The sequence below is a fragment of the Saccharopolyspora endophytica genome, assembly GCF_018070075.1.
Lineage (GTDB): Bacteria > Actinomycetota > Actinomycetes > Mycobacteriales > Pseudonocardiaceae > Saccharopolyspora > Saccharopolyspora endophytica.
Genome location: NZ_JAGPXE010000006.1, coordinates 1 through 57,671 on the forward strand (window position 1 = coordinate 1; position 57,671 = coordinate 57,671).

General features: G+C 70.7%; 44 protein-coding genes (1 of these 44 running past the window's edge). 31 read left to right on the top strand and 13 right to left on the bottom strand.

Going from position 1 to position 57,671, the window contains the following annotated elements:
* On the top strand, positions 1-221 hold a 221-nt coding region (locus KBO27_RS15525; protein ID WP_443706185.1), incomplete at its 5' end, for an AMP-binding enzyme.
* Positions 222-328: 107 nt separating this feature from the next.
* On the opposite strand, the gene KBO27_RS15530 is transcribed toward KBO27_RS15525, so the two are convergent.
* Positions 329-1,120: a thioesterase family protein gene (locus KBO27_RS15530; RefSeq protein WP_210970709.1), complete on the bottom strand. Its 792-nt coding sequence runs from the start codon at positions 1,118-1,120 to the stop codon at positions 329-331.
* Positions 1,121-1,253: 133 nt separating this feature from the next.
* Between KBO27_RS15530 and KBO27_RS15535 the strand changes: the two genes are divergently transcribed.
* Positions 1,254-2,432, top strand: a complete 1,179-nt coding sequence (locus KBO27_RS15535) for an LLM class flavin-dependent oxidoreductase (protein WP_210970710.1) — start codon at positions 1,254-1,256, stop codon at positions 2,430-2,432.
* A gap of 21 nt (positions 2,433-2,453) precedes the next feature.
* Here KBO27_RS15535 and tkt read toward each other — a convergent pair whose 3' ends face one another.
* The 3 genes from tkt to hxlA all read right to left on the bottom strand — a co-directional run bounded on the left by tkt (position 2,454) and on the right by hxlA (position 5,599).
* Positions 2,454-4,577, bottom strand: a complete 2,124-nt coding sequence (tkt, locus tag KBO27_RS15540; RefSeq protein ID WP_210970711.1) for a transketolase — start codon at positions 4,575-4,577, stop codon at positions 2,454-2,456.
* Between the two features lie 48 nt (positions 4,578-4,625).
* Complete coding sequence (locus KBO27_RS15545; RefSeq protein WP_210970712.1) at positions 4,626-4,892, bottom strand: hypothetical protein; 267 nt, start codon at positions 4,890-4,892, stop codon at positions 4,626-4,628.
* Positions 4,893-4,972: 80 nt separating this feature from the next.
* Positions 4,973-5,599 (bottom strand): 3-hexulose-6-phosphate synthase, encoded by a 627-nt coding sequence (gene hxlA / locus KBO27_RS15550; protein WP_210970713.1) that lies wholly within the window; start codon positions 5,597-5,599, stop codon positions 4,973-4,975.
* A 477-nt stretch (positions 5,600-6,076) separates the two neighbouring features.
* On the opposite strand from hxlA, the gene hxlB reads away from it, so the two are divergent.
* From hxlB to KBO27_RS15615, 13 genes are all read left to right on the top strand, one after another.
* Positions 6,077-6,682 (top strand): 6-phospho-3-hexuloisomerase, encoded by a 606-nt coding sequence (gene hxlB, locus KBO27_RS15555; RefSeq protein ID WP_210970714.1) that lies wholly within the window; start codon positions 6,077-6,079, stop codon positions 6,680-6,682.
* Positions 6,683-6,727: 45 nt separating this feature from the next.
* Positions 6,728-7,708, top strand: coding sequence for a class II fructose-bisphosphatase (gene glpX / locus KBO27_RS15560; protein ID WP_210970715.1), 981 nt, complete (start codon positions 6,728-6,730; stop codon positions 7,706-7,708).
* A complete protein-coding gene (locus tag KBO27_RS15565) occupies positions 7,705-9,057 on the top strand; it encodes an ATP-dependent 6-phosphofructokinase (RefSeq protein ID WP_210970716.1) in 1,353 nt (450 codons plus the stop codon). Before glpX ends, KBO27_RS15565 begins: the two co-directional genes overlap by 4 nt.
* Before the next feature lie 273 nt (positions 9,058-9,330).
* A complete protein-coding gene (locus KBO27_RS15570; RefSeq protein ID WP_210970717.1) occupies positions 9,331-10,731 on the top strand; it encodes a DNA-binding protein in 1,401 nt (466 codons plus the stop codon).
* 23 nt (positions 10,732-10,754) lie between these two features.
* A complete protein-coding gene (gene katG / locus KBO27_RS15575; RefSeq protein WP_210970718.1) occupies positions 10,755-12,974 on the top strand; it encodes a catalase/peroxidase HPI in 2,220 nt (739 codons plus the stop codon).
* Positions 12,975-13,452: 478 nt separating this feature from the next.
* Positions 13,453-13,914, top strand: coding sequence for an MSMEG_3727 family PQQ-associated protein (locus KBO27_RS15580; RefSeq protein WP_132625630.1), 462 nt, complete (start codon positions 13,453-13,455; stop codon positions 13,912-13,914).
* Between the two features lie 14 nt (positions 13,915-13,928).
* Entirely contained in the window at positions 13,929-15,614 is a 1,686-nt protein-coding gene (locus tag KBO27_RS15585; RefSeq protein WP_210970719.1) for a PQQ-dependent dehydrogenase, methanol/ethanol family, read from the top strand.
* Between the two features lie 291 nt (positions 15,615-15,905).
* On the top strand, positions 15,906-16,247 hold the full coding sequence (locus KBO27_RS15590; RefSeq protein WP_165943824.1) for a LytTR family DNA-binding domain-containing protein: 342 nt from the start codon (positions 15,906-15,908) through the stop codon (positions 16,245-16,247).
* Between the two features lie 367 nt (positions 16,248-16,614).
* A complete protein-coding gene (locus KBO27_RS15595) occupies positions 16,615-17,592 on the top strand; it encodes a class I fructose-bisphosphate aldolase (RefSeq protein ID WP_210970720.1) in 978 nt (325 codons plus the stop codon).
* Between the two features lie 237 nt (positions 17,593-17,829).
* Positions 17,830-19,284, top strand: coding sequence for a benzaldehyde dehydrogenase (locus KBO27_RS15600; RefSeq protein WP_210970721.1), 1,455 nt, complete (start codon positions 17,830-17,832; stop codon positions 19,282-19,284).
* Between the two features lie 18 nt (positions 19,285-19,302).
* Entirely contained in the window at positions 19,303-20,139 is an 837-nt protein-coding gene (locus KBO27_RS15605; RefSeq protein WP_210970722.1) for a p-hydroxycinnamoyl CoA hydratase/lyase, read from the top strand.
* Between the two features lie 22 nt (positions 20,140-20,161).
* Positions 20,162-21,655 (top strand): acyl-CoA synthetase, encoded by a 1,494-nt coding sequence (locus KBO27_RS15610; RefSeq protein WP_210970723.1) that lies wholly within the window; start codon positions 20,162-20,164, stop codon positions 21,653-21,655.
* Entirely contained in the window at positions 21,652-22,146 is a 495-nt protein-coding gene (locus KBO27_RS15615) for a MarR family winged helix-turn-helix transcriptional regulator (protein ID WP_210970724.1), read from the top strand. The genes KBO27_RS15610 and KBO27_RS15615 overlap by 4 nt, the downstream gene beginning before the upstream one ends.
* A 9-nt stretch (positions 22,147-22,155) precedes the next feature.
* On the opposite strand, the gene KBO27_RS15620 is transcribed toward KBO27_RS15615, so the two are convergent.
* Entirely contained in the window at positions 22,156-24,966 is a 2,811-nt protein-coding gene (locus KBO27_RS15620; protein ID WP_210970725.1) for a PQQ-dependent sugar dehydrogenase, read from the bottom strand.
* A gap of 316 nt (positions 24,967-25,282) precedes the next feature.
* On the opposite strand from KBO27_RS15620, the gene KBO27_RS15625 reads away from it, so the two are divergent.
* Complete coding sequence (locus KBO27_RS15625) at positions 25,283-29,176, top strand: Pls/PosA family non-ribosomal peptide synthetase (protein WP_210970726.1); 3,894 nt, start codon at positions 25,283-25,285, stop codon at positions 29,174-29,176.
* On the top strand, positions 29,173-30,501 hold the full coding sequence (locus tag KBO27_RS15630; protein WP_210970727.1) for a M1 family metallopeptidase: 1,329 nt from the start codon (positions 29,173-29,175) through the stop codon (positions 30,499-30,501). Before KBO27_RS15625 ends, KBO27_RS15630 begins: the two co-directional genes overlap by 4 nt.
* Positions 30,502-30,507: 6 nt before the next feature.
* On the opposite strand, the gene KBO27_RS15635 is transcribed toward KBO27_RS15630, so the two are convergent.
* Positions 30,508-31,065: a snapalysin family zinc-dependent metalloprotease gene (locus KBO27_RS15635; RefSeq protein WP_210970728.1), complete on the bottom strand. Its 558-nt coding sequence runs from the start codon at positions 31,063-31,065 to the stop codon at positions 30,508-30,510.
* 123 nt (positions 31,066-31,188) lie between these two features.
* Positions 31,189-32,211: an Lrp/AsnC family transcriptional regulator gene (locus KBO27_RS15640; RefSeq protein WP_210970729.1), complete on the bottom strand. Its 1,023-nt coding sequence runs from the start codon at positions 32,209-32,211 to the stop codon at positions 31,189-31,191.
* Positions 32,212-32,362: 151 nt separating this feature from the next.
* Between KBO27_RS15640 and KBO27_RS15645 the strand changes: the two genes are divergently transcribed.
* From KBO27_RS15645 to KBO27_RS34580, 4 genes are all read left to right on the top strand, one after another.
* Entirely contained in the window at positions 32,363-33,532 is a 1,170-nt protein-coding gene (locus tag KBO27_RS15645) for a M20 metallopeptidase family protein (RefSeq protein ID WP_246537427.1), read from the top strand.
* A 2-nt stretch (positions 33,533-33,534) separates the two neighbouring features.
* Positions 33,535-34,833 (top strand): MFS transporter, encoded by a 1,299-nt coding sequence (locus KBO27_RS15650; protein ID WP_210970731.1) that lies wholly within the window; start codon positions 33,535-33,537, stop codon positions 34,831-34,833.
* Positions 34,834-34,941: 108 nt separating this feature from the next.
* Positions 34,942-35,919 carry a glutathione S-transferase family protein gene (locus KBO27_RS15655; protein ID WP_210970732.1) on the top strand — a complete coding sequence of 326 codons (978 nt, stop codon included), beginning with the start codon at positions 34,942-34,944 and terminating at the stop codon, positions 35,917-35,919.
* Between the two features lie 500 nt (positions 35,920-36,419).
* The gene (locus tag KBO27_RS34580; protein WP_307870432.1) at positions 36,420-37,070 is read left to right on the top strand and encodes a GPR1/FUN34/YaaH family transporter; all 651 of its coding nucleotides are present in this window, start codon (positions 36,420-36,422) and stop codon (positions 37,068-37,070) included.
* A 50-nt stretch (positions 37,071-37,120) separates the two neighbouring features.
* Here KBO27_RS34580 and KBO27_RS15665 read toward each other — a convergent pair whose 3' ends face one another.
* The gene (locus KBO27_RS15665) at positions 37,121-38,809 is read right to left on the bottom strand and encodes an AMP-binding protein (protein WP_210970981.1); all 1,689 of its coding nucleotides are present in this window, start codon (positions 38,807-38,809) and stop codon (positions 37,121-37,123) included.
* 140 nt (positions 38,810-38,949) lie between these two features.
* On the opposite strand from KBO27_RS15665, the gene KBO27_RS15670 reads away from it, so the two are divergent.
* Positions 38,950-39,750, top strand: a complete 801-nt coding sequence (locus KBO27_RS15670) for a LuxR C-terminal-related transcriptional regulator (RefSeq protein ID WP_210970734.1) — start codon at positions 38,950-38,952, stop codon at positions 39,748-39,750.
* A 66-nt stretch (positions 39,751-39,816) separates the two neighbouring features.
* Here the strand turns inward: KBO27_RS15670 and KBO27_RS15675 are convergent, their stop codons facing one another.
* Positions 39,817-41,166 carry a CitMHS family transporter gene (locus tag KBO27_RS15675; RefSeq protein ID WP_210970735.1) on the bottom strand — a complete coding sequence of 450 codons (1,350 nt, stop codon included), beginning with the start codon at positions 41,164-41,166 and terminating at the stop codon, positions 39,817-39,819.
* A 164-nt stretch (positions 41,167-41,330) separates the two neighbouring features.
* On the opposite strand from KBO27_RS15675, the gene KBO27_RS15680 reads away from it, so the two are divergent.
* Together KBO27_RS15680 and KBO27_RS15685 are read left to right on the top strand one after the other, a co-directional pair.
* Complete coding sequence (locus tag KBO27_RS15680) at positions 41,331-42,938, top strand: sensor histidine kinase (protein WP_246537428.1); 1,608 nt, start codon at positions 41,331-41,333, stop codon at positions 42,936-42,938.
* Positions 42,935-43,603 (top strand): response regulator, encoded by a 669-nt coding sequence (locus KBO27_RS15685; protein ID WP_210970736.1) that lies wholly within the window; start codon positions 42,935-42,937, stop codon positions 43,601-43,603. Before KBO27_RS15680 ends, KBO27_RS15685 begins: the two co-directional genes overlap by 4 nt.
* 7 nt (positions 43,604-43,610) lie before the next feature.
* On the opposite strand, the gene KBO27_RS15690 is transcribed toward KBO27_RS15685, so the two are convergent.
* Complete coding sequence (locus tag KBO27_RS15690; protein WP_210970737.1) at positions 43,611-44,501, bottom strand: MIP/aquaporin family protein; 891 nt, start codon at positions 44,499-44,501, stop codon at positions 43,611-43,613.
* Between the two features lie 228 nt (positions 44,502-44,729).
* Positions 44,730-45,320, bottom strand: coding sequence for a hypothetical protein (locus tag KBO27_RS15695; protein ID WP_210970738.1), 591 nt, complete (start codon positions 45,318-45,320; stop codon positions 44,730-44,732).
* A gap of 163 nt (positions 45,321-45,483) precedes the next feature.
* On the opposite strand from KBO27_RS15695, the gene KBO27_RS15700 reads away from it, so the two are divergent.
* Both KBO27_RS15700 and KBO27_RS15705 read left to right on the top strand, forming a co-directional pair.
* Positions 45,484-46,056: a TetR/AcrR family transcriptional regulator gene (locus KBO27_RS15700; protein ID WP_210970739.1), complete on the top strand. Its 573-nt coding sequence runs from the start codon at positions 45,484-45,486 to the stop codon at positions 46,054-46,056.
* Positions 46,057-46,166: 110 nt separating this feature from the next.
* Complete coding sequence (locus tag KBO27_RS15705) at positions 46,167-47,756, top strand: L-lactate permease (RefSeq protein ID WP_210970740.1); 1,590 nt, start codon at positions 46,167-46,169, stop codon at positions 47,754-47,756.
* Between the two features lie 51 nt (positions 47,757-47,807).
* On the opposite strand, the gene manD is transcribed toward KBO27_RS15705, so the two are convergent.
* Positions 47,808-49,043 carry a D-mannonate dehydratase ManD gene (manD, locus tag KBO27_RS15710; protein ID WP_210970741.1) on the bottom strand — a complete coding sequence of 412 codons (1,236 nt, stop codon included), beginning with the start codon at positions 49,041-49,043 and terminating at the stop codon, positions 47,808-47,810.
* Between the two features lie 119 nt (positions 49,044-49,162).
* Between manD and KBO27_RS15715 the strand changes: the two genes are divergently transcribed.
* From KBO27_RS15715 to uidB, 5 genes are all read left to right on the top strand, one after another.
* Positions 49,163-50,155 carry a LacI family DNA-binding transcriptional regulator gene (locus tag KBO27_RS15715; RefSeq protein WP_210970742.1) on the top strand — a complete coding sequence of 331 codons (993 nt, stop codon included), beginning with the start codon at positions 49,163-49,165 and terminating at the stop codon, positions 50,153-50,155.
* A gap of 60 nt (positions 50,156-50,215) precedes the next feature.
* Positions 50,216-51,658 (top strand): glucuronate isomerase, encoded by a 1,443-nt coding sequence (gene uxaC, locus KBO27_RS15720; RefSeq protein ID WP_210970743.1) that lies wholly within the window; start codon positions 50,216-50,218, stop codon positions 51,656-51,658.
* The gene (locus KBO27_RS15725; RefSeq protein WP_307870433.1) at positions 51,655-52,959 is read left to right on the top strand and encodes a mannitol dehydrogenase family protein; all 1,305 of its coding nucleotides are present in this window, start codon (positions 51,655-51,657) and stop codon (positions 52,957-52,959) included. The genes uxaC and KBO27_RS15725 overlap by 4 nt, the downstream gene beginning before the upstream one ends.
* Positions 52,960-53,057: 98 nt before the next feature.
* Positions 53,058-54,851, top strand: a complete 1,794-nt coding sequence (uidA, locus tag KBO27_RS15730; RefSeq protein WP_210970744.1) for a beta-glucuronidase — start codon at positions 53,058-53,060, stop codon at positions 54,849-54,851.
* Between the two features lie 17 nt (positions 54,852-54,868).
* Positions 54,869-56,218, top strand: a complete 1,350-nt coding sequence (gene uidB, locus KBO27_RS15735) for a glucuronide transporter (protein ID WP_210970745.1) — start codon at positions 54,869-54,871, stop codon at positions 56,216-56,218.
* 58 nt (positions 56,219-56,276) lie between these two features.
* Here uidB and KBO27_RS15740 read toward each other — a convergent pair whose 3' ends face one another.
* Positions 56,277-57,671: the 3' portion of a sigma-54-dependent Fis family transcriptional regulator gene (locus KBO27_RS15740; protein WP_210970746.1), read on the bottom strand. 393 nt of this gene lie beyond the right edge of the window; the window shows 1,395 of its 1,788 coding nt (coding positions 394-1,788); its start codon lies beyond the right edge, outside the window — the gene reads right to left on this strand; its stop codon occupies positions 56,277-56,279.

Below are 57,671 nucleotides of genomic sequence, written 5' to 3' on the forward strand. Positions count from 1 at the left end.
CGGATGCCAGGTACGGCGAGGAGCTGATGGCGTGGGTGCGGTTGCGGGAGGGTGCTGAGGTGTTGACGGCGGAGTCGTTGCGGGAGTTCTGCGCGGGGAAGTTGGCGCACTACAAGATTCCGCGTTACGTGCACGTGGTGGGCGAGTTCCCGATGACGGTCACGGGCAAGGTCCGCAAGGTCGAGATGCGCGAGGAAGCCCGCCGCCTCCTCGACCTCTAACGCGCCGAAGACCCGGAATACCGCAGTAATCAGGCGACGGAATACGGCGGTAATCCGTCACCCGATTACGGCGGTATTCCGGGTTGTTCGGGTGTGGCCGACGTCGGTCAGCGGTTGTTGAGGGCGTTTCCCGAGAGCGCGAGTTGGCGGCTCTGGGCGACCAGGCGGCCTCGGGAGTCGTAGACGACCGCGTCCTCGTTGAACCAGCCGTCGGCGCTCAGCGCGGCGCAGCGGGTGTAGGTGGCGATCGGGCCGGGTGCGGGGAGTCCGCGCAGCTGGTAGGTCAGTTCGACGGTGGGGCACCACCCTCCGTGGCCCAGGCCGAACACCGTGGGTGGGAGCAGGTCGACCGCGACGATCAGCGACAGCGGGTCGAAGCCGGTGCCGTCGGTGAGCTGCATCCAGCCGCGCACCTCGTCGCCCGAGGTCTCGCCGCGCAGGAACGCCGTGGCGTGCGGGTCGAGTCGCACGTCGATGTGGCCGAGCAGGTTCTCGGCCGGGGTGCGGTGCTCGTCGCACTCGTCGAACGGTGTGATCGTGGGCTGCCGGTGGGCTTCCCACTCGTGAGCGGCGTCGGAGATCTCGCCCGCCGTGACCGTGGCCTCGATGCAGGACTTGCCGTTCTGCACCATGCGGGCGTGCACCGTGGTGTACAGCCGCCCGCGCTTGACCGCTTCGGTGCGCAGCTCGACCGGTCCGATGTCCGGTGAGCGCAGGAAGTGCGCGCTGACGGCGAGCGGATGGGTGCGGCCGGCGGTGGTGAGCGCGGCCTTGGTCAGCAGCGCCATCATGTACCCGCCGTGCGGGTTCTCCCCGAGCGACCACTCGTCGTCCAACATGGACTGGAAGACGCCTTCGCGGAGCTCCGTCGTGGTCATCGCCTCGGTGAAGGAACCCATGCCGGGGAGGTTACCTGCCCGAACGAGTTCCGGAATGCCTCTCGATTCGCGCCGGCCTGCGGCTTGCAAAGGATCAGCCGATGATGTGACCTGGGTTACGGACTCGGGCTGATCGCGGACGAAGGAGACGGTCATGAGCAGGTTGCGGTTCGGGGTCTTCCTCGCCCCCTTCCACCCGGCCGGGCAGAACCCGACGCTGGCCATGCAGCGCGACCTCCGGCTGATGGAGCACCTCGACGACATCGGGTTCGACGAGGCGTGGATCGGCGAGCACCACTCCGCGGGCAGCGAGATCATCGCCTCGCCGGAGATCTTCATCGCCGCCGCCGCCGAGCGCACCCGCCACATCAAGTTCGGCACCGGCGTGACCTCCGTCAGCTACCACAACCCGTTGTGGGTGGCCGACCGGATGGTCATGCTCGACCACCTGACCAGGGGTCGTTCGATGCTCGGCGTGGGCCCCGGCTCGCTGCCCACCGACTCGGCGATGATCGGGCTCAACCCGACCGACACGCGCGAACTGCTCGACCTCAACTTCGACATCATCATGCGGCTGCTGGCGGGCGAGACCGTCACCGAGCAGACCCCGACGCACAAGCTGGTCGACGCCCGGCTCCAGCTGCGGCCCTACACCGAGCCCCGCTTCGACGTCGCCGTGGCCGCGGTCGCCTCGCCCACCGGCCCGCGCCTGGCCGGCCGTCACGGTGCCGGGCTGCTGTCCATCGGCGCCACGCTCACCCAGGAGGGTTTCGACGCGCTGGCGCACCACTGGAGCGTGGTGGAGGAGCGGGCCGCCCACTTCGGGCAGCCCGCACCGGACCGCTCCGGGTGGCGGCTGGTCGGGCTCATGCACATCGCCGAAACCCGGGAGCAGGCGTACAAGGACGTCGAGCACGGCATCGAGCAGTGGTTCACCTACTTCCAGAAGGTGGCCGCGTTCCCGCAGATGGCCGTGGACGGCTCGAACATCCGCGAGATGATCGACTTCATCAACGAGGCCGGCATCGGCGCCATCGGCACGCCGGAGGACGCCCGCGCGCAGGTGCAGCGCCTCGCCGACCAGTCCGGCGGCTTCGGCGCGATGCTGCTGCTGGCCCACGAGTGGGCCAACCCCGAGGCCACGAAGCGCTCCTACGAGCTCATCGCGCAGGACGTCCTCCCGCACTTCCAGGGGCACGGCATCAGCCACCACGAGTCGACCGTGCGCGCCAAGGAGCGCGCCCGCGACACCCGCAGCGATCACGCCCAGCAGCAGTTGGCGGCCGTGGAGCGCATGACCGAGAAGTACGCCAAGGAGGTCGCCGACGGCTGAACCGGCCGATCGTCGCCGGGCTCAGCCCGCCCGGAGCGCGTTCAACGAGCGCCGCGCCGCGGTGGTGACGGCCTCGGCCGTGATGCCGAACTCGGCGTAGAGCCTCTGCTGGTCGGCCGAGGCGCCGAAGTGCTCCAGCGAGACGATCTCGCCCGCGTCGCCGACGAAGCGGTGCCACGGCTGGGCGATGCCCGCCTCCACCGCGACCCTCGCGCGCACCGACGGGGGCAGCACGGACCGGCGGTAGGGCTCGTCCTGCGCGTCGAACCACTCCACGCACGGCATCGACACCACGCGCGCCGGGATTCCGGCGTCCTCCAGGGACTTCCTGGCCGCCACCGCCAGCTGCACCTCCGATCCGGTCGCGATCAGCAGCACCTCGGGACTGCCGGACGAGGCCTCGGCGAGCACGTAACCGCCGCGGGCGACGCCTCGCGGGTCCGTGCCCTCCAGCGTCGGCACCCCCTGGCGGGTCAGCGCCAGACCGGCCGGGCCGTCGGGGTTGTCCAGCACGGTCTTCCACGCCGCGGCGGTCTCGTTGGCGTCGGCCGGGCGCACGACCGCGAGATCGGGGATCGCGCGCAGGCTCGCCAGGTGCTCGACCGGCTGGTGCGTCGGACCGTCCTCGCCGAGCCCGATCGAGTCGTGCGTCCACACGTAGATCACCGGCAGCCGCATCAGCGCCGCCAACCGCACCGCGGGGCGCATGTAGTCGCTGAAGACCATGAAAGTGCCGCCGTAGGGCCGGGTTCCACCGTGCAGCGCGATGCCGTTGAGGATCGAACCCATCGCGTGCTCGCGGACCCCGAAGTGCAGCGTCCGCCCGTAGGGCTGGGCGTTCCACGTGCCGGTGGAGATGCTCTCCGGTCCGAAGGAGTCCGCGCCCTTCATCGTCGTGTTGTTGCTCTCCGCCAGGTCGGCCGACCCGCCCCACAGCTCGGGGAGCGCTTCGGCTAGGGACGCCAGCACCTCCGCCGACGCCTTGCGGGTCGCGAGGCCCTTCTCGTCGGGTTCCCAGCTGGGCAGCCCGTCGGCCCACCCGGCGGGCAGCTCGCGGGCCCGCATCCGGTCCAGCAGCGCCTTGCGCCGGGGGTTCCCGGTCGCCCACGCGTCGAAGGCGATCTGCCACTTCTCGTGGGCGGCCCTGCCGCGCTCGGCGACCGCGCGGGTGTGCTCCAGCACTTCGTCGTCGACCTGGAACGACCGCTCCGGGTCGAAGCCCAGCAGCGCCTTGACCGCCGCCAGCTCGTCGGCGCCCAGCGCCGCGCCGTGGGCCTTGCCGGTGTTCCTCTTCGTCGGTGCCGGGTGGCCGATGACCGTGCGCAGCACGACGAGGCTCGGCCGCTCGGTCTCGGCGCGAGCGGCGGCCAGCGCGTCGAGGATGCCGGTGACGCACTCGCCGCCGTCGACGGTGACGACGTGCCAGCCGTAGGACTCGTAGCGCTTGGCGGTGTCCTCCGACAGCGCGATCCGCGTGTCGTCCTCGATGGAGATCTCGTTGGCGTCGTAGATGACCGTGAGGTTGCCCAGCTGCTGGGTGCCGGCCAGCGAGGACGCCTCGGAGGTCACGCCCTCCTCGATGTCGCCGTCGGAGGCGATCACGTAGACGTGGTGGTCGAAAACGCTCTCACCGGGCGGGGAGTCGGGATCCAGCAGGCCGCGCTCGCGGCGCGCGGCCATCGCCATGCCCACCGCGTTGGCCAGTCCCTGGCCCAGCGGGCCGGTCGTGGTCTCCACACCCGCGGTGTGGCCGTGCTCCGGGTGGCCCGGGGTCAGCGAGCCCCACGTCCGCAGCGCCTTGAGGTCGTCGAGCTCCAGGCCGTAGCCGGACAGGAACAGTTGCACGTACAGCGTCAGGCTCGAATGCCCCGCCGAGAGCACGAAGCGGTCGCGGCCGATCCACTCGGGGTCGGCGGGGTCGTGCCGCATGACGTGCTGGAACAGCGCGTACGCGACCGGTGCCAGGCTCATGGCGGTGCCGGGGTGCCCGCTGCCGCAGTTCTCGACGGCGTCGGCGGCGAGCACGCGGGCGGTGTCGATCGCGCGCCGGTCCAGGTCGGTCCAGTCGTCGGGCAGGTGTGCGGTGGTCAACCGGTCGAGCTCGTCGCTCACCCGGTGCTGGGCGGTGGGCTGGTTCGCGATCATGGACGCGCACTCCTGATGCTCGGTGTTGGCGGAGATCTGCCGCGGATGTCAGGCAGGCCACATCCGGGAGAGCTCGGGATGGTCGTCGTCGACGAGGCGGTGCGCCAGCGCGATCGCCTCGTCCCGGTCGATCTCGTGGAGGGCCGGTTCGGACCTGGCGACGCCCTCCAGGACGTTGGCCAGCGCTTCGGCCGCGTTCGGGGACGTGCCGCCGTCGCCGCCGCGCGCGTGGCGCCGCCGCATCACCGCCGCGGCGTCCAGCAGCAGGTGTCGCTGCGCCTCGCGCAGGTCCGCATCGCCGTGGGAACTTCCCATGTCACTTACCCTTCTCCCGCCGCGACGTCCGGCCGGGAGGGCGCTCGGCCACTCCCGGCCGTGCCGTGGTCGTGGTGCGGTCAGCGGATGAGGCTCTTGAGGTTCTTCGCGGCCGCGGCCGGGTCCTTCGCGCTGTAGATCGCGCCACCGGCGACCGCGACGGTCGCCCCGGAGTCCTGCACCGCCGCGATGGATTCAGCCTTGATGCCACCGGCGATGGAGAACGGAACCCCTGCCTGGCGCCCGTCGTCGAGCAGCGTCTGGATCGTGTAGCCGGGCTTGGCCTGCTCGTCGAGCCCGGCGTGGATCTCCACGAACGACACGCCCATCTTCGACACCTCGCGGATGCGGGCCACCCGGTCGGCCACCACGGTGATCATGTCGGCGACGACGTCCTTGCCGTGCTTGCGGCCGGCGGCGACCGCCCCGCGCACGGTGTCGTCGTCGGCGGCGCCCATCACGGTGACCAGGTCGGCGCCCGCGGCGAAGGCGAGGTCGGCCTCCAGCTCACCGGCATCGGCGGTCTTCATGTCGGCGAAGACCAGCTTGTCCGGGTGCGCGGCCTTGATCGCCTTGATCGCGTCGAGCCCCTCGGCCTTGATCAGCGGCGTGCCCAGTTCGAGGATGTCCACGTAATCCGCGGTCTGGCGAGCCAGGGTCAGCGCGTCTTCGAGGGTGGCGACGTCCAGTGCTACCTGCAGCTTCACGGCAATCTCCTCAATTCGTGGTACTCGGCGGATTCCGGCGCTTCCGATCGGTTCCGCGATTGTGGGAAAACGTGCAACGGCCTGTGACAGTGCACCGATCTCCACGACCCGGTCAACGGCGCCGGAACGAACGGATGCCACGGCGGAACAAACGGCCGGAACGCCCTCCCAGAAGGCAATTCTCGGGAGTTCCCCGAGGTCGCCGGAATGGTGATCTCCGGTCCGCTGACGAGCGATAACGGCCGTTCGAGCGGATGTCGAAGCCGTTCGTTCCGCCCGGAAGTCTGTTCGTGACGGCTCTGTTGACCGGGTCCGGGCGTCCGTGCAGTCTCACAACCGCAGAATGCGTCCCGAAAATGCGACCGCGGGAACCGCGGATTCGCGACGAGGGCGGAATCCAGGAATGGGAACGCGCGATTTCACCATCGCCGACGAGCGCCTGGAGTTCTTCGACGAACGCAGTGGGGAGTGGCTCAGATGACCGGAACGGACACCGCTGACCAGAACATCGGCGACAGGCTCAACCCGCCGCACTTCAGCTACGCGACGCTGGCCATCAGCGGCGAGGTGGACCGCGTGCGCCGGGACGTCCAGCCCGCGGCCTGGGCCCGCGCCGGCGCGATGCTGCTCAACGCGACCGCGGTGTTCACCGTCGGCGGCGGGCGCAGCGGACTGGCCCTGCAGATGGCCGCGATGCGCTTCATGCACCTCGGGCTCTCCGCGCACGTCGTGGGGGAGACGACCGCACCGGCGATCGGCACCGGTGACGTCCTGGTCGCCGCCTCGGGATCCGGCACCACCTCCCGCGTGGTGCGGGCGGCCGAAACCGCGCGCGGCCAAGGGGCGAACGTCATCGCGCTGACCACCGCGCCGGACTCGCCGCTGGCCGCGCTGGCGACCGAGGTGCTGGTCATCCCCGCCGCCGACAAGCAGGACTTCGAGGGCAAGGCGTCCGAGCAGTACGCGGGAAGCCTGTTCGAGCAGTCGGTCCTGCTGCTCAGCGACGCGCTGTTCCACGCGCTGTGGCGGTCGAGCGGCGTGCAGGCCCGCGACCTGTGGCGGCTGCACGCGAACTTGGAGTGACCGGAGCCGGAAACGCAGGCAGGTAGCCGAACCGAGGAGCCCGAGATGCACCGGACCGCACCGCGAACCCGCACCGACGTCCGCACCCTGGAGGCGATCGCGCTGGCCGCCACGCACAGCGCGGCGATCGCCAGCCGCGCCTGGGTGGGGCGGCACGACAAGAACGCCGCCGACGCAGCGGCGACCGAGGCCATGCGCCAGGTGCTCGCCGACGCCCCCGGCCGGGGAACGGTCGTCATCGGGGAGGGCGAGAAGGACGAGGCTCCGATGCTCTACAACGGCGAGACCGTGGGCAACGGCTGCGGCCCGGACTTCGACATCGCCGTGGACCCGCTCGAAGGCACCTCGTTCTGCGCCAAGAACCACCCGGGCGCGATGGCCACCATCGCCTTCGCCGAACCCGGGACACTCTGGTCGCCCGGTCCCGGCTTCTACATGGACAAGATCGTGGTCCCGCCGCGGGCGAAGGGCGTCGTCGACCTCGCCGACACGCCCGAGCGGACCTTGGCCAACGTCGCCCACGCCCTCGGCAAGCCGATCCACCGGCTGCGCGTGGTCGTCATGGACAAGCCGCGCCACCAGGAGCTGATCGCACGGCTGCTGCGAGCCGGAGCGTCCGTGCACACCCCGGCCGAAGGCGACGTCGCCGGCAGTCTCGAAGTGCTGCTGCCGACCGGCGACGCCGACCTGCTGCTCGGCATCGGCGGCACGCCGGAGGGCGTGATGACCGCCGCCGCGGTCCGCGCGCTGGGCGGCGACATGCTCGGCCGCCTCGCCCCGCAGCGCGACGAGGAAGCGGCCGCCATCAGCGCGGCGGGCATGGACGTCGACCGCGTCTACACCTGCGACGAGCTCGTCGGCGGCGACGCGCTGTTCGCCGCCACCGGCGTCACCGGCGGGTCGCTGCTGAGCCGTCCCCGGGAGTCCGAGGGCACCGTGCTCGCCGAGTCCATGCTGATCTCCAGCGGCCAGGTGCGCCGCATCGCGCACACCGGCGCGCATCCGAACAGGGGTGGGATCCGATGACGCTGCACCTGGACGACCTGCGGGTTCGCCACCTCGGCGAGTGCCGCCACGACTCACCGCTGTCCGCGCTGCTCGCGGCCAAGCGGACCTCCCCGCACTACGTGGCCGAGGGCGACCGGGTCCTGCTGGAGGACACCGTGTCCATGCTCGCCGAGCACGGCCTCCCGCCCGAGGACCTGCCGAGCTTCGAGGCCGCCGGTCCCCGCCGCAGGATCTACTTCGACCCGGCGCTGGTCACCGCGGGCATCGTCACCTGCGGCGGGCTGTGCCCCGGGCTCAACGACGTCATCCGCGGTCTGGTGCAGGAGCTGACCGTGCAGTACGACGTCAAGCGCGTCGTGGGCTTCCGCAACGGACTTCGCGGCCTGACCGCCCGGCACCGCGACGACACGATCGAGCTGACCCCGGACCGCGTGCGCGACATCCACAACGCGGGCGGCACCATCCTGGGCAGCTCGCGGGGTGCGCAGGACGCGGAGGAGATGGTCGACAGCCTCCTGCTGCGCGGCATCAACGTCCTGTTCGTCATCGGCGGGGACGGGGGCATGAACGCCGCGACGAACCTGGCCGCGGCGATCCGGGCGCGCGGTCTGGACATCGCCGTCATCGGCGTGCCCAAGACGATCGACAACGACCTGCCCTACACCGACCAGTCCTTCGGCTTCCAGAGCGCTTTCGCGCAGGCGGCCAACTTCATCTCCTCGGTCTCCATCGAGGCCGCGGCCAGCCCGGACGGGATCGGCATCGTGAAGCTGATGGGCCGGCATTCCGGGTTCATCGCCTGCTACGCCTCGCTGGCCCGCAACGCGGCGGACATCGTCCTCATCCCGGAGGTCCCCTTCGCCCTGGAGGGAGAGGACGGGCTGCTGGCCCGGGTCGAGCGGCACGTCCGGTCGAAGGGCTTCGTGGTCATCGTCGTCGCCGAGGGAGCGGGGCAGGACCTGCTCGCCGAGCGCGGCCTGCTGGAGGGCGCCACCGACGCCTCCGGCAACGCCAAGCTCGGCGACATCGGCGCGCTGCTCCGGGAGACCATCACCGCGCACCTGACGGCGGCCGGGCTGGTGCCGACGGTGCGCTACATCGATCCGAGCTACGCCATCCGCAGCGTGACCGCCAACGCCTACGACAGCGTCTACTGCCTGCGCCTGGCCCACGCCGCGGTGCACGCGGCCATGGCCGGTCGCACGGAGACCGCGGTGGTGCGCTGGCGGCGGCGGTTCGTGCACGTGCCGATGCCGCTGATCATCAGCCACCGCAACCAGGTCGATCCGGACGGCGACCTGTGGATGTCGGTGCTCGAAGCGACCGGTCAGCTCGGCCAGCAGCGGCCGCTGCTCGTCGAGAGGTGACCCGGACCACCGCTGGTTGTCGCCGGGCTGCCGCTCGTGCGCCGTTCGCCAGCGGTCGTCGCGTTCTGCTTGCCCCGCGAATCTCGCACGACGTAGCTTTCGGCCCGAGGTCACCAAGGCCGGAGCGCGAGACCCTCACACGCCCGTTCGCCTCGGGATTCGTGACGTGCTCCCCACGAGCCGGCGGTCCGCGCGACGCGGTTCGTCCCGGTGCGCGGGTTCCCACGTCCGCACGCGTTCCGGGTTGGTGAGAAGACCAAAGGCGGTCCCCAGATGGTAGACATGCACCGGCTCGACCTCCCGGCCCGAAAACCGCGCAAGGCCACGGTGTACGAGGCGTGGGAGCGCTTCGTGCGGGGCGAGGACGACGTCCACGGCGTGCGGCCGGAGGTGGCGCTGTCCTGGCACCGCTGCCGCGACCAGTACGGCGTCGACCCCTCGCTGACCGAGGCACCGGTCGCCACGGCCGACGTCGACCACGCGCTGGAGCACGACGTCGTGTTCGCCGAACTGGGTTTCCGCGCGGCTTCGGTCGTGGACGAGGTGAGCAACATCGGTGGCGTCGTGACGGTCGCCGACGCCTCCGGCCGGGTCCTGGCCGAATGGGGCGACAAGGCCACGCGCTCCTTCGCCGCCAAGGCCAACCTGGCGCCCTGGTACTGCTGGTCGGAGTGCGCGACCGGCACCAACGGCATGGGAACCGCGCTGGAGACGACCTCTCCCGTGGTGATCAGGGGTGCCGAGCACTGGTGCCAGGCGTTCCACGACTGGACCTGCGCGGGCGTGGCGGTGCGGGACGTGGTGACCAAGGAACCGGTCGCGGTCCTCAACATCTCGTGCTGGCGCAGCGAGCTCCCGAAGGCCGCGGGTGCGTGGTTGAGCAACGCCGCCAGCAGGACGCAGTTCATGCTCCGGCGCCGCGCCCGCGATGCCGGTGCGGAGCTGGTCGCGGCCTACAACCACGCGCGTTCTCGGTCGGGCGGGTCGGTGGCCGCGCTGGATCCCGCGGGCCGCGTGGTGATCGCCGACGACAAGGCGAGCGTGCTGCTCGGCGTGCCGAGCGCGACGCCCGCACCCGACCCGGCGGTGCGGTGGAACCCGAGGCTGCCGGAGCTGATCAAAGCCGCCCGGTACGCCGCCAAGCAGGCGTCGCACAACCCCTCCTGGGTCGGGTCCACGCAGGTCTTCACGCACCTGGCCGACGATCCGACGCCGATCACCTTCCGGCCGGTGTTCCTGTCCGGGCACCTGGTCGGCAACCTCGTGTCGTTCGGGCTCTCCGAGGGCGAGCAGCTGCCGCGCGCGGACGGCGGGGGAGGTTCCCGCGGGCCGGGCCCCGCGCCGCGGATCGTCGCGACCCGGGAGAACCGGATGGTCCTGCTGCGCCCGCCCGAGGTCTCCTTCGCGGAGTCGGAGGGCAACGACGTCTGGCTGTCGACCGACCAGGGGCGCCTGCGCGCGGCGACGCCCGCGCTGGACAAGCTCGAACGAGAGCTCGGCGGCAGCGGATTCCTCCGCGTGCACCGGCAGTACGTGGTCAACCTCGACCGCGTCCGGGAGGTCGAGCGCGGTTTCAAGGGTGAACTGGCGCTCGTGATGGACGGCCAGGCGGACGCGATGGTGCCGGTGTCGCGGCGCAACGCCCCTGCCGTGCGGCGTGAACTGGGCATCTGAGGTCACCGGAAGGGAGGTGCGCGATGCCGGAGAACCCGGATGCGGTGGCGGTCACGCGCAACTACGACCAGAGCGTGCGGCGGCGCGTTGAGCGGGCCCGGAACCACCCGGCGGCGGGTGGGGACAACCGCGACTGGTGGCCGGGTCGGCTGGACCTGGGGATCCTGGCCAAGCACCATCCTGCGGCGAACCCGCTGGGAGCCGGTTTCGACTACGCGGCGGAGTTCGCGAAGCTCGACCTGGACGCGGTGGCCCGCGACGTCGACGAGGTCCTGACGACCTCGCAGGACTGGTGGCCGGCCGATTTCGGCCACTACGGGCCGCTGGTGCTGCGCATGGCGTGGCACTGCGCGGGGACCTACCGCGTCGGCGACGGCCGAGGTGGGGCGAGCACGGGGATGCAGCGCTTCGCGCCGACCAACAGCTGGCCGGACAACCGCAACCTGGACAAGGCGCGGCGGTTGTTGTGGCCGGTCAAGCAGAAGTACGGCCGCAGCATCTCCTGGGCCGATCTCATGGTCTTCGCGGGCAACCGCGCTCTGGAGTCCATGGGCTTCACGACGCTGGGATTCGCGGGTGGCCGCGAGGACGTGTGGGAATCCGAGGCCGACGTCTACTGGGGACCGGAGCGCGCCTGGCTGGCAGACGAGCGCCACACCGGTGTCCGGGATCTTCAGGAGCCCCTCGCAGCGGACGAGATGGGCCTGATCTACGTCGACCCGCAGGGACCCTCGACGCTGCCCGATCCGATCGCGGCCGGCCGTGCGATCCGGGAGTCGTTCCGGCGGATGGGGATGAACGACGAGGAGACCGTCGCGCTCATCGTCGGCGGGCACACCTTCGGCAAGACCCACGGTGCCGCCGATCTGGACCACCTCGCAGCCGAACCCGAGGGCGCGGGCCTGGAGGAACAAGGTCTGGGCTGGCGCAACAGCTACGGAACCGGCAAGGGCCCGGACGCGATCTCGACGGGGCTGGAGGGGATCTGGACGCCCACCCCGACCCGCTGGGACAACTCGTTCCTGGAAACCCTCTTCGCCTACGAGTGGGACGTGGTGCTCAGCCCGGCCGGGCTCTGGCAATGGGTGCCCAGCGAGGGCCAGGGGCACGGCACGGCCCCGGACCCGCACGACCCGTTGAAGCGGCACACGCCGACGATGCTCACCACCGACCTCGCGCTGCAGGAGGACCCCGGCTACGCACCGATCGCCCGCCGGTTCCTCGCCCGCCCCGACGACCTCGCCGACACCTTCGCGCGAGCGTGGTTCAAGCTCACCCACATCGACATGGGCCCCCGGCACAACTACCTGGGGCCGCTGGTCCCGGCGGAACGGATGATCTGGCAGGACCCGCTGCCCGAGGTCGATCACGACCTCATCGACGACACCGACATCACCGACCTCAAGAACCGCATCGCGGCCACCGGAATCCCGATCCCGCAGCTGGTGTTCACCGCGTGGGCCTCCGCGTCCACCTACCGCGCCGGCGACGAGCGCGGCGGCGCCGACGGAGCCCGCATCCGCCTCGAACCCCAACGCCGCTGGGACGCCAACGACCCCGGCACCACCGGGCCGGTGCTGGCCGCGCTGGAGGGAATCCAGCAGGAGTTCAACGCCGAACACGCTGGGCTCACGCGGGTTTCGCTGGCCGACCTCATCGTCCTCGCCGGCTGCGCGGCGATCGAACGCGCGGCCAACGGCGTCCAGGTGCCCTTCACCCCAGGGCGTACCGACGCCGCCCAGGAGTGGACCGACGTCGAGTCCTTCGCCGCGCTCGAACCCACCGCGGACGGATTCCGCAACTACGTCAGCGAGAAACCGCAGCTCCCGGCCGAACACCTGCTGATCGACCGCGCGAACCAGCTGCGGTTGAGCGCCCCCGAGATGACCGCCCTCATCGGTGGCCTTCGCGCGCTCGGCGCCACCCACCGCGGAACGCCGCTGGGAGTGCTCACGACCCGACCGGGCGAGCTGACCAACGACTTCTTCACCCATCTGCTCGACATGACCGTCGAGTGGGCACCGAGGTCGGTCACGCGCGGGATCGCCACCACCTTCGCAGGGCGTGACCGCGCCACCGGAGAACTCCGGTGGACGGCGAGCCGGGTCGACCTCGTCTTCGGTTCGCACTCCGAATTGCGCGCTCTCGCGGAGTTCTACGCAGCCGAGCCGGAGCAGTTCTCGCGCGATTTCGCGTCGGCCTGGGACAAGGTCATGAACCTCGGCCGACCGGAAATGCGCTGACGCCGCTCGCATTCGGGGGAAATCTTCGAGGAACGCATCATCAGTGCGCCCGAAGGTGGCTTCTTCGGCGGTGAATCGATTCCCCGATGCGGATTTCCCCGATGGCGGAACAGGGCTCGTCGGACTGGTCATCGACAGCCCTCCGGGGACGAACTCCGTTGGGCGGTAGTTGATTCCGTGCGAGCGGTGCACGCTCACCGGTTAGCGGTCAACTCTTCCGGAGCCGGTGCGGGAACCGTAAAATTGATGAGTATCACAGGGTGAATCGAACAGCAGTCGGACCTGGCGATCACATTCGGAACCGCCGTTGACCGGGCCGGCGAACACCTGTGGCGGGGAACGCTGCGTCAGCCGAGATGCGCTGGTGACGGCTGATTTTCGTCCCGCGCCGTTGCGACGACCGTGTCCGCGTTCCGCGAGCACGTCGACGTGGCGTGAGTGATCCGGAATCGGGATTCGAACGAGGAGGTGAGGTCCAATGACGTCAACCCAAGAACGTGAAGACCTTCTGAGTGAACTCGGCTTGGACGCGCAGAACAGCGCAGCGATCGGTCGCGTGCTGGGCACCGGCAACATCCTGCGGGCCACCGAGCGGGCCGACGGCACGATGGAGGCGACCATCCGGATCAGGGAGGACGAGATCTGCTGGGACCCGGCGATTCTCGTGCTGCCGCACGGTGGTGACGTCGAGCTGACGATCATCAACGACGACAAGAACACGCACGCCTGCCTGCTCCCGAGCAACGGCGACAAGAAGTTCATCTGGCTGCTCAACCACTCGAAGGGCCGGGCGAAGCTCAACCTGGACGGTCCCGGTTACTACTGGTACAGCTCCCCGGGCGGCAACGACGAGGGCCGCGGTCTGACCGCCGCCATCGTGGTGCTCGGCGAGGTACCGCCGGAAGCCCGCCTCGACCGCCCCGACCAGCCGCGCCGGTAGAGAGGATCGAACTGATGACAGTCGAATACGTTGACGCCGGTGACGCGATCGACCACGGAGCGCTGAGCGCCGTTTCCGGCGCCGCTCCCGCCGTCACCGACAACATCGACTACGAGCGCATCCTCAACGCGCGCTCGGAATCGCACAACTGGATCACCTACTACGGCGACTACGACGGCAAGCGGTACAGCCTGCTGGACCAGGTCAACACCGAGAACGTCAAGCGACTCGGTCCGGCCTGGATCTTCCAGGCGGGGGCCTCCGGGCAGATCGCCGGCGCCTCGACCTACGCCTTCGAGACCTGTCCGCTGGTCGTCGACGGCGTCATGTACGTGACCGGCTGGGACGGCTGGTTCTGGGCCCTGGACGCCAAGACCGGTGAGCAGCTGTGGCGCTACAAGCACGCGGTTCCCTTCGACGTCTCGCTGTGCTGCGGCAACGTCAACCGCGGTTCCGCGGTGGCCAACGGCAAGGTCTACTTCGTGACCCCCAACGCCCACCTGCTCGCGCTGGACGCGACCAACGGTGAGAAGGTCTGGGAGAAGACCATCGGTGACGTCCGCGCGGGCGAGAGCGCCTCGCTGGCCCCGCTGGTCATCAAGGACACGATCATCACCGGCAGCGCCGGCGGCGAGTTCGGCGTGCGCGGGCACATCGACTGCTGGGACCTGGAGACCGGTGAGCAGCGCTGGCGCTGCTACACCGTGCCCAAGCCCGGTGAGCCGGGTTCGGAGACCTGGCCGGCCGACGGCGAGGCGTGGGCGCGCGGCGGTGCCAACCACTGGGTCACCGGCACCTACGACCCCGAGACGAACCTCTACTACGCGGGCACCGGCAACCCGGCGCCCGACTTCGACGGCGCGGTGCGCGAGGGCGACAACCTCTACACCGACAGCGTCGTCGCCGTGGACGTCGACACCGGCCAGATCCGGTGGCACTACCAGTTCACCCCGCACGACCTGTGGGACTACGACTCCACCATGGAGATGACCCTGTTCGAGCGGGACGGGAAGAAGCTCCTCGGGCACTTCGACAAGAACGGCTACTTCTTCGTGCTCGACCGCACCAACGGCGAGCTGCAGCACGTCACGCCGTTCGTCGACCGGATCGACTGGGGCACCATCACCCGCGACGGCAAGGTGACGCCCAGGAAGTACCCGGACAAGGAGGGCGAGCCCGTCCACTTCTACCCCGGCCCGGCCGGTGCCAAGGAGTGGACGCACGCCGCCTACAGCCCGCGCACCGACATGTTCTACGTGCCGGTCGCCGACGTGGGCGCGACCGCGACCAGGCGTCGTCGCGAGTTCAAGGAAGGCATGCCGTACTGGGGTGCCGCCGTCCAGGTGGACATCGACAACATGGCCGGGTCGGTCAGCGCCTTCGACTCCCACGGGGAGGAGAAGTGGCGTTGGCGCAACCCGTACCCGATGGCCTCGTCGGTGCTCGCGACCGCTGGTGACGTCGTGTTCGCCGGCACGCCGACGGGCGAGTTCCTGGCCCTGGACGCCCGGACCGGTGAGGAGCTGTGGAAGTTCCAGTGCGGGAGCGGGCACCACGGCAGCCCCATGACCTACTCGGTCGACGGCAAGCAGTACGTCGCCGTTCCGGTCGGCTGGGGCGGCTGGCTGGAGGGCATCATCCCCGGCATGCTCGGCGCGGGCCACGGCAGCGCGCTGATCGTGTTCACCCTGCCGGACTGACCGGCGGGCAGGTATGACGACCGCACCGCGATCGGCGGTGCGGTGGGGTGAAGCAGGAGACCTCCGGCCGGGTGCGAGCGCACGACGCCCGCAACGCCGACCGGAGGTCTCCTTCACCTCGCGCCTAATTCATCAGGTACGAGACGGGCCGGCGGACGGATCATGTGGACCGTCCGCCGAAACCCGTTGGTACATCGCGGGAACACCGTTGATCGGGCAGGTCCGGGCACCGCGTCCTGGACGGGGTCGGACGAGCGGGTGGCTTCCGGAACACTGCAACGGGAGGATGCGTTGGGTGAGACGCGACGTGTGGTCGGCATCAGAGGGGACCGGCAGGTCCTGTTCGACATCGCCGAGGTGATCGTGGCCGAATCCGTCGGGAGGGCCGTCTGGCTGAGAACCGATCTCGGGCGCTTCCGGTGCGCGACCGATGGCATCGACAACATCGACGACAAGTACGCGGCCTGCGGGTTCGTGCGGGTGCACCGGAGCTACCTGGTGAACCTCAACCGCGTCCGCGAAGTGACGCGCAAGGACGGTGGCGAACTCGAACTCACCGTCGAGAACTACGGGTGGATCGTGCCGGTCTCGCGCCGGCGCGCGAAGTTCGTCACCGAAGCCCTCGGGCTCTAGCAACCGGAGAACTCGATCTCTCGCTGCCGCACCCGTTCTGCGATCACGGCTTCTCCCGTCCACAGTGGGCGCCGTGCTGCGGAGCGGGTGCGGTCGCACGTGTTCGAGCACCAAAAATGTTGGAAAACAAGCTGTTTTTGTCGACGGGTGAAGAATACGCGTGCCGACTGGATCGTGCAATGGAATTGATCTGATCGATCCGTCCGGAAGGTGTTGACAACCGTTCGTGCCACGGGGTGCGCGCTTCGTGCGCGGCGCGTTGACCGGGGCTTCGCCAGGCGTGCAGCCTTGCACATCGGGCACATCTCACGTCGGCAGCGGATGCTCGTCGGCAGTGCATTCGCGCGCTAGGAGGCGAAGCGGAACAATGACTACCTTGAACGACATCGCTCACAGGATGGTCTCCGACCGGCGGGGAGTGCTCGCCGCGGACGAGAGCATCTCCACGATGTCCTCCCGGTTGGAGGGCGTCGGCGTGGCTCCCACCGACGAGAACCGGCGGACCTACCGCGAACTGATCGTCACCACGCCCGACCTGGCCGACTCGATCAGCGGGATCATCCTGGCCGACGACACCCTGCGGCAGGAGCTGTCGGACGGGCGCACCTTCCCCGCCGCCCTCGCGGACATGGGGATCCTGGCCGGCATCAAGGTCGACACCGGGGCCAAGCCGCTGGCCGGGGCCGACGGCGAGAAGGTCACCGAAGGGCTCGACGGCCTGCGCGACCGCGTCGCCGAGTACGTGGGCCTCGGCGCGACCTTCGCCAAGTGGCGCGCGGTGATCACCATCGGCGGCGGGCGTCCCACCGAGCGCTCGATCCGCGCGAACGTGCACGGGCTCGCGCGCTACGCCGGGCTCTGCCAGGAAGGCGGGCTGGTGCCGATCGTGGAACCCGAGGTGCTGATGGACGGCGACCACACCCTCGCCCGGTGCCAGCAGGTGACGCGGGTGGTGCTCCGGGCGCTGTTCGACGAGCTCGCCCTGATGCAGGTGCGGCTCGACGGGATGGTCCTCAAGCCCAACATGGTGGTCGCGGGCAAGGACTGCCCGCAGCAGCCCGGGATCGAGGAGGTCGCGCAGACCACAGTGGACACCCTGCGCGAGACGGTCCCGCCGGAGGTGCCGGGCATCGCGTTCCTCTCCGGCGGGCAGAGCCCGGAGCTGGCGACCCGCCACCTCGGCGCCATGCAGAACTGCGGTCCGCTGCCCTGGGAGCTGACCTACTCGTTCGGGCGCGCCCTGGTCGCCCCCGCGCTGGAGACCTGGCGCGGCGACGCGAGCCGGTGGGAAGACGCGCAGCGGGCGCTGTCGGACCGAGCCGTGGCCAACGCCGCGGCCCGCTGACCCACCCGAGGGCGGGGTGTCGTGCTCCACGACACCCCGCCCTCGGCTATTCGGGTCCCGCGACCGCGTTCGAAAAGTCCTTGCGGGCAAGGAATTCGGAGGAGGGTCGACGCGCCGAGCAGTGACATCGCGACAGGAGTGCTCCGAGTCACATCGACTTGAAACCTACGGCTCCGCTGGAGCACGATCGGCCAGAACGATCAGGAAACCTGATGATTACCCGCGAAGGGGGTTCTGGTGGCACTTCTCGACTCGTCGACCTGGGAGGGCAGGCTCTTCACCGGTCGGTGGACCGGAGGTTCGGCCGGGGTGGGCGAAGTCCGGGAACCGGCCACCTCGGCGGTGCTGGGCAGCGTCGGGCTGGCCGCGGCCGGCGACGTCACCGCCGCCGTCGAGCGCGCCACCCGCGCGCAGCGGGACTGGGCGGCGACACCTCCGGCCCAGCGCGCGGCCGTGCTGCGCCGCGCGGCGGATCTGCTGACCGAGCACGCCGGTGAGATCACCGAGTGGATCGTGCGCGAGTCCGGGTCCGTCCGGCTCAAGGCCGGGATCGAGATCGAAGGCGCGGCGGGGGAGTGCACCGAATCGGCCGCGCTGACCTCGGCCCCCCACGGCGAACTCCTGCCCGACGGCACGCGTCTCAGCGTGCAGCGCCGGGTTCCGGCCGGTGTCGTCGGCGTGATCTCGCCGTTCAACTTCCCGCTGCTGCTGTCGATGCGATCGGTGGCACCCGCGCTGGCGCTCGGCAACGCCGTCGTCGTCAAACCCGATGCCCGCACGGCCGTGTGCGGTGGCGTGGTCATCGCCCGCGTCTTCGAGGAAGCCGGTCTGCCCGAGGGAGTGCTGCAGGTGCTGCCCGGCGGTGCGGACTCCGGTGCCGCGCTGGTAGACGACCCGCGCGTGCCGATCATCTCCTTCACCGGATCCACCCGGGCCGGGCGCTCCGTCGGCGCCCGCGCCGGTGAGCTGCTCAAGCGCGCGCACCTGGAGCTCGGCGGGAACAGCGCGCTGATCGTCTGCGAGGACGCCGATCTCGACGCCGCCGCGTCCTGCGGGGCGTTCGGGAGCTTCCTGCACCAGGGGCAGATCTGCATGGCCACCGGCCGCCACCTGGTGCACCGCTCGCTCTACGACCGCTACGTCGACACGCTCGCCGAGAAGGCGGAAGCGCTGCCCGTCGGGGACCCGTTCACCGAAGACGTCGTGCTCGGCCCGATCATCGACGAGGGCCAGCTCGCCCACGTCACCGATCTCGTCGACCGCAGCGTGGCGGCCGGTGCCCGGCTGGTCGCCGGCGGCAAGGCGAGCGGCCCGTTCTTCCGGCCGACCGTGCTGGCCGACTGCCACCCCGGCATCCCCGCCTACGCCGAGGAGGTCTTCGGCCCGGTCGCGAGCGTCCGGCCGTTCGACACCGCCGACGAGGCCGCCGAGATGGCCGCCGACTCCGAGTACGGGCTCAGCCTCGGCATCATCACCTCCGACACCGCCGCAGGCCTCGCGCTGGCCGACCGCGTTCCCACCGGGCTCGTCCACATCAACGACCAGACCGTCAACGACGACCCCGCCGTCCCGTTCGGGGGTGTCGGAGCTTCCGGCATCGGGCGCGTCGGCGGCGCGCGGGCCAACGTCGAGGCGTTCACCGAGACGCAGTGGATCACCGTCCGGTCCGAAGCCGCCCAGTACCCGTTCTGATCTTCAACGAGGAGCACCATGTCTTCTGAAACACCCTGGGGGAACACCGTTCTCGTCGAGTTCGACGAGGGGATCGCGTGGGTGACGTTGAACCGCCCCGACAAGCGCAACGCGATGAACCCGACGCTCAACGACGAGATGGTCCGCACCCTCGACGCCCTCGAAGGCGACCCGCGCTGCAAGGTCCTGGTGCTCACCGGCGCTGGTGAGTCCTGGTCGGCGGGCATGGACCTCAAGGAGTACTTCCGCGAGGTCGACGAGTCCGGTGACCCGGCGCTGCAGATCCGGGTGCGCCGGGCCAGCGCGGAGTGGCAGTGGAAGCGGCTGGCCAACTGGTCCAAGCCGACCATCGCGATGGTCAACGGCTGGTGCTTCGGCGGGGCCTTCACCCCGCTGGTGGCCTGCGACCTGGCCATCTCCGACGAGCAGGCGCAGTACGGCCTGTCCGAGATCAACTGGGGGATCCCGCCCGGCGGCGTGGTCACGCGGGCGCTGGCCGCGACCGTCAGCCAGCGCGACGCGCTGTACTTCATCATGACCGGCGAGACCTTCGACGGCCGCCGCGCCGCCGAGATGCGCCTGGTCAACGAGGCGGTCCCGGCCGACCGGCTGCGCGAGCGCACCCGCGAGCTCGCGCTCAAGCTCGCTTCGATGAACCCGGTGGTGCTGCGCACGGCCAAGGTCGGCTACAAGATCTCGCGCGACATGCCGTGGGAGCACGCCGAGGACTACCTCTACGCCAAGCTGGAGCAGTCCCAGTTCCTCGACGAGGCCGACGGCCGGGAGAAGGGGATGACCCAGTTCCTGGACGAGAAGTCCTACCGCCCGGGGCTTTCCGCCTACTCCAACGACTGAGCTGCCCGCGGGAGGCTGCGCGATGCGTGACGAGGGACTGGGGTCCTGGCCGGTGCGGCGAGCCCGGATGACCCCGCACCGGGTGGCGCTGATCCACGGCGAGCGCCAGGACACCCACGCCGAGCTGGCGCGGCGCACCGCCGCGCTCGCGCGAGGTCTGCGCGACCTCGGGGTGCGGCGCGGTGACCGGGTCGGCTACCTCGGCCCGAACCACCCCGCCTACCTGGAAGCGCTGTTCGCCACGGCCTCCCTCGGAGCGGTGTTCGTCCCGGTCAACACCAGGCTGGCGGTGCCCGAGCTCGCGCACGTGCTGACCGACGCGGGTGTGTCGGTGCTGGTCCACGCCGCGTCGGCGGGAGGCTCCGTCGACGCGGCGGCGACGCCGGTGCTGCGGGAACGCCTCGTCATCGACGAGGACTCCTACGAGGCGCTGGCGGGCGGAGCGGGCGAGCCCGTCGACGAACCCGTCGGGCTCGACGACCCGTGCCTGATCATGTACACCTCGGGCAGCACCGGCCGCCCGAAGGGTGCCGTGCTCAGCCACGGGAACCTGACGTGGAACTGCGTCAACGTGCTGGTCGAGTCCGACCTGTCCGGCTCCGAGGTCGCCCTGGTCGCCGCGCCGCTGTTCCACACCGCGGCGCTCGGGATGACCTGCCTGCCCACGCTGCTCAAGGGCGGAACCGCAGTGCTCATGAGCTCGTTCGACCCGGGCGAGGCGCTGGAGCTGATCGCGCGCCACCGGGTTTCGCTGCTGTTCGGCGTGCCCGCGATGTACGACGCGATCAGCACCCGGCCGGAGTGGGCGAGCGCGGACCTCTCCAGCGTGCGGACTCTGCTGTGCGGCGGATCGCCGGTCCCGGAGGCCACCCTCCGCCGCTACCTGGACCGGGGCCTGGCGTTCGTCCAGGGCTACGGGATGACCGAGACCTCGCCGGGCGCGCTGATCCTCGATCCCGCAGCGGCGCGCGAGAAGGCGGGTTCGGCGGGTGTTCCGTCGTTCTTCACCGACGTCCGCGTCGTCGACCGCGCCGGTCAGCCGGTCGCGGCGGGCGAGCCGGGGGAGGTCGTGGTGCGCGGACCGAACGTCATGCTCGGCTACTGGAACCGGCCCGAGGCCACCGACGAGGCGCTGGCGGGCGGCTGGATGCACTCCGGCGATGTCGCCACCGTCGACGGCGAAGGCCACTTCACCGTCGTCGACCGGATCCGCGACATGATCATCTCGGGTGGGGAGAACATCTACCCCGCCGAGGTGGAGGCCGCGCTCCACGAGCACCCGGCGGTCGAGCTGTGCGCCGTCGTCGGCGTGCCCGACCCGAAGTGGGGCGAAGTACCGCGTGCCGTGGTCGTCCTGCGCGCAGGAGCGCGGGCCACCGGCGAGGAGATCCACGAGCACCTGCGGGGCCACCTCGCCGGCTACAAGGTGCCCAAGCAGGTGGAGTTCTGGGACGACCTGCCGCGCACGGGTTCCGGGAAGGTCCAGAAGACGTCGGTGCGGGAGCGGTTGGCATGACACCCGAGCGAGCCACCGCGAACGTGCGCGATGATGTGTCGGTGACCAGTCACGACAACGCCGAACCGCGCACCCTCTACCTCGTCAAGCGCCTGGAGCTGGCGATCCGGGCGCGGATGGACGAGGCGCTGCGCCCGCACGGTCTGACCACCTTGCAGTTCACGGCGCTCACCGCGCTGCGGCATCGCGACCGCCTCAGCTCCGCCCAGCTCGCCCGCCGCTCGTTCGTCACCCCGCAGACCATGAACGAGATGGTGCGCTGGCTGGAGGATCGCGGGCACATCGAGCGCCACCGCGATCCCGACAACCGGCGGGTGCTGCTGATCTCGCTGACCGAGTCCGGCCGCGAGGTCCTGCAGCGCTGCGACTCGCTGATCGAGGCGATCGAGGACCAGGTGCTCGGCGCGATCCCCGAAGACCACCAGGCCGCGTTCCGGCAGAGCCTCGTCGCCGGCTACACGGCGCTGAGCGGTCAGGAGGAGACCACCTGAGCCGGTGGGTCAGTACCGCCTGTCGATGACCGAGTTGTTGCTCGCGATCCAGCGGATGAAGCCGTGCTGGAAGTTGTTCTGCCTGCCCCCGGAGACCGAGAACTCGCCGGTCGTCGGATAACCCAGGTACGAGCGCTCCCAGCCCAGCGCCACCCACCGCTCGCGGATCCGGCCGTACACCTCGTGCGCACCGGTCGGCGGCGACCAGTAGATCGAGCCGGCCTTGCTGAAGTGGTTGTAGCGCCCCACCTGGTCCGGCGTGATCGACTCGTCGGTGGTGGGGTAGCCGACAGGCCCCGTCTCCCAACCGATCCGGCTCCACCTGTCGCGGATCGCGCCCCAGATGCCGTGCGCTCCCGTCTGGGGCGTCCAGTAGATCGAGGACGCCTTGCTGAAGTGGTTGAAGCGGCCGATCCGGTCGGGCGTGGCCGTCTCGTCGGTGGTGGGGTAGCCGATGGGGCCGGTTTCCCAGCCGAGCCTGCTCCACTGCTCGCGGATCGAACCCCACACCGCGTGCGACGCGGTCTGCGGCGTCCAGTAGATCGACGCGCCCAGCGCGAAGTGGTTGTACCGGCCGACCTGGTCGGGTGTGGCCGTCTCATCGGTGGTCGGAGCCCCGAAGGAGGCGTGCCCGCCGCGTTCGAGGTACTTGGCCAGGTTGCCGCCGTGCACCTCGTGCACCCCGGTTCCCGAGCTCCAGTACAGCCTGCCGTTCTGGTAGGTCCGGTAGTGCACCGGGCCGTCGGTGATCTCCGGTCCCGTCGGCGCGCCCAGGAGCGTGCGCAGCCCGGGATCGGAGTCGTACCGCTGGTCGATCGCGGACCGGTACTCGGCGTTGAAGGTCGCGTCGGCGGGCCCCATCGTGACGAGCCTGGAGCGCGCGGTCGGCCCGTCGGTCCACCTCGTGAACGTCGACCCGCCGTCGGTGGCCGTTTCGGCTGCCAGCACGTCGAGCTCCGCACCCTCGGTGACCATCGCCGAGCTGGCCCCGCCTTCGGTGGGGATCTGCAGCACCGCGGGGATGTTGCTGGTGAGGGTCAGCAGGTGCTCGCGGGGCAGCGCGGTGTAGGTCTTCGACGACGACACGCCCTCGGAATCGGTCGCGGTGGCGGTGAACGTCATCCGCGCGTCCGGGTGCGCGGTGAACGCGGTGTCGAACACCGGGCCCTGCGCGCCGGGTCCTGGGTGGTCGTGGCAGGTCGTCTCCTCGGCGCAGTGCACGACCGAGCTCGTCCACGTCACCTCCAGCGGGCCGTTCTCGACGTCGGTGGCGTCGGCCGAGAGGCTGATCGGGTCGTCGACCGCGAAGTCCGCCTGCGCGGGCGGTGTCAGCGTCAGCTCCGGCGAGTGGTTGGAGGGGACGACCACGACGTCGACCTGGTCGGAGGCGCCGAGCGGGTCCCGCACCGTCAGCTTCGCGGTGAACCGCTCGGTTCCCGGCGCGTAGGTGTGCGTGGCGCGCACCCCCGTCGCGGTGGTGCCGTCGCCGAAGTCCCAGTCGTAGCGCAGGGCGTCGCCGTCGAAGTCCATCGAGCCCGAACCGTCGAAGGTGACCGTGCGGGTGGCCGGATCGCTCGTCGTGGTGGCCGCGGCGACCGGCGGGTTGTTGGCCGCGGAGTAGCTGAGCCTGCGCAGCGATCCGCTGTAGATGTCGGCGTAGACGACGTCGCCGTTGGGCGCCGCCTCGAACTTCACCGGACCGCCGATGTCGGTTCCCAGCGGTGGGCTCTGCGGTCGCTGCACCAGCGCGCCCTGGGCATCGAGCCGCAGCGTCCAGAGCTTGCGCTGGCTGTAGTCGCCGAAGAAGTACGCGCCCCGGTAGGCCTCCGGGTAGCTCTCGCCCTGGTAGATGATGCCGCCGGTGACGCTGTTGCCCTCGTCGACGCCGCTGCCGTGGTGGTACTCCCACACCGGGGGCGTGTTGGCGACGTTGGCGCACTCCGGCCGGTCGGCGTACCCGGGAGCCGGGTGGTTGCCCTCCCAGCACGGCCACTTGTAGTTCTGGCCAGGGCGCACGAAGTCGACCTCTTCCCACGTCCCGTAGCCGACGTCGCCGACGATCGGAGTCCCGGTGGACGGGTCGATCGAGAGCCGGAAGGGGCTGCGGAAACCGCTGGCGTAGACGCGGCTGCGCCACGACGACGGGTTCGACGACTGGTAGAAGGGGTTGCTCGCCACCCCTCGGCCGTCCGGCGTGATGTGCACGATCTTGCCCGCGGGCGAGTCCAGGTTGAAGGTCTGGAACGCCGCGGCGTCGGTGAACCGGTAGCTGGCCAGGTCACCGATGGACACCCACAGCGTGCCGTCCGGCGCGGCGATGATGCCGGTGATGGCGTGCACGTCGGAGAAGCTCTTGGTCTCGAAGATCACCCGCTCGTCGACGATCCGGGTCGGTTCCGGGCTGCCCTCGACCGTCCAGCGGGAGAGCCGCAGGAGGTAGCCGTCGGCGGCGTCGGGCACGGCGCGGGCGAGGTAGATCTGCCGGGACGCCTCGTAGTCGGGCGCGGCGGCGACGCCGACCAGCCCGAGGTCCTGCGCGGTGTCCACCGGCAGCGTCGCCAGCGTGTTGACCTTCCCGCCAGGGGACACCCAGGCGACCTTGCCCTGCTTGCCGGTGCTGAGCGCGCTGTTGTCCGGCAGGAAGGTGAAGTCCGTCAGGTCGAACGCGGCCTGCCCGCTCGGCTGGTCGCGGAACACGAATCCGGGCGGCAGCACGGGAGCGGCGGCGGCTTCGGGAGGCGCTGTCGCCGTCATCAGCCCGGCGGCCATCGCGAGGACGCACAGCAGCGCGCTCGCAGCCGATCGTGTTCCGTTGATCATGAATGCCCACCCCAGGAAGACCGAGAAAGCCCCTGGTGACCATGACCCCTCCGGCGCGGGTGAACCAGGGGCCAAAGGCCCTGAACCCGCGGTGGGAAAGCGCCGTCACGGCGCGTTGCAGAACACCTGTTCGCTGTGAGCACCAGCACGTGAACAGGGGTTGGAGCGGGCATTGATCTCCCGGAGATCGTAGGCTGGTCGGTCTGCTGCGCGTGCGTCATCCGGAGTACGCGCTCTGACGACAGGAGACAGACGCCGTGGGTTCAGGTCCTGTTCGCAGTTCCCCAGCCGTGCCGCCGGCCGAACGGCGGCCTCGGTGACGCTGACGACGGCGCACGAATCCCTCGACGACATCCCCGGGTCCACGACCAGTGCCGTGTACTGGTCGGGTTTCGCGCCGGACCAGCGCACCCTGATCGACGTCCTCACCACCACCGCCGAGCGGCACCCCGACGCGCCCGCGATCGACGACGGCACGACCGCGCTGACCTACCGCCGGCTGACCGGCCAGGTCGACGCCGTGCGCCGACGACTCGCCGAGTCCGGCATCGGTGCCGGTGACCGGGTCGGGATCCACATCGCGTCGGGGACCGCGGAGCTCTACGTCTCGATCCTGGGCGTGCTCGCGGCCGGTGCCGCCTACGTGCCCGTCGACGCCGACGATCCCGAGGACCGCGTCGAGCTGGTCTTCACCGAGGCCGACGTGTGCGCGGTGCTGAGCACCGGTGGTGAGCTGCGGCTGCGCCGCACCCCCGGCGGGAAGACCGGCGATCCCACTCCGTCCGACGACGCGTGGATCATCTTCACCTCCGGCTCGACCGGCAAGCCCAAGGGCGTCGCGGTCAGCCACGCCTCGGCCGCCGCGTTCGTCGACGCCGAGGCCCGCCTGTTCCTCACCGAGGAGCCCATCGGCCCGGGCGACCGGGTGCTGGCCGGGCTGTCGGTGGCCTTCGACGCCTCGTGCGAGGAGATGTGGCTGGCGTGGCGGCACGGCGGATGCCTGGTGCCCGCGCCGCGCGCTCTCGTGCGCACCGGCGTCGACCTCGGTCCCTGGCTGGTCGCGCAGCGCATCACCGTCGTGTCCACCGTGCCGACCCTGGCCGCGTTGTGGCCGGTCGAGGCGCTGGAGGAGATCCGGCTGCTCATCCTCGGCGGGGAGGCGTGCTCGCAGGAGCTCGCCGAACGGCTCGACGTCGAGGGCCGCGAGGTCTGGAACACCTACGGGCCCACCGAGGCGACCGTGGTCGCCTCCGCGGCCAGGCTCAGCGGCGACGACGAGGTCCGGATCGGGCTGCCGCTGGCGGGCTGGAACCTCGCGGTCGTCGACGACGAGGGCGGCCCGCTCGCGATGGGAGGCACCGGTGAGCTCGTGATCGGCGGCGTCGGTCTCGCCCGCTACCTCGACGCCGACAAGGACGCCGAGAAGTTCGCGCCGCTGCCGTCGCTGGGCTGGTCCCGCGCCTACCGCAGCGGCGACGTGGTGCGCGCCGAACCCGAGGGCCTGGTGTTCGTCGGCCGCGCCGACGAGCAGGTCAAGCTCGGAGGACGGCGCATCGAGCTCGGCGAGGTCGACGCCGCCCTGGCCGCCCTGCCCGACGTGGCGGGAGCCGCGGCGGCGGTGCAGACCACCGCGGCGGGGAACCAGGTGCTGGTCGGCTACGTCGTGCCGAGCAGCGAGGACTTCGACCACGACAGCTCCGTGCGGCAGCTGCAGGAACGCCTGCCCGCCGCGCTGGTGCCGCTGCTGGCGATCATCGACGACCTGCCCACCCGCACCTCCGGCAAGGTCGACCGCGCGGCCCTGCCCTGGCCGCTGCCCACCGCAGGCCCGGGGGAGACCTCGGCGCTGTCGGGCACCGAGTCGTGGCTCGCGGAGGGCTGGGCGGAGATCCTCGGCGTCGAGGTCTCCGACCCGGGCGCGGACTTCTTCGCGCACGGCGGCGGCAGCCTGACCGCAGCCCAGCTCATCGCCCGCATCCGGCTGCGCCATCCGCAGGTCTCCGTCGCCGACATCTACCAGGAGCCCACGCTCGGCGGACTCGCCGCGCACCTCGACGCGCTCGACGCCGACACCGGCAACTCCCAGCGCGAGGTCGCCCCGACACCGCGCCGGACCGGCCTGCTGCAACTGCTCATCATGATCCCGATGCTCTCGCTGGCGGGACTGCGGTGGCTGACCGCGCTCGCGGCGATCAGCAACGTGCTGACCTGGGCGGGCTCGGTGAGCTTCCTGCCGACGGTGCCCTGGTGGGGGATCGCGGCGGCGTGGCTGGTGCTGTTCACGCCCGCCGGTCGCATCACGATCTCCGCAGTCGGCGCCCGGTTCCTGCTCGACGGCGTGCGGCCGGGCAGCTACCCGCGCGGCGGGAGCGTCCACTTGAGACTGTGGACCGCGCAGCAGCTCGCCGAGTTCTCCGGCGCCACGGGCGTTTCCGGCGCGTCCTGGACGTCGTTCTACGCGCGGGCGCTGGGCGCCCAGGTCGCCGACGACGTCGACCTGCACTCGCCGCCGCCGATCACCGGCATGCTCAAGATCGGCAGGGGAGCGGCCGTCGAACCCGAGGTGGACCTCTCCGGCCACTGGGTCGACGGCGACCGGGTGCACATCGGCAAGATCCGGATCGGCGCGGGCGCGCGCGTCGGCGCGCGCAGCACGCTGCTGCCCGGCGCGCGCATCGGCAAGCGCGCCGAGATCGCGGCGGGCTCCACGGTGCACGGCTCGGTCCCGGCAGGGCAGCGGTGGTCCGGTTCACCGGCGAGCAAGGTGAGCAAGTCCGCGCTGACCTGGCCGTCCAGCCGCCCGCCGCGCTCGCGGCGCTGGGTCGCGATGTACGGGCTCGCCTCGATGCTGCTCGGACTGGTCCCGGCGGTGGCCGCGGTGCCCGGCGTCCTGCTGCTCGCCCGCGCGATCTCCGGCTCGCCCGATCTGAGCTCGGCGCTGCTGCGCGCCGCGCCGGTGGTACCGCTGGCGAGCGCGACCTACTTCCTCGGCTACGCGCTGCTGGTGGTGATCTGCGTCCGCGCGCTGAGCATCGGCATGCACGAGGGGTTCCACCCGGTCCACGGGCGCGTGGCCTGGCAGGTGTGGGCCACCGAGCGGCTGATGGACATGGCGCGGGTCGGGCTGTTCCCGCTGTACGCCAGCCTGATCACCCCGGTGTGGCTGCGGCTGCTCGGCGCCAAGGTCGGCCGCGACGTCGAAGCCTCCACCGTGCTCGCGCTGCCGAAGATGACCAACGTCGCCGACGGCGCGTTCCTCGCCGACGACACCATGGTCGCCACCTACGACCTCGGTGGAGGTTGGCTGCACGTGGCCCCGGCGCGCATCGGCAAGCAGGCGTTCCTGGGCAACTCCGGCATGACCGCGGCGGGCCGCCGGGTGCCCAAGCGCGGTCTGGTCGGCGTGCTGTCGTCGACCCCGCGCAAGGCCAAGAAGGGCTCGTCGTACCTGGGAATGCCGCCGATGCCGTTGCGCAGGTCGGTCGATCGGGGCGACCGCAGCCGCACCTTCGCGCCACCGCTGCGCCTCAAGCTCGCCCGCGCCGTCGTCGAGCTGTTCCGGTTCGTGCCGGTCGTGCTCAGCGTCGGGTTGTCGGTGCTGGTGCTGGCGGCGCTGGCGCACCTGCACGCCGAAGTGGGGCTGCTGGGCGCGGCGCTGCTCGCCGGACCGGTCATGCTGGCCGCCGGGCTGCTGGCCTGCCTCGTGGCGACCGCGGTGAAGTGGCTGCTCGTCGGCCGCTACCGGGCCGGGGAACGCCCGCTGTGGTGCTCCTTCGTGTGGCGCACCGAGCTGGCCGACATGTTCGTCGAGGTGCTGGCGGTGCCGTGGCTGATCGGGTCGGCCACCGGAACACCGCTGCTGACGATGTGGCAGCGGAGCATGGGCGCGAAGATCGGCCGCGGCGTGTGGCTGGAGACCTACTGGCTGCCCGAAGCGGACCTGGTGCGGCTCGGGGCGGGCTCGACTGTCAACCGCGGCTGCGTCGTGCAGACCCACCTGTTCCACGACAGGGTCATGCGGCTCGACGAGGTGCGGCTGGATCCCGGCGCTACCCTGGGCCCGCACGGAATCGTGCTGCCCGGCGCGAGCATCGGCGCCGACACCACCATCGGACCGGGCTCGCTGGTCACCCGCGGCGACGAGGTGCCCGCGGGCACGCGCTGGCTCGGGAACCCGATCACGAACTGGCAGAGGGGACGCAACCGGTGAGTTCTGGGCCGAGCACGAGCGCTCCGTCACCAGGGGCGGACCGGTCCGCCGACCCCTACCTGCCCGAGCACGGCAACGGCGGATACCGCGTCGAGCACTACGACCTCGACCTGGACTACCAGGTGGGGCCCAACCGGCTCAGCGGCACCGCGCGGATCTCGGCCACCGCGACGCAGGCGCTGTTGCGGTTCAGCCTCGACCTCGCCGACCTGCGGGTCCGGCGGGTGCTCGTGGACGGCAAGCCCGCGAAGTTCACCCACAGCGGCGGGAAGTTGCGCATCAGGCCGCAGAGCCCCCTCGGCGAGAACGCCGAATTCCGCGTGGAGGTCCGGTATTCGGGCACGCCCCACCCGATCGCGGGCCGCTGGGGCGAGATCGGGTGGGAGGAGCTCACCGAGGGCTCGATGGTCGCCGCGCAGCCCATCGGGGCGCCGTCGTGGTTCCCCTGCAACGACCACCCGTCCGACAAGGCCGCGTACCGGGTCTCGTTCACCGCCGACTCGCCGTTCTCGGTGCAGGTGACGGGGAACCTGGTGTCGCAGCAGCGGCGCGGCAGCACCACGACGCACGTCTTCGAGCGGCCGGAACCGACCTCGACGTACCTGATGAGCGTCCAGGTCGGTCCCTACACCGACGTGGAGCTGGCCGGTGGCGAAGTCCCGCAGCGGGCGGCGATCCCCGCGCGGCTGAAGGAGGACTTCGCGGTCGACTTCGGCCGGCACGGCCAGATCATGGACTGCTTCCGCGAGCTGTTCGGCCCCTACCCGTTCGGCGAGTACGTCGTGGTGGTCACCGACGACGAGCTCGAAGACCCCGTCGAAGCGCAGGGCATGTCGATCTTCGGCGCCAACCACGTCGACGGGCAGCGCACCCACGAACGGCTCGTGGCGCACGAGCTCGCCCACCAGTGGTTCGGCAACAGCGTCACCATCGCGGACTGGCGGCACATCTGGCTCAACGAGGGCTTCGCGACCTACGCCGAGTGGCTGTGGTCGGAGCGCTCGGGCGGCCCGTCGGCGCAGGAGCACGCCGCGGACTGGCACGCCCAGGTCGCCGCCGATCTCCGCATCGGCGACCCGGGCGTATCCAGCATGTTCGACCCGCAGGTCTACAAGCGCGGTGCGCTGACCCTGCACGCGCTCCGGCACGAGATCGGCGACGAGCCGTTCTTCGCGCTGCTGCGGCGCTGGGCGGCCGAGCACCGGCACGGCACCGCGACCACCGAGGACTTCACGTCCCTGGCCGCCGAGCACGCGAACCGCGACCTGGACCCGCTGTTCACCGCGTGGCTGGACCAGCCGGAACTACCGGCGCTGCCCGGCTGAGAGCCGTCACTTCCCGGCGAGGGCCGGGGCTTCGGTGAACAGCTGCGGCGCGATCACGACGCCCTGCGCGAAGTTCTCGTCGACCTGGGCCTTCTCGGTCGGGTTGGGGAGGGTGTTCTGGCAGTCGGTCCCGGCGCTGGCGCCCGACATCAGGTCTTCGCAGATCCCGGTGCGGTCGTCGGGGAGCCCGAGGATGTGGCCGATCTCGTGGGTGGCGATGCGCGGGATGTGGTGCCCCTCGTTGACGGCTTCGCGCCCCATCCACACCGTGCCCACGCCGAGCGACTCGGTCTGGGCGCGCGGCCAGCCGTCGTCGGCGAGGACGGTCAGGTCGGCCTGGCCGTCGGTGGCCTTCTCCAGCTTGACGTTGGCGACCTGGCCGTTCCAGGTCTCGGCCGCCTCGTCGATGGCCGCCTGGAACTCCTCGGCCTGGCTGGCGTCGTAGGTGACGATGCGGGGCTCGGCGGCGTCGCTGGTGACCGCACCGGCCAACGGCGCGCCTGCCACCAGCAGCAACGCCGTCGCCGCGCCGGCGATCGCGGTCGTCATCGAGAACCTGGACATGTCGACTCCTCCTGTGGGCGGTCGTTCACGTGGACACGATCAACACGACCGGAGGCTAGGCAGGAGTCACGGACCGATACGGACAGTGGCGGATAACCGCCATCACGGTCACCAGATGTGAAATCATCGCGGCAGCAACGAGTGGGGGAGCACGACCTCTCCGGTAGCGCGCCCGTGCCGGTCGAGCAGCCAGCCCATCCGCTTGCGCGTGCGCAGCGTCAGGACGGACTCCGACAGCCGCAGCGACGGCAACTTCTCGTTGACCAGCCGCTCGATGCGCATGAGATCGCCCGCCGACCTCGCCCACAGCAGGAACATCAGGTTCGACTGCCCGGCGGTGGACACCAGCAGCCGGAGCTCGGGCAGCGTCGACAGCGAGCGGACCGTGTGGTCCAGCTCGGTCATCGGCACCTGCGCGAACCACGTGCACACGATCGGCCATCGGGTGCGCAACCCCGCGACCTCGCAGCGGAACGCCAGGGCGTCGGTGGCCAGCAGGCGGGCGACCTGCCTGCGCACCGTCGCCGGGTCGCGGCCCAGCGCGCGGGCGATCTCGGCGGCGTTCTGCCTGCCGTCGTGCGCCAAGCGCTGCACCACCGGCCAGTAGGAGTCCGGGATGCGGCCGCCGACCGGGCTCTTGGCGTGCCGGGCGGCCTCGCGCAGCGCCGCCTGCTGGTCGGGGGCGAGGGCGTCGAGCCGCCAGTCCGCGCCCTGCCGGTGCACCTTGGTGACCACGTGCGTGTCCACCGCCCGCACTCCCGGAGTCGTCGGCAGGTCGTCGAGGGTGAACGCCGCCAGCGAGTCGTAGTCCGGGACGATCACCGTCAGCACCAGGTCGCGGCCGTCCGCGGTCTCCTCCACCGAGGCCGCTCGCGGATCGCGGGCGATGCGCTCGATGGCCTCGGTCCGCCAGGACGGTTCGACCCGCAGGTCGACGAAGGCCACCACGTCGCGCGACTGCTCGCCCGAGTGCACCGTCAGCCACGCCAGTCCCGCCGCCCGCAACCGCTCCCAGCGGGCGGCCAGCGCGGTCGGGGACGAGCCGAGCACGCGGGCGGCTTCCGCCCAGCTGACCCGCGGTGCGATCTGCAGCGCGTGGATCAGCGCCAGGTCCTCTTCCGCCAGTTCCGGGGCGCTGGGATGCACGAATCACCTCGTCTAGAAGTCCGTTGCGCACGAATCCTGCGATTCTCCACGTCGGGCCGAGTCGACATCGCACACTGACGCGCCCTGGAGTCGTTATGAAGCAGGTCACTTCCGGAGGTAGCAGTTGAGTGTGCACGAGGACGCTCTGGCGATGCGCGACGATCTGATCGCGCTGCGTCACGAGTTCCACCGCGAACCCGAGGTCGGGCTGCAGCTGCCCCGCACCCAGGAACGGGTGCTGGCGGCCCTGGACGGCCTGCCGCTGGAGATCAGCACCGGGCGGGACGTGAGCTCGGTGACCGCGGTGCTGCGCGGCGGCGGTGGTGGATCCACCGTGCTGCTGCGCGGTGACATGGACGGGCTGCCGGTGCGGGAGCGCACCGGGCTCGACTTCGCCTCGCAGACCGGCGACACCATGCACGCCTGCGGTCACGACCTGCACACCACGATGCTCATCGGCGCGGCCCGCCTGCTGTGCGCGCACCGCGACCGGCTGGGCGGCGACGTGGTGCTGATGTTCCAGCCGGGGGAGGAGGGCTACGACGGCGCGCGGATCATGGTCGAGGAAGGCGTGCTGGAGGCCTCCGGCCGCCGCGTGGACGCGGCCTACGGGCTCCACGTGTTCTCCTCGGACGCGCCGCAGGGCCGCTTCGTCACCCGGCCCGGCACGATGCTGTCGGCCTCCGACGAGCTGCACGTGTCGGTGCACGGATCCGGCGGGCACGGCTCGGCTCCGCACCGCACGCAGGACCCGGTCGCCGCGATCAGCGAGATGATCACCTCGCTGCAGACGATGGTGACCCGGCAGTTCGACATGTTCGACCCGGTGGTGCTCAGCGTCGGCTCGCTGCGCGCGGGCAACGCCGTCAACGTCATCCCGGAGTCGGCGACCTTCGGCGCCACCGTGCGCACGTTCTCGCCGGAGTCGCGCGAGCGGATGCGGGAGCGTTCGGAAGCCGTGGTGCGCGCGGTCGCCGCCGCGCACGGGGTGGACGTCGAGGTCGAGTACCGGCAGGGTTACCCGCCCACCCGGACCGACGTCGAGGAGACCGCGTTCGTCGACCGCACCATCCACGAGCTCTTCGGCAGCGAGCGGCACCAGACCCTGCCCAACCCGCTGTCGGGGTCGGAGGACTTCTCGCGGGTGCTCGACGAGGTGCCCGGCGGGTTCGTCGGCCTCGGCGCGGTTCCCGACGGCCTCGACCCGGACACCGCCGACTACAACCACTCGCCGACCGCGGTGTTCGACGACGCGGTGCTCGCCGACGGAGCCACCCTCTACGCCGAACTCGCCCTGACCAGAACCCACGTGGAGAATTGATCATGACCGCATCCGTGCCAGCGCCGGTGCGCCGCAAGGCGGTCCTCGCGGCGTCCATCGGCAACTTCATCGAATGGTTCGAGTTCGGGCTCTACGGGTTCTTCGCCGCGGCCATCGCGGCGAACTTCTTCCCGGGAAGCCACAGCCTGATCTCCACCTTCGCCGCCTTCGGCGTGTCGTTCGTGCTGCGCCCGCTGGGCGCGCTGATCTTCGGCCACTTCGGCGACCGGATGGGCAGGCGCACCACGCTGTCGATCTCCATCATCGGGATGTCGGCGGCGACCTTCGTCATCGGACTGCTGCCCAACTACGACGGCATCGGCCTGGCCGCGCCGATCCTGCTGGTGGTCGCCCGCGTCGTGCAGGGCTTCTCGGCCGGTGGTGAGTTCGGTGGCGCCACCGCGTTCATGGTCGAGTACGCGCCTGCGCACCGACGCACGTTCTACGGCAGCTGGCAGATGTTCACCCAGTTCGCGGCGACGCTGGTGGCCACCGTGATCGGCGCGCTGCTGTCGATGGCGCTCACGCCCGAGGCGTTGACCGACTGGGGCTGGCGGGTGCCGTTCCTGGTGACGCTGCCGCTCGGCGCGATCGGCCTGTACCTGCGGCTGCGCCTGGACGAGACCCCGGAGTTCCAGGCCTCGTCCCCCGAGGACAGCGGTGCACCGCTGATGATCACGCTGCGGAAGCACTGGCCGAACGTGCTCAAGGTGATCGGTCTGATCATCTCCGGCACCACCTGCACCTACATGGTCCAGGCGTTCTGGCCCGCGTTCCTGGTGAAGAACCTCGGCATCGCGCAGGCCGACATGTTCATCGCGATGATGGTGGGCATCTCCGCGCTGCTGCTGACCTGCCCGGCGTGGGCGCTGCTGGCCGACCGGATCGGGCGGCGCAAGCCGTTCCTGATCGCCACGCCGATGGCGCTGATGGTGCTGGCCATCCCGATGTACCAGCTCATCCTGTCCGGCTCGTTCGCGCTGATCGTCCTCGCCTACGTGCTGCTGGGACTGCTGATGGCGCCGAGCCTGGCGGCGATCTCCACGGCGATCGCCGAGGCGTTCCCGACCGAGGTGCGCTACAGCGGTCTGTCGCTGGCCTACAGCGCGGCGGTGTCGATCTTCGGCGGTTCGACGCCGCTGATCCTCTCGACGCTGGTAGAGACCACCGGGAACCCGATGTCGCCGGCCTACTACCTGATCGCGGTGGCCGCGGTGTCGGTGCTGGCGGCGTTCGCGCTGGCCGACACCTCCACCAAACCCGCTCGCGCCGAGGTCGCCGAGGAGGTGCCCGCCCGATGACGCCGGGGTGCGGCTCGGCCCGTTCCGGGCCGCACCCGCGGAAGTCCCGTCGCGCGTTCCGGCGCGGGCGTTTGGCGGGGACCGGCCTCTCGGTGGACGATCGAGGGCATGGCTGGTGAATTCAAACGGGACATGAACTACATCGCCACGCGGATCACCGCCGACGGGCGAGACGGCTACCCGGTCGAACCCGGTCGGTACCGCCTGGTGGTGGCCAGGGCGTGTCCCTGGGCGAACCGGGCGGTCATCGTGCGGCGGCTGCTCGGCCTGGAACCGGTGCTGTCGATGGGCATCGCCGGGCCCACCCACGACGAGCGCAGCTGGCAGTTCGACCTCGACCCGGGCGGCCGTGACCCGGTGCTGGGTATCGAGCGGCTGCGCGAGGCGTTCCTGGCACGCGACCCGGACTACGCGAAGGGCATCACGGTGCCCGCGATCGTCGACATCCCCACCGGCCAGGTCGTCACCAACGACTTCCCGCAGATCACCCTCGACTTCTCCACCGAGTGGCGCGAGCACCACCGGCCGGGAGCGCCCGAGCTGTACCCGCAGGACCTGCGCGCCGAGATCGACGAGGTCGGCGATCTGGTGTTCAAGGTCAACAACGGGGTCTACAAGACCGGCTTCGCCCAGAGCCAGGAGGCGCACGACAAGGCCTTCCACGAGCTGTTCGAGGCGCTGGACCTGCTCGCCGAACGGCTTTCCGGTCAGCGGTACCTGGTCGGCGACACGATCACCGAGGCCGACGTGCACCTGTTCCCGACCCTGGTGCGCTTCGACGCCGTCTACCACGGGCACTTCAAGTGCAACCGGCACAAGATCACCGAGATGCCGGTGCTGCGGGACTACACGCGAGACCTGTTCCAGACCCCGGGTTTCGGCGACACGATCCACTTCCCGCAGATCAAGGAGCACTACTACGTGGTGCACCGCAACGTGAACCCGACCGGCATCATCCCCGCCGGCCCCGACCTCACCGGCCTCCTGCAACCCCACGGCCGGGACAAGCTCGGCGGCCACCCCTTCGGCAACGGCACCCCACCAGGCCCACCCCCGGAAACCGAACGAGTCCCCACCATCGCGTGATCGCCGCGCTCCCGCGAAGCACGAACACGTGCCCCGCGGGAACGCGGAGCTCCCGCCCCCCACGCACCCCGATGACGACCGTTTTCCGTGTCCGGATTACGGCCGTTTTCGGGTGTCCGATTACGGCGGTTTTCCGTGTCCGGATTACGGCGGTTTTCCGGTGCGTGGTTACGGGGGTTTTCCGGGTTCGGGGTCTGACTGGACTGGTCGTCTTCGGGGCCGGATTCGCCTCGGGGGTTCCGGCACTGCGTGAGGCGCTTGCCGTTCGGGGCTGTTGGGAATCCCTCCGTGCCGGATCGGGATCCGTTCGTTCCCACCGCATTGCCCGGGCGGTCGCGGGCGTGGCATGTTCACCTCCACCTGCAGAAACGGGAAATCCCGGGGGCTTTCGTCGCCGGGCGCACCGCGGTGGGGGAGTTCGCCGTCCGCTCGGCGTCGGCGAGGTCGATCCTGCCGCGGCGGTGCGGGAACGCGCACCGGACACCGCGAAGGAGCGGATCGTGACGGCATCGGACGCAGTGACAACGGACCAGGACCGAACCACGCACCGGAAGCCGGAGCCCGTACCGGGGCCGCTGGCCGGTGATCCCGCGCTGATCGGAGTGCCCACGTTCGTCGTGGGTTCGATCGCCCTCGGAATGACCTTGGTGGGCTTCGTCCCGCCGGAAGCGGTAGGAGCGCCCGTGGCGATCATCCTCGCCGCCACCGGAACCGGTCAGCTCGTCGCGGCGTTGTGGGCGGCGGCGATCGGGCAGAGCGCGGTCGCCTCGATCTTCGGCACGTTCTCGGGTTTCTGGCTCAGCTACGGGCTTTTGGTGCTCGGGTTGACCCACGGCTGGTTCGGGGTTCCCGACGGCAGTGCCACGGCCACGCAGGCGCTGTTCCTGACGTCGTGGGCGGTCACGGTCGCGCTGCTGGCGCTGGCGACGCTGCGGCTCCCGGCCGCCTACACGGTGCTGTTCGCGCTGATCGCCGCGGCGCTGGTGCTCGTGCTGGTCGCGACCGTCCAGGACTCGGCGCAGCTGAAGGCGGTGGGCGGCTTCGTGGTCTTCACCTTCGCGGCGCTGGGCTGCTACCTGTTCCTCCACGTGATGTCGGAGGCGACGGGTGGTCGCGGGCTGCCGCTGGGAAAGCCGGTACTGCGTTCCTGAAACCTCAAGCGCGGAGGTGGTTGTCGACCACCTCCGCGCTCGAATCCGTCTCAGGAGCGCAGTTCGGGGAACTGGTCGTCGCGCCACTCGTCGCGCGGGCCCGAGTCCTCCTCGCGGGCGCGCAGTTCGACGCGGCGGATCTTGCCGGAGATCGTCTTGGGCAGCTCGAAGAACTCCAGCCGGCGAACCCGCTGGTAGGGCGCGAGATGTTCGCGCGCGTACTTGAGGATCTCGAACGCCGTGGTCTTGTCCGGTTCGTGCCCGGGAGCCAGCGCGACGTAGGCCTTCGGCACGGCGAGCCGGACCGGGTCGGGCGCGGGAACCACGGCGGCCTCCGCGACCGCGGGGTGCTCGATCAGGACCGATTCGAGCTCGAACGGGCTGATCTTGTAGTCGCTGGCCTTGAAGACGTCGTCGGTGCGCCCGACGTAGGTGATGTAGCCGTCCGCGTCGATCGTCGCCACGTCACCGGTGTGGTAGTAACCGCCGCCCATCGCGGTGTCGTTGCGCTCGGCGTCGTCGCGGTAGCCGGTCATCAGCGGCAGCGGGTGCTGCGCGAGGTCGAGGCAGATCTCGCCCTCGCCGGTGCCGGCGACCGGCCGGCCAGTCGCCGGGTCGACCAGCACCACCGGGACACCGGGCAGCGCGCGGCCCATCGAGCCGGGGCGGATCTGCGATCCGGGCGTGTTGGCGACCTGCGCGGTGGTCTCGGTCTGCCCGAAGCCATCGCGCAGCGTCAGGTCCCACGCGCGCTGGACCTGGTCGATGACCTCGGGGTTGAGCGGCTCACCCGCGCCGATCACCTCGCGCAGCGCCTCGGGGCGTTCGCCGAGGTCGGAGTTGATGAGCATCCGCCACACGGTCGGCGGCGCGCAGAACGTCGAGACGTCCCAGCTCCGCAGCCGGCCGAGCAGCATCGCGGGGTCGAAGCGGCCGTAGTTGCAGACCAGGATCGTGGCCTCGGCGATCCAGGGCGCGAAGAACGACGACCACGCGTGCTTGGCCCAACCGGGCGAGGAGATGTTGAGGTGCACGTCGCCGGGCCGCAGACCGAGGAAGTACATGGTGGTCAGGTGCCCGACCGGGTAGGAGGTCTGGGTGTGCTCGACGAGCTTCGGCCGCGAGGTCGTGCCCGAGGTGAAGTAGTAGAGCAAGGGATCGCCGGGCGCGGTCCCGGGGTGGGGCAGCGGCGTGGCGGGGGACGCTTGCGCTTCGCGCAGGTTCACCCACCCGTCGGCCGCGCCGACGCTGATCCGCCCGTAGTCACCGGGCACGTCGGTGAACTTGACGGTGTCGGCGGCGTTGGCGATGACGTGCTCGGCCCCGCTGCGGAGGATCCGGTCGACCAGCTCGGCCGGACCGACGGCGGTGGTGGTCGGCACGATCACCGCACCCAGCTTCATGATCGCCAGCATCGATTCCCACAGCTCGACCTGGTTGCCGAGCATGAGCACCACCGGGTCACCGCGGCGCACGCCCTGGTCAGCCAGCCAGCCGGCGAGGCGGTCGGAGGCGGTGGCCATGTCGTCGAAGCTGCGCCGCAGCTCGGACCCGTCCTCCTCGACGATCACCAGAGCCGGGCGGTCATTGCCGCGCGCGATCGCGTCGAACCAGTCGGTCGCCCAGTTGAACCGCTCGCCCAGCTCCGGCCAGCGGAACTCGGCGACGGCGCGCGGGTGCTCGCCGCGCAGCGCCAAGAGCTGGTCACGGCTTTCTCGGTAGGCGCCGGTGACGTCCATGTGCCGCATCCCCTTCGATCGGACGACGCTGTCGGGACGAGGGTGCACCGACCACCGGAGGATCGAATACCCACTCACGGGGGTAGCGCGGAGCGGCCGGTGCGGGGTATTCACCCAGATGACGTGGTGAGGGAGCGCACATGGACGAAGACGTCAGAGCGGCCGGTTGGATCGACCGGCTCCTCCCGGAACGACTGAACTGGCTTTCCCGGTCGACGGGCATCCCCGTGGTGTTCGGCGGCAGCACGTCGGCGACCCCGCAGCGGCTGGTGATCGGCCGCATGAAGGGAACCATCGGGTCGGGGCTGCGCGGGTTGGAGGTGCGCCCGGGGAGCGGTCTCGGCGGCCGGGTGCTGCGCGACCGCGCGGCGCACCGCGTCAACGACTACGCCCGCACCTCCGACATCACCCACGAGTACGACCCGATCGTCGTCCGGCAGGAACGCCTCACCTCGGTGTTCGCCCTGCCCATCACGGTCGGCGACGCGGTGTGCGGCGTCCTCTACGGCGCGGCCCGCGACCACCGCCCGGTCGGCGACCGCGCGCTGCGCACGGCGGAGGTCGTCACCGCGCAGCTGTCCCGGGACGTCGAGGACCGGCTGCGCCCGGACCCGGAGCTCCACGAACCCGACCCACTCGCGGAACTCGCTGCCGTCATCGAGGAGACCGGCGACGAGGCCATGCGCGCCCGCCTGCGCCGGATCCACCAGCGGCTCCGCGGGAGCACGCCACCGACCACGACGAGCGACGTGACCCTCGCGCCCCGCGAGATCGAAGCGCTCCGCCTCGTCGAGATCGGAGCGTCCAACGTGGAGATCGCCGCCCGCCTCGGCCTGAGCCCGCAGACGGTCAAGACCTACCTCCGCAACGCCACCCGCAAGCTCGCGGTCCGCAACCGCACAGCAGCAGTACACGAAGCCCGCCTCGCAGGACTGCTGTAGACCACCCGCCGCACACCTCCGCCCTCGACGGCAGGGGCCGTCGAGGGCGGAGGTGTGGGGGGCCGGTCAGTGGATGTTGATGAGGCCGATGCCGAGGCCTGTGGTGATGACGATCGCGCAGACGAGGAGGGCCCACTTGATCGCGAAGCGGTGGTGGTCGCCGAGGTCGACCTTGGCCAGTCCGATGAGGACGTACATCGCCGGGACCAGCGGGCTGAGCATGTGGATGGGCTGGCCGAGCAGGGAAGCCCGTGCGATCTCCATCGCGCCGATCCCGTGCTGGGCACCGGCTTCGGCGAGGATCGGCATGACGCCGAAGTAGAACGCGTCGTTGCTCATGAAGAACGTGAACGGCACGCTCAGCACCGCGACGATGATGCTGAAGAACGGGAACAGGCCGTCGGGCAGCGCCGTGAGCAGGTACTGCGCCATCTGCTCGATCATGCCGGTGCCGGAGAGGACTCCGGTGAACACCGCCGCGGCGAACACCATGGCGACCACGGCGACCACGCTGTCGGCGTGCGAGGCGATGCGGTCGCGCTGCTGCTCCAGCCGCGGGTAGTTGACGAGCAGCGCCAGGGCGCAGCCGATCATGAACAGCACCGAGATCGGCAGCACGCCGATGATCAGGGCGGTCAGCAGCGCGATCGTCAGACCGGCGTTGAACCAGTACAGCTTCGGGCGCAGCGATTCGCGGTCCGGGGCGAGCACGTCGAAGTCCGCCGAGCCGCCGTCGAAGGACGTCGCGTCATCCGAGCCGCCGGCCGGGGGACCACCCGCGCCGACCAGAGCCGGGGCGGCGGTGCGCAGCCTGGCGCGCTCCCGCAGGCCCAGGACGTAGGCGAGGGCGAAGACGGTGACCAGTCCGGCGGCCAGCGCCGGGATCATCGGCACGAACAGCTCCTGCGGGTCCAGGCGCAGCGCGCTCGCGGCGCGGGCGGCGGGACCGCCCCACGGCACCACGTTGAGGATCGCGTTGGTCAAGCACGCCAGGCCCGTCATCAGCACCGGGCTGACGCCCAGCCTGCGGTAGATCGGCAGCAGCGCCGAGACCGTGATCATGAACGTGGTCGTGCCGTCGCCGTCCAACGACACCAGCGCCACCAGGGCGACCGTGCCCATGATCAGGCGCAGCGGGTCGTTGCGGGTCAGCTTGACCACGCCGCGCGCGATCGGGTCGAACAGCCCGGCGTCGATCATGATCCCGAAGTAGAGGATCGCGAACAGCAGCATCGCCGCCGTCGGGGCGACCGACTTGATGCCGTCGGTGATCATGTCGCCGAGGTCCGGGGCGAAGCCGCCGATGACGGCGAAGAGTATCGGGACCGCGATCAGCGAGACCATCGGTGAGAGCCGCTTGCTCATCACCAAGTAGAGGAAAACCGTCACCATGCTCAAGCCGAGTAGCGCGATCAACGCGTCCTCCTCCCTGCGGACCTCCGGTGGTCCCACTTGCAGCGCCGTTGCGTTCCGGGGAACCGTAGGTGAGCTACGTCGCTCTGACGAGATTTGTCGATGTTGTCCGCATATCTCGCGTTGAGAACGTTCTGCGCGTTTTGCTCACGACGTATCGTCGGGACATGCCCCACCGCCCGATGCGGTTCGCGCGACAAGCACTGCTCATGCAGATCGGTCTGATCACCCTGGTCACCACGATCGGGTTCTTCCTCGTCGCGTCGCTGCTCGACCGCCACCTCGTCGACCAGTACGGCCAGCGCGCCCTCACCGCAGCCCAGGTGCTGGCCACCGACACCGACCTGGCGGGCGCGGTGGCGCGCGGCGACCAGCCCGGGGTGCGCGCGCAGGCCGACCGGGCGCGGGCGGCGTCCGGGGCGCTGTTCGTGGTCGTCACCGATCGCCACGGCATCCGCATGTCGCACCCCAACCCCGACGAGATCGGCGAGCCGGTCAGCACCGATCCGCGCCAGGTCCTCGCCGGCCACGAGATCGTGAACGTGCAGCGCGGCACCCTCGGGCTCTCCGCGCGCGGCAAGGTCCCGCTGCGCGGACCCGACGGCGGCGTCATCGGCCAGGTCAGCGTCGGGTTCGACGCCGAGGACATCAACACCGCGCTGCTGCGGCTGATCGGCACCACCGCGGCGTTCACCGGCGGTGCCCTGCTGGTCGGGATCGCCGGTGCCGCGTGGCTGACCCGCCTGCTCAAGCGGCGCACCCTCGGGCTCGAACCGGAGGAGCTCGCCGAGCTGGTCCGCCAGCGCGAAGCCGTGCTCTACGGGATCGGGGAGGGCGTGCTCGCCGTCGACGCCACCGGCGATGTCTCGGTCCGCAACGGCGAGGCCGAGAAGCTGCTCGGCACGACTCTGGAGGTCGGCACGCCGACGACCGCGCTGGACATCCCGCCACGGCTGCGGGAGCTGCTGCTCAGCGGTCGCCAGGCCGACAACCTGATCGCGCTGTCCGGCGACCGGGTCCTGGTCGCCCACCACCGGCCGGTGCAGCGCGGAGGCGTCGAGCTCGGCAGCGTGCTCACCCTGCGCGACCGCACCGACCTGGAGTCGCTGAACCGCGAGCTCGACAACGTGCGGAGCACGACCAACACGCTGCGCGCGCAGCGACACGAGTTCACCAACCGCCTGCACACCCTGTCCGGGCTGCTGCAGACCGGGCGGCATGAGGAAGCCGTCGACTACGTGCAGGCGCTCACCCACGGGCAGGTCACCGGCCTGGGACCGGCCGCCGAAGCGGTGCGCGACCCCTACCTGGTGTCGTTCCTGTCCGCGAAGAAGTCGGTGGCGCTGGAGAAGGGCGTCGAGCTCGAACTGGCCGAGACGAGCTGGGTCCCCTCGCCGCTGCGCGCACCGGTGGAGGTGATGACCGTGGTCGGCAACCTGGTCGACAACGCCATCGATGCCGCGCGGGTGGGTGCTGCCCGGCCGCGCGTGGAAGTGGACCTGCTGGCCGACGGGACCACGCTGCACGTGTCCGTTGTTGACAGCGGTGATGGTGTTCCGGAGGAGTTGCGCGAGGAGATCTTCGTCGAAGGCGTCTCCTCGAAGTCGTCCGGCGGCAACGGGCTCGGGCTCGCGCTGTGCAGGCAGGCGGCGCGCAGCCTCGGCGGCGACGTGCGCGTCGCCGGCCCCGGCGAGGAGTCCGGCGCGCTGTTCGTGGCGGAGCTGCCGGGCGCGCTCGAAGACGGTTCCCCAGCGAGCGAGGAGGCGAAGTCGTGATCGGCGTGGTCGTGGTGGACGACGATTTCCGGGTGGCGCAGGTGCACGCCGAGTTCACCGATCGGGTCTCGGGGTTCCGCGTGCTGGGCATCGCCCACACGGCGGCGCAGGCGCGCGAGCTGATCGACGAGCAGAACCCCGACCTGGTGCTGCTCGACAACTACCTGCCCGACCACGACGGGATCGCGCTGCTCGCCGAGCTCGAGACCGACGCCATCATGCTCACCGCCGCCACCGATCCGGCGACGGTGCGCGCGGCTTTCGCCGCCGGAGCGCTGAACTACCTCATCAAGCCGTTCACGGCCGAACAGCTCGCCGACCGGCTCAACGCCTTCGCCCGCTACCACTCGCGGCTGCCGGTGACCGGCGGCGCCATCGACCAGGAGGAGATCGACCGCGCCCTCCGGCTGCTGCGCGAGGGCGACCGGCCTGCGGCCCCGAAGGGGCGCTCGTCGCTGACCACGCAACTCGTCCTCGATGCGCTGCGCAACGACGGGCGGGCCCGTTCCGCCGCCGAAATCGCCGACGAACTCGGCATTTCCCGCGCTACAGCGCAGCGCTACCTCGCCTCCCTCACCCAGGAGGGTCAGGCGATCATGACCCTCCGATACGGCGCGAGCGGCCGTCCGGAGCACCAGTACGAACCGATCCCCGGTGCTCGTTAGGACTTGTTCACGACGACGTGTCGCCCGCTCGGCCGGGTTCCGGCGCGCTCGTGCGGGCCGCGACGACCTGGCCGATGAACAGGTCGTACACCACGGCGCCGACCACCGCCCCGATGAGCGGGCCGACGATCGGGATCCAGAAGTAGAAGCTGAACCACTCGTGGGTCCCAGGGAGGGCGAGCTCACCCCATCCGGTGAGGAACGTCCACAACCGCGGGCCGAAGTCACGTGCCGGGTTGATCGCGTAGCCCGCGTTGGGGCCGAACGTCAAACCGATGGTGGTCACCACCATGCCGATCAGGAACGGTCCGAGGTTGGCCGCCGGAGCGCTGTTGCGCGCGTCGATCAACGCGAAGATCAGCAGGACCAGAACAGCCGTTCCCACGATCTGATCCAGCAGCGGGCCCCACCACGACCCGCCGAAGTACTCGGCCGGGAACGTCGCGAAGATCGCGAAGGTGTCCAGCGATTCGGTACGCGGCACACCGGCTTTCGCGTTGAACGCGTCGATAGCCCAGCTGTACACGGAGTACACCACCGCGGCGGCCGCGAACGCGCCCACGAGCTGGGCCAGCATGTAGGGCACGACCTTCACCCAGGGGAAGGCCCGCCGCACCGCGAACGCCAGCGTCACCGCCGGGTTGATGTGCGCGCCGGACACCCCGCCCGCGACGTAGACCCCGAACACCACGGCGAATCCCCAGCCGAAGGCGACGATGAGCCAGTTCGCGGCACCGAAGGAATCAGATTGCCGTCCGGACCCCGGTAGCCCTGCGACGGCGACTGCGACGGACGCGCAGCCCAGCAGAATCAGCACGAAGGTTCCCAGGAACTCCGCCAGCAGTTCGCCGGTGAGCCCCTTGCCGTAACCGGGGCGGCGTTGTTTCAGCTCAGCCATCGGTTCTCCATCACGCGGGCGACGCGCGAGCGAACACCATCGGCGTCGCCACCTTGCCCGTCGGGACGGACCTCACCCAGCAGCGTAGGGCTCAATCCTGCCCGACGCATCCCCGTCGTCACAGGGGAGTGGTCGTACAAGCGTTCAGCGACAGCGCGATTCCCCCTGCTCCGCAGTGGAAATCCGGCCGGGGTCCGTCGATCGAGGACGGTCGAAGACCCCGGGCGGTCACCGGGTGCGCCTGGCCGCCTGATGCAGGCGGATCGCGGAGATGAGGAAGAAGATGCCACCGAGCGTCGCGTAGCCCGCGATGGCGGTGAGCGAGGGGTTCGGCTTGCCGGCCATGAGGAGGAAGCTGACGCCGGCGAGGACGGAGATGCCGCCGCTGAGGATCATCGCCCACTGACCGCCGAGCCGACGGCGCAGGACCGCGACGATCAGCTGGACCATGCCGGCGGTGATCGCCCACAGGCCCCAGACCCGCAGCACGCCGGGGATGCCGGAGGTGGCGGCGAAGGCGAGGCCGATCGCGGCGAGCAGGCTCAAGCCCATGTTGAGGTACAGCGGCGCTTTCGGGCGGGTGGTGCCGGAGGAGCGGAAGTCGACCACGGCCGCCGCGACGTCGAACAGCGGGTAGATCACCAGCAGCGCGACGGCTCCCGGGCTGAGCGTCTTGGCCACCACCACCGTGAGAACCGCCCACGCCACGGCGAATCCGAAGCGGACGAAGTAGAGCGTTCGCAGCGACGTCGCGCCGCTGCCCGGCTCCGGGCGCGTGCCGGTGCCGTCGACGTGGGTCGCTTCCGCAGGACGTGTCATCAGGTCGATCCCCTCGGAGGAGCGGGTGGACGACTCCACCCGAACAAGTAGATAGAACGATCGGTACACCTGAAGCGTGCTGCGGCCGGAGCGGATTGTCAAGACCGATCGTTCTATCTGCTAGCCTCGAACCAGGTCAGCCGGATGATCGAACGGGGGACGGATGTCGGAGGCGCGAGCTCGCCTGCTCAACGCGGCCACCGAGCTGTTCTACGCCGAAGGCCTGCACGCGGTGGGCGTCGATCGCGTCATCGCGCACGCGCAGGTCACCCGCGCCACGCTCTACCGGCACTTTCCGAGCAAGGACGACCTCCTCGTCGCCTACCTGACGCAGGCCGACGAGGCGTTCCGCGCGCGGACGGACGAGGCGCGCGCCGCCGAGCGCACCTCGGCTGACGCCGTCCGAACCCTGGGGCGGACCATCACCGGCGACATCCAGAACCCGGGTTTCCGAGGCTGCGCCTTCCTCAACGCCGCGGCCGAGTACCCCGACCCGAGCCACCCGGTCCACCTGGCCGTGCTCGCGCATCGGCAGTGGTTCCTGGAGACGATGACCGAGCTCTTCTCCGGGATCGGCAAGATCGACCCCGAACCCGCCGCCCGGCACTTCGTGATGCTGCGGGACGGCGCCATGACCGCGGGCTGCCTGAGCGATCCGCAGCCCATCTGCGAGACGTTCCTGCGCGGGGTCGAAGGTCTCCTCATCTTCCGAAGTGGGGAGAAATCGGGCACCTGAACCATTTTCTTCGGGTGGTGTCGCCGGGTTCGTTGTAGTCGTGTGACTTCCTCCGGGCGAACGGACCGTTATGTTGCGCCGGAACGGTTCGACGCCCCGAGGGAGTGGCTGTGTACGAACAGGTCCTGGATCCGCTGCTCGGTTCGCTGGGGTTGAGCGCGCTCGCCGCCGCGCTTCCGCTGCTGGTGCTGTTCGTCCTGCTGGGCATCGTCCGGATGGCGGCGTGGAAGGCCTCGCTCATCGCACTGGTCGTCGCCTTGGCCGTCGCGGTGCTGGTCTATCCGATGCCGGTCGTCCCGGCCCTGCTGTCGGCGTCGCTGGGTGCCGCGTTCGGGTTCTTCCCGATCCTGTGGATCGTCATCAACGCGATCTGGGTCTACAACATGACCGTCACGACAGGGCATTTCGACGTCCTGCAGCGGTCGTTCTCGCGGGTCAGCGGTGACCGGCGGATCCAGGCGGTGATCATCGCCTTCTGCTTCGGCGCCCTGCTGGAAGCCCTGGCCGGGTTCGGCACACCGGTCGCGATCACCACGGTGATGCTGCTGGCGCTGGGATTCTCGCCGATCACCTCAGCCGTCGTGGCCCTGGTCGCCAACACCGCCCCGGTCGCCTTCGGTGCCCTGGCGTCGCCGTTGGTCACCCTCGCCAGCGTCACCGACCTGCCGCTGGAGGAACTGGGTGCGATGACCGGTCGGCAGACCCCGCTGCTGGCGGTGTTCGTGCCGATCGTGCTGGTCGGCATCCTCGACGGCCGCAAGGGCGTCCGGCAGACCTTGCCCGCGACGCTGACGTGCGGCATCACCTTCGGCCTCGCGCAGTTCGTCTCCGCCAACTACATCTCCGTGCCGCTGGCCGACATCGTCGCCTCGCTCGTCGCCGCGGGCGCGACGGTCCTGCTGCTGAAGGTGTGGACGCCGCGCGGTGGCCTGGAGGCCGAGGCGAGCACCGAGGTCGACTCCCGCGGTGAGGTCGTGCGCGCGTACCTGCCGTACCTGATCATCATCGCGGTGTTCGTCGTCGCCCAGATCGGCTTCGTCAACGACGTTCTCGACGCCGTGACGGTGAAGTTCGACTGGCCGGGCCTGCACATCACCGACGCCGGCGGCGACGAGCTGTCGCTGACCGAGTTCAAGTTCAACTGGCTCACCAGCGCGGGCAGCCTCCTGCTCATCGCCGGACTGCTGAGCATCCCCGCCATCGGCATCGCCCCGGGCCGCGCGGGCGAGCGCTACCTGGCCACCTACGCCCAGTTGAAGTGGCCGATCGTCACCGTGATGTCGGTGCTCGCCATCGCCTACGTCATGAACGCCTCCGGCCAGACCGCCACGCTGGGCACCTGGATGGCCGGAGCCGGTGGGGTGTTCGCGCTGATCTCGCCGGTGCTCGGGTGGCTGGGCACGGCGGTCACCGGGTCCGACACCTCGTCGAACTCGCTGTTCGGAGCGCTGCAGGTCTCCGCGGCCAACCAGGTGGGCATGGATCCGACGCTGGCCGCCGCCTCGAACGGCTCCGGCGGAGTCCTGGGCAAGATGATCTCGCCGCAGAACCTCGCCATCGCCGCGGGCGCGGTCGGCATGTCCGGCCGGGAGGGCGACATCTTCCGCAGAGTCCTGCCCTGGAGCCTGATCTTCCTGGTCCTGATGTGCGCCCTGGCCTACCTGCAGTCACTACCCGTCCTGGGCTGGATGGTGCCCTAGTTCCGTCCTGTGTGGAGGTTCCCCCGCGAGGTCCCGCGGGGGAACCGGGGGTCACCAGTCGTGGACCGTGCCGTCCAGGAGTCGGTTGGTCGGCAGGTACGCCGGTTCGTACGGGTACTTCTCGGCCAGCTGCTCGTCGAAGTTGATGCCGAGACCGGGTTCCTGGCTCGGCCGCAGGCCGCCCTCGGCGAACTCGACCGTCGGTCCGAACACCGCGTTGGTCCGCTCGTCGTGGAGCATGTACTCCTGAATCCCGAAGTTGTGCAACGCGATTCCCAGGTGCACGGCCGCCGACATGCCGACCGGTGAGACGTCGGTCGGACCGTGCATCCCGGACTTGATCTGGTACATCGCGGCGTAGTCCATGATCCGGCGCACGCCGGTGATGCCGCCCGCGTGGGTGACGGGGGAGCGCACGTAGTCGATGAGCTGCTCGCTGATGAGCGTCTGGTAGTCCCAGATCGTGTTGAACACCTCGCCGATCGCCAGCGGGGTGGTCGTGCGGCTGCGGACCAGTCGCAGCGCCTCCTGGTTCTCGGCCGGCGTCACGTCCTCCAACCAGAACAGGTCGTACGGTTCCAGCGATCGGCCCAGGCGCGCGGCCTGGATCGGGGTGAGCCGGTGATGCGCGTCGTGCAGCAGCGCCAGGTCGGGGCCGAACTCGTTGCGCACCGCCTCGAAGACGCTCGGCACGTGACGCAGGTAGGCGCGGGTGTCCCAGGTCTCCTCGGCGGGCCGGGCCGACCTGCGCGCGGGCTCGTAGTCGTAGCGCCCGCCTCCGTCGCCCGCGGCCGAGCTCGACGCCACCCCGTACACCGAGGGCAGGCCGGGGACGCCGGTCTGCACCCGCACCGCGGTGAAACCGAGGTCGAGGTGCGCCCGGATCGAGTCGAAGAGCTCGGGCAGCTCCCGCCCGCTGGCGTGGCCGTAGACCTGGCAGCGCTCGCGGCTCTCACCGCCGAGCAGCTGGTACAGCGGCATTCCCGCGGCCTTGGCCTTGATGTCCCACAACGCCGTGTCGACCGCGGCGATGGCCGCCATCGTCACCGGCCCCCGCCGCCAGTAGCCGCCCCGGTACAGGTACTGCCAGGTGTCCTCGATGCGGTGGGCGTCGCGGCCGATCAGCAGCGGCGCCACGTGGTCCCGGAGGTAGGAGGCCACCGCGAGTTCCCGGCCGTTGAGCGTGGCATCGCCGAAACCGGTCACGCCGTCGGACGTCGTGATCTTCAAGGTGACGAAGTTTCGTCCGGGGCTGGTGACGATGACGTCGGCGCGGTCGATGCGCACAGCGGACTCCTCTGGGGAACGGGACTTCGAGCGTGGACTGGTTCCCCAAGCTAAGGAGGCCCGGCTACCATGACAACTTGTTGCCGATTGTTGTCAACCGAGCGGGTCGCGGAGGCCGAGTGAAGCAGGCACGACCGACGATCTACGACGTGGCCCGCGAGTGCGGCCTCGCCGCGTCCACCGTCTCCCGGACCTTCAGCAACCCCGCCCGGGTCAGCCCCGCCACGCGGGAGCTCGTCCAGGCCGCCGCCGACGCGATCGGCTACGAGCCGCGCCCGCTGGCCAGGGCGGAGGCGCCGGGGCGCATCCGGGTGCTGACGCTGGTGGTCACCGACATCTCCAACCCCTACTACGCGACCGTGATCAAGGCGGCCCAGAGCCGGGCCATCGAGCGCAACTTCACGCTCGCGCTGACCGACAGCGACGAGTCGGCACGCCTGGAGGCCAACAACCTGCGCCAACTGCTGGCCACCACCAGCGGCGGAATCCTGGCCACCTCGCGGCTCTCCGACGAGGCCGTGCGGCAGATCGCCGACTACCGCCCGCTGGTGATGATCAACCGCCAGGTCGAGGGCGTGCCGAGCCTGGTCGTGGACACCGCGGCCGGGATGCGCAAGGCCGTGCGCCACCTCGCCGTGCTCGGCCACCGACGGATCGCCTACCTGTCCGGGCCGCGCAACTCCTGGATCAACGGGCAGCGCTGGCAGGCGGTGCGCGACGAGGCGTCGCAGCTGGACATCGAGGTGTCGTTCCTCGGGCCGTTCGCGCCCAACCGCAAGGGCGGCGAGGACGCCGCGGACGCGCTGGTGCTGGGGAAGGTCTCGGCCGCGATCGGTTACAACGACCTCATCGCGATCGGTGCGCTGCAACGCCTGCGGGCCACCGGCGTCCGGGTGCCCGACGACCTGTCGCTGATCGGCTGCGACGACATCTTCGGCGCCGACCTCACCGTTCCCGGGCTGACGACGATCGCGGGTCCCGCAGACAAGCTCGGGTCCTACGCGGTGGACGTGCTGCACGCGCGGCTGTCGGGGCACGGCGACGGGCCCGGTTCGCTCACCCTCGACTCGCACATGGTCATCCGGGGGTCGACGGGCCCGGCCGGGCGGTAGCGGCTGGCAACTGCTGGCAACCGGTTGTCAGCGGGCCCGTCCGGAGCTGAAGCTCCGCTCATGGACGGTGTCACAGCATCAAGCACGGCCCGCACGCCGCTGAGCCCGCACCCCGACCGCCTGCTCCCGGTGGACCCGGGGCAGCGAGCGATCGCCCGCCGGCTGTACGACAGCGTGCGGGACCTCCCGCTGATCAGCCCGCACGGCCACGTCGACCCCGCGCTGCTCGCCGCCGACGAGCCCTTCACCGATCCGGCGTCGCTGCTGGTGACACCGGATCACTACGTGACCCGCCTGCTGCACGCCCACGGCAAGTCGCTCAACGAGCTCGGCCTCGGCGATGGGGACGGCGCACCGACCGCGAAACCGCGCGAGGTGTGGCGGGCGTTCTGCTCGCACTGGCACCACTTCCTGGGCACGGCCTCGCGGCAGTGGATCGAGTCCGAGCTGCACGACGTGCTCGGCGTGCGGTCCCAGCCGTCCGAGGCCACCGCCGACGAGCTCTACGACGAGCTCGTCGACAAGCTCGCGCAACCCGCGCTGCGGCCGCGCGCGCTGTTCGAGTCCTTCAACATCGAGGTCCTGGCCACCACCGACGACCCGGCCGACGACCTGCGCCACCACCAGGCCCTGGCGGCCGATCCGAGCTGGTCGGGCCGGGTCGTGCCGACCTTCCGCCCGGACCGCTACCTCGACGCCACCGGCCAGGGCTGGCAGCGGGCGCTCGACGAGCTCGCGCAGGCCGGCGGGATCGACACCGACAGCTACCAGGGCCTGGTCCGGGCGCTGGAAGCCCGGCGCGACCACTTCCGGGAGCACGGCGCGACGGCCACCGACCACGGCGCCCCGAGCCCCGAGATGGCCTTCCTCCCCGCCGACGAGGCGTCCCGGCTCTTCGACTCCGTCCGCCGGGGAACCGCGACGCCCGAGGAGGCGCGGCTGCTGTCCCGGCAGCTGCTGGGGGAGAGCGCCCGGATGTCCAGCGAGGACGGTCTGGTGATGGCGCTGCACACCGGGAGCTGCCGCAACCACCACTCGCCGACGTTCTCGCGCTACGGCGCGGACACCGGTCACGACATCCCCGTGCGCAACGAGTTCACCCTGGCGCTGCGGCCGATGCTGGAGCGCTTCGGCACGCACCCGCGCTTCCAGTCCGTGGTGTTCACCCTCGACGAGACGGTGTTCTCGCGGGAGCTGGCGCCGCTGGCCGGGTTCTACCCGACGTTGTACCTGGGTGCTCCGTGGTGGTTCCTCGACGCGCCGCGCGCGATGCGCCGGTTCCGCGACGCGGTGACCGAGACGGCGGGTTTCCACCGCACGGCCGGTTTCGTGGATGACACCCGGGGTTTCTGCTCGATCCCGGCCCGCCACGACACGGCTCGGCGGGTCGATGCCGGACATCTGGCGAGCCTGGTCGCCGAGCACGTCATGGGCGAGGAGGACGCAGCGGCCGTGCTGCACGACCTCAACGACGCCCTGCCGCGCAAGGCGTTCCGGCTGTGACGGCCGCGATCACGCGGGCCTCGGCGAAGCTCGCCCCCGCCGCGCCCGTGCGCGCCGTGCACCTGGGGCTGGGAAGTTTCCACCGCTCCCACCAGGCGTGGTACACCGCCGCCGCGCCGGACTGGGGGATCGCCGCCTACACGTTCCGCAACACCGAGCTGCCGCGCGCGCTCAACGCGCAGGAGGGCGCGTACACGATGCGCGTGCCGGGCGAGACGGACGCGGTCGAGGCGATCGGTGCCATCAGCCGCGCGCACGCGGGCGTCGAGGTGGAGCCGTGGTTGCGCGACCTCGCCTCGCCCGAGGTCGAGGTGGTCACGCTGACCGTCACCGAAGCGGCCTACGCGCCACCGGAACCCGGACGCGACTCCGCCACGGCTCGGCTGCTGGCCGGGCTGCGCGGGCGGTACCGAGCCAACGGCGCGCCGATCACGCTGGTCCCCTGCGACAACCTCCCGGCCAACGGCGCGGTGCTGCGCTCGGTGCTCCGCGCGTCGGTGAGCGACGACGCCCGGCTCGCCGGGTGGATCGAGGACCACGTCAGCATCGTCAGCACGGTCGTCGACCGGATCACGCCCGCGCCGGTCAGCGGCGACGCGGAGGCCGCCGCGCGGCTGAGCGGGCTCCACGACGAGGCGCCCGTGGTGGCCGAGCCGTTCACCGAGTGGCTGCTGTGCGGGAGCTTCGCCGCCGGGCGACCGCAGTGGGAGCGGCGCGGAGCGCGGTTCGTCGACGACGTCGACGTCTACGCCAGCCGGAAGCTGTGGTTCCTCAACGGCGCGCACACGCTGCTCGCCTACGCCGGGCTCGCGCGCGGCCACCGCACCATCCGCGACGCGGTCAACGACGGTCGCCTCGCCGCGCTCGTGCAGGAGTGGTGGGACACCGCCGCCCGGCACATCGCGGTGGATCCGGCGGAGATCGCCGAATACCGGCGGAACCTGCTCATCCGCTTCGCCGCGCGAGGCATCCGGCACGAGCTGGCGCAGATCGCCCACGACGGCTCGCAGAAGATCCCGGCCCGGCTGCTGCCGGTGCTCCGCGCGGAGCGCGCCGCGGGGCGGCTGCCCGCACCGGTGGTGTTCGGTCTCGCCGCGTGGTTGCGTCACGTCCAGGCCGGGCAGGCCCGCGACCCGCGCGCCGCGGAGCTGGCCGAGGCGGCGCGGTCGACCGATGCCGTCCGCCGGTCCCTGCTCGCCCTGGACCCGGAGATCGGTGCGGACGACGAGCTTGTCTCCGCCGTCGGAACCGAAGTGCGGTCGATGGCCGGCCGGGGTTCGGTGCTGACGACCCGCCGCTGACACCCGGGCCCGCTGCGAGCGGGTCCGGTCCCTGACCCCGCGCCGGTCCAGCAGCAGAACGGCTGCTCCGGGCGCGGAACCCGAAGAAGAAGGGAGCAATGATGCTTCGTCCTCTCACCAACGCCTTCCGCGACTGCCGCGCGCTCGATGGGTTGTGGCGCTTCGCGGTCGACGCCGAGGGGGTCGGGCGCGACCAGCACTGGTGGCGCGGCGCGCTGCCGGGCAAAGCGGAGATGCCGGTTCCGGCCAGCTACAACGACATTCCTGCCGATGCGGCGGTGCGCGATCACGTCGGCGAGGTCTGGTACCAGACGTGCGCGCACGTGCCCGCGACCTGGGGCGGGCAGCGGATCGTGCTGCGCTTCGGCGCCGCGGCGCACCGCGCCACGGTGTGGGTCGACGACCAGGAGGTCGTCTCGCACGTGGGCGGCTACACCCCGTTCGAAGCCGACGTGACGGATCTGGTGCGACTGGGCGAGGCCAACCGCGTCACCGTCGTCGTCGACAACCGGCTGGACTGGGACTCCATCCCGCCCGGCTACGTCGAGGACACCCCAGACGGGCCGAGGCAGCGCTACCACCACGACTTCTTCAACTACGCCGGCCTGCACCGCACGGTGTCGCTGTACGCGACCCCGGCCGCGCACATCACCGACGTGACGGTGACGACCGACCTCGACGGGCTCGCCGGAACCGTCGACTACGAGGTGCGCGCCTCGGAGGGCGAGCGGGCGCGCGTCGCGCTGCACGACGCCGAGGGAACCGAGGTCGCGCGGGCCGAGGGCCTGTCCGGTCGGCTGCGGGTCGAGGACGTGCACCCGTGGCGGCCCGGCGAGGGCTACCTGTACGACCTGCGCGTGGAGCTGCTCGGCGCAGATGAAGCCGTCGTCGACCGGTACTCGCTGAACGTGGGCGTGCGCACCGTCGCCATCGACGGGACGGACTTCCTGATCAACGGAGAACCGTTCTACTTCACCGGTTTCGGCATGCACGAGGATCACGTGGTGCGCGGCAAGGGCCACGACGACGCGTCGATGGTGCACGACTTCGCCCTGCTGGAGTGGATCGGTGCCAACTCGCTGCGCACCTCGCACTACCCGTACGCGGAGGAGGTGCTCGACTACGCCGACCGGCACGGCATCGTGGTGATCGACGAGACCGCGGCGGTGGGCCTCAACCTCGGCATCGGCGGCGGCATCGTCTCCTCCAGCACGCAGGAGACCTACTCGGACGAGACGGTCAGCGCCCGCACCCAGGAGGCGCACCGGCAGGCGATCCGCGAGCTGGTGGAACGGGACAAGAACCACCCCAGCGTCGTGCTGTGGAGCATCGCCAACGAACCGGAGTCGCACACCGACGCCGCCCGCGACTACTTCAAGCCGCTGTTCGCCGAGGCGCGCGCTCTCGACCCCTCCCGGCCGGTCGGGTTCGTCAACGTCATGTTCGCCCCGGCGGGCGAGTGCAAGGTCGCCGAGTTCTCCGACGTCGTGATGATCAACCGCTACTACGGCTGGTACGTCCAAGCCGGTGACCTCGCCGCCGCGGAGCGCGCGCTGGAGGCCGAGCTCCACGAGTGGGTGCGGTGCGAGGGCAAGCCGATCATCATGACCGAGTACGGCGCGGACGCCCAGGCGGGCGTGCACTCCGCGGTGACGCAGCCGTGGACCGAGGAGTACCAGGTCGAGCTGCTGGAGATGTACCACCGCGTGTTCGACCGGGTGGAAGCCGTTGTCGGGGAGCAGGTCTGGAACTTCGCCGACTTCGCCACCAGCGCCGGGTTCGCGCGCGTGGACGGCAACAAGAAGGGCGTGTTCACCCGCGACCGCCGTCCGAAGGCCGCCGCGTTCTCGCTGAAGCGGCGCTGGAACGCGCGCGGCGACGCGGTCGAGTGACGGGGGGAGGTGCTCCGATGAAGCTCAGAGCGCAACAGCTCCTCGGTTACGCGGCCGGCGACGCCGCCAACAACCTGGCCTTCTCGATGGCCTCGATGTTCCTGCTGCTCTACTACACCGACGTGGCCGGGATCCCCGCTGCCGCAGCGGGAACCCTCTTCCTCATCGTGCGGGTGTGGGACGGCGTCGCCGATCTGGTGGCGGGCCGCCTGGTGGACCGGACGTCGAGCCGGTGGGGGAAGTTCCGCCCCTGGCTGCTGTTCGGGTCGCTCCCGCTGCTGCTGCTGAGCGTGGCGACGTTCTCGGTGCCGGACGGCAGCCTGACGGCGAAGCTCATCTACGCCTACCTCACCTACGCGGCGGTCGGCACGGTCTACAGCCTGGTCAACATCCCCTACGGGTCACTGGCGGCGGCGATGACGCAGGAACCGGTGGAGCGCGCGAAGCTCGCCAGCGCGCGGTCGATGGGGTCGGCGGCGTCGATGCTCCTGCTGAGCCTCGTGGTCGCACCGCAGATCAAGAACGCGGAGAACCTGCAGGCGTCGTTGCAGCTGACCACGCTGGTGTTCGTGGTGATCGGCTCGGCGCTGTACCTGTTCACCTTCTTCACCGCTCGCGAGACCGTCCAGCGCGACGTGGGCACCGTGGGGTTGCGGACGAGCCTGCGCACGCTGCGGCAGAACACGCCGCTGCAACTGCTGTGCGTCAGCTCGTTGTTCTTCCTGACCGCGATGTTCTCGATCCAGACGATCGGGGTCTACTACGCGCGGGACGTCCTGGGCGACGCCAACCTCTACATCGTGCTCACGGTGCTCCAAACAGGACTGATGTTCCTGATCGCGCCGGTGGTCCCGTACGTGGTGCGCACGATCGGCAAGCGGGCGGGCTACATGGCGGGAGGTGCGGTCACGGCGGTCGGCTCCGCGGTGGCGATGTTCGCGCCCGCCTCGGCGCCCTACCTCGCCCTGGGCGCGTTCGTGCTCATCGGCACCGGGTTGGGCCTGGTCAACACGCTGATGTGGTCGTTGGAGGCCGACACGGTCGAGTACGGCGAGTGGCGGACGGGGGCGCGCACCGAAGGCACCACCTACGCGGTGTTCTCGTTCGTCCGCAAGGTCGGCCAGGCCCTCGGCGGTGCCGCGGCGGCCTACACCATCGGGCTCGCCGGCTACGTCGGCGGCGCCGAGGTGCAGAGCGCCACGGCGCTCTGGGGAATCCGGGCCGCGGCGGGCATCGTCCCGATCGGCTGCGCGGCGGTCGGCATCGCGATCATGGCCTTCTACCCGCTCACCGAGAAGCGCTTCCGCGACATGACCGCCGAGGTCGCCGAGCGCCGCGAGAGCGCGAAGACGCACACCCCCGCCTGACGAACACCGGCGAGGCCGCTTCCCCAGGAGGAGCGGCCTCGCCGGAGCGGGCGAAATCTCAACTGCCGCAGACGATCCCGAACGAGCGGATCTTGCGGTAGATCGTCGCGCGAGACATGCCGAGGTCGGCTGCCGCGTGCTCCTTGTTCCCGTGGTTGGCCGCGAGGCTCTGGACGATGGCGTCGCGCTCGATCGACTCCATGTGGGTGAGCTGGCGGCGCGTGACGGTCCGGCACTCGGCAGGCAGGTCGGTGACCGCGATCGGACCCGAGCGGTGCCTGCGGGAGACCTCGGCCAGCACGCGCTCCAGCTGCCGGACGTTGCCCGTCCACGGCAGCCGCATCAGCTGGCGCAGGCAGGCGTCGGAGGCCACCAGTTCCCGGCAGCGCGCGTGCCGGGCCAGCAGGTGCGGAACCAGGCGTTGCAGGTCCTCGGTCCGGTGGCGCAGCGGCGGAACCTCGACGGTGTGCGCGAAGAACGGCATCAGCAGGCCCACCGCATCCGGCTCGTCCGGTTCATCGCTGAGTGTGACCGCGACCCAGGACGGCGCCTGCTCGCCAGGGGCGGCCTGCCACGAGGTGAACAGGTCGGTGAGGTGCTGCACGTCCTGCGGCCCGATCGCGTCGGCGTGGCGCAGCACGACCACCGGGGAGGTCTCGTCGGACACGTGCTGGGCGAGCGCTTCGGTCCACGCCTCGACGTCGTCGACATCCGCGCAGTCCAGCTCCACCAGGTGGCAGCTCGGTGCGTGGCGACGCGCGACGGCTCGCGCGAGAGCGGCCTTGCCGGTGCCGGGCTCGCCGCTGAGGATCAGCCAGCTCCCGCCCCGGTAGCTGGTGTCGGCCGCCGAGCACGCCTGCCGCCACGCGGCGCTGGCCCCGACGACTCCCGGCAGCGGCAGGTCGGGCATGCCGGGGGAGCGCGGGGACGGCGTGTGGTTCTTGACGCGGAACACGCCTCCGGCCAGCAGCGTTCCGCTGTACACCGGCCGGTATTCCAGGCGCGCGATCAGCCCGGAGGGCAGGTCGGCCAGCACGGTGGCCCGCTCGCGGCACCCGGCCACGTCGGCGGAGTGGGTGATCAGAGCCGCCCGGTCGGCAGCGTCGTAGAGGTCCTGGGCGTGGCTGTTGACCATCACGACGTCCTCGTTGACCGCGAAGATCGCGCCCGAACCGCGCTGGCAGGAGGACAGGTACTCGCGGAACAACGCCAGTTCGCGCGTTCCGAGACCTTCCAGTATCGCGTCCTCGATCTGCTTGGCGGTCCGGCGCGCGAGGGTCAGCAGCAGCGGTCCCGGGGTTCCGGCCCACGAGGTCAGGTCCAGCGCCCCGACCAGGTGGCCGCGCACCGGGTGGTAGATCGGAGTGCCCGCGCACTCGAAGTCGGCGAGCCGGCTGTTGAAGTGCTCGAAACCCGAGACCAGCACCGGTTCCTGGCATTCGAGCGTGGTGCC

Excerpts from the sequence above, each read along its gene's own strand:
- KBO27_RS15580 (WP_132625630.1), top strand. The coding sequence starts at position 13,453 with ATGACGTCAACCCAAGAACGTGAAGACCTTCTGAGTGAACTCGGCTTG.
- KBO27_RS15650 (WP_210970731.1), top strand. The coding sequence starts at position 33,535 with ATGACCGCATCCGTGCCAGCGCCGGTGCGCCGCAAGGCGGTCCTCGCG.
- KBO27_RS15605 (WP_210970722.1), top strand. The coding sequence starts at position 19,303 with ATGTCTTCTGAAACACCCTGGGGGAACACCGTTCTCGTCGAGTTCGAC.
- KBO27_RS15585 (WP_210970719.1), top strand. The coding sequence starts at position 13,929 with ATGACAGTCGAATACGTTGACGCCGGTGACGCGATCGACCACGGAGCG.
- KBO27_RS15610 (WP_210970723.1), top strand. The coding sequence starts at position 20,162 with ATGCGTGACGAGGGACTGGGGTCCTGGCCGGTGCGGCGAGCCCGGATG.
- KBO27_RS15645 (WP_246537427.1), top strand. The coding sequence starts at position 32,363 with ATGCGCGACGATCTGATCGCGCTGCGTCACGAGTTCCACCGCGAACCC.
- tkt (WP_210970711.1), bottom strand. The coding sequence starts at position 4,577 with ATGATCGCGAACCAGCCCACCGCCCAGCACCGGGTGAGCGACGAGCTC.
- KBO27_RS15700 (WP_210970739.1), top strand. The coding sequence starts at position 45,484 with ATGTCGGAGGCGCGAGCTCGCCTGCTCAACGCGGCCACCGAGCTGTTC.
- uidB (WP_210970745.1), top strand. The coding sequence starts at position 54,869 with ATGAAGCTCAGAGCGCAACAGCTCCTCGGTTACGCGGCCGGCGACGCC.
- KBO27_RS15690 (WP_210970737.1), bottom strand. The coding sequence starts at position 44,501 with ATGGCTGAGCTGAAACAACGCCGCCCCGGTTACGGCAAGGGGCTCACC.
- KBO27_RS15595 (WP_210970720.1), top strand. The coding sequence starts at position 16,615 with ATGACTACCTTGAACGACATCGCTCACAGGATGGTCTCCGACCGGCGG.
- katG (WP_210970718.1), top strand. The coding sequence starts at position 10,755 with ATGCCGGAGAACCCGGATGCGGTGGCGGTCACGCGCAACTACGACCAG.
- uidA (WP_210970744.1), top strand. The coding sequence starts at position 53,058 with ATGATGCTTCGTCCTCTCACCAACGCCTTCCGCGACTGCCGCGCGCTC.
- KBO27_RS15570 (WP_210970717.1), top strand. The coding sequence starts at position 9,331 with ATGGTAGACATGCACCGGCTCGACCTCCCGGCCCGAAAACCGCGCAAG.
- KBO27_RS15535 (WP_210970710.1), top strand. The coding sequence starts at position 1,254 with ATGAGCAGGTTGCGGTTCGGGGTCTTCCTCGCCCCCTTCCACCCGGCC.
- KBO27_RS15695 (WP_210970738.1), bottom strand. The coding sequence starts at position 45,320 with ATGACACGTCCTGCGGAAGCGACCCACGTCGACGGCACCGGCACGCGC.
- KBO27_RS15545 (WP_210970712.1), bottom strand. The coding sequence starts at position 4,892 with ATGGGAAGTTCCCACGGCGATGCGGACCTGCGCGAGGCGCAGCGACAC.
- KBO27_RS15565 (WP_210970716.1), top strand. The coding sequence starts at position 7,705 with ATGACGCTGCACCTGGACGACCTGCGGGTTCGCCACCTCGGCGAGTGC.
- KBO27_RS15655 (WP_210970732.1), top strand. The coding sequence starts at position 34,942 with ATGGCTGGTGAATTCAAACGGGACATGAACTACATCGCCACGCGGATC.
- KBO27_RS15530 (WP_210970709.1), bottom strand. The coding sequence starts at position 1,120 with ATGGGTTCCTTCACCGAGGCGATGACCACGACGGAGCTCCGCGAAGGC.
- KBO27_RS15670 (WP_210970734.1), top strand. The coding sequence starts at position 38,950 with ATGGACGAAGACGTCAGAGCGGCCGGTTGGATCGACCGGCTCCTCCCG.
- KBO27_RS15635 (WP_210970728.1), bottom strand. The coding sequence starts at position 31,065 with ATGTCCAGGTTCTCGATGACGACCGCGATCGCCGGCGCGGCGACGGCG.
- KBO27_RS15615 (WP_210970724.1), top strand. The coding sequence starts at position 21,652 with ATGACACCCGAGCGAGCCACCGCGAACGTGCGCGATGATGTGTCGGTG.
- KBO27_RS15680 (WP_246537428.1), top strand. The coding sequence starts at position 41,331 with ATGCCCCACCGCCCGATGCGGTTCGCGCGACAAGCACTGCTCATGCAG.
- hxlB (WP_210970714.1), top strand. The coding sequence starts at position 6,077 with ATGACCGGAACGGACACCGCTGACCAGAACATCGGCGACAGGCTCAAC.
- uxaC (WP_210970743.1), top strand. The coding sequence starts at position 50,216 with ATGGACGGTGTCACAGCATCAAGCACGGCCCGCACGCCGCTGAGCCCG.
- KBO27_RS15620 (WP_210970725.1), bottom strand. The coding sequence starts at position 24,966 with ATGATCAACGGAACACGATCGGCTGCGAGCGCGCTGCTGTGCGTCCTC.
- KBO27_RS15665 (WP_210970981.1), bottom strand. The coding sequence starts at position 38,809 with ATGGACGTCACCGGCGCCTACCGAGAAAGCCGTGACCAGCTCTTGGCG.
- glpX (WP_210970715.1), top strand. The coding sequence starts at position 6,728 with ATGCACCGGACCGCACCGCGAACCCGCACCGACGTCCGCACCCTGGAG.